This is a genomic window from Pseudoflavitalea rhizosphaerae (genome assembly GCF_003991355.1).
Lineage (GTDB): Bacteria > Bacteroidota > Bacteroidia > Chitinophagales > Chitinophagaceae > Pseudobacter > Pseudobacter rhizosphaerae.
Genome location: NZ_RCSU01000015.1, coordinates 57481 through 115151, shown reverse-complemented (window position 1 = coordinate 115151; position 57671 = coordinate 57481). Strand labels below are relative to the sequence as shown.

Here is a 57671-nt window from a genome sequence, read left to right as displayed (position 1 = left end):
CATTTCTACGCCATGCAGCGCGTGGTAGTGGTAGGCGCCAACAATTCTGCCGTGGATGCCGCGCTGGAAACTTACCGCAAAGGAGCTGAAGTAACAATGGTAGTACGCGAGAACAGTATCGGCAAACGGGTGAAATACTGGGTGAAGCCGGATATCGAGAACCGCATCAAAGAAGGCAGCATCAAAGCTTTTTTCAATTCTTCCATAAAAGAAATAAGAGAAAATGAGATAGATATTCAAACCCCGGATGGCATCGTCACCATTCCCAATGATTATGTGATCGCTATGACCGGCTACCAGCCTGACTTCCAGCTTCTGCAGCAATCGGGGATAAGATTATCCGAAGACGCCGTCAGACAACCTGATTATAACCCGGACACGATGGAATCCAATATGCCAGGCATCTATCTTGCCGGCGTTGTATGCGGAGGCATGAATACGCATGTATGGTTCATCGAGAATTCGCGTGTACATGCCAGTAAGATCATCAATGCAATCCGGAGATGATCAAAAGTCCGGAGAGCTGGCAGTCGCTCGCCTCTGGCGAGTGACTTGTATTTAGTCGCCTCCGGCGACGCGGTGTTCGCCGGAGGCGAACAAATATTCCTCACTCGCCGGAGGCGAGCGAGTGCTCCCCGACATTCGGCTGCCCCACTACATTCAAAGACTTCCCTTTTCTTCCCAGATCGCAGCCAGGTGCACGGTCATTTCCACAGCTTTCTGCATATCCTGCACACTAACATATTCATGCTTGCCATGAAATGCCATTTCACCGGTGAAAAGGTTCGGGCAGGGCAGTCCCATAAAACTCAGCCTGGAACCATCGGTGCCGCCGCGTGCACTGCTGGCAATCACTTCCATGCCTGCACGCTCCACAGCTTCTTTCGCAAATGCAGCCACCTGCGGGTACTGGTCCAGCACTTCTTTCATGTTGCGGTATTGTTCCCGCACCTGTACATCCACACGCGCCCCGGGAAAAAGTTTCAACGCATCATCAGCTTTATCGCGGAGATAGTTTGCATAGGCAGTGAGCTTACCCGTAACAAAATCACGGAGAATGAATTCCACGGTCACTTTCTCCCCGATACCTTCGATATGTACAGGATGTACAAAGCCATAACGACCATCGGTGGTTTCAGGGCTCAGTTCATCCTTGGGTAAGGAATCGATGAAAGCAGACGCCACTTTGATGGCATTCACCAGTTTGTCTTTCCCATAACCCGGATGCGCACTCACTCCATAAAAAGTGAATGTGATGGCGTCCGCGGAAAAAGTTTCGTCTTCCACCACACCACGCTCACCTGCATCCAGCGTATAACCGAATTGCGCTCCGAGCTTTTCCATGCTTACATGGTCCACCCCCCTGCCGATCTCTTCATCAGTAGTGAAAAGAATGCGGATAGCGCCATGTTTCACTTCCGGGTGATTGATGAGATAATTGGCCATGTCCATAATTACGGCCACACCCGCCTTATCATCCGCTCCCAGCAAAGTAGTGCCGGACGCAGTGATGATGTCTTCACCGGTCTTTTTGGAAAGATAGGGATGTTCCCTGGTGGTGATCACCTGTGCGGGATCATCGGGCAGCACGATGTCTGCACCGGAATAATTCTCATGAACGATGGGCTTCACCCCCGCCCCGGTGCAATCCGGTGCCGTATCAACATGTGAGCAGAAGCAGATCACGGGCACATTCTTCTCAGAATTGGAAGGAATGGTGGCGTATACATAACCGTGTGGGTCCACCGAAGCATCAGTTATGCCCATAGCCTGGAGCTCCTTTGCCAGCAGGCGGCTCAGGATAAACTGCTTTTCGGTGCTGGGAGCCGTTTTGGAATGCGGATCGCTCTGAGTGTCGATCGTCACATATCGCAGAAATTTTTCCCTCACAGTAAATGAATACTTATCGAACATGGAATTGTATTTTTGGCAAGATATATAATTACCTACAGATGATGGAACGATTACCAGCTATTCCCAACGGTTGGGTCCGGGTTACAGTTTTTCTACTTTCCTATATTTTCTGCGTGATACTGCTGGGCGTTTTGCTGGCAACAATGGTGATCACCGGCAGGGTGAACCTGCAACTGACACCTGCCACCATGCTGCAACTGGTGGCCATCACTTCACTGGTAAGCCTCTTCCTGGTAACAGTATTCAGGATCTATGTAGACAGGCGATCCATTCAAAGCCTGGGACTGGCGCCATTCAGCAAAGATGGCTGGGTAGGGCTCCTGTTATCGATCGCACTGCTCGGTTGTGGATCACTGTTATTGTATGCCAATGGCAACCTGCACTGGACGGACTATTCCTTCGACCCATATTATTTCTTTACCGGCCTCGGCCTGATGGTCCTGGTGGCCTTTTCCGAAGAGTTGGTGTTCAGGGGATATATCTTAGGCAACCTGCTTGAAGTGAGCAAGAACAAATGGAATGCACTGGCGATATCCGCAGTGTTATTTGCACTGGTGCATATGAGCAATGCAGGGATCAGTTTTATAGCGATACTGAACCTCCTGCTGGCAGGACTGCTGCTGGGGTTGAATTGTGTATACACCAAGAATTTATGGTTTTCCATCTTTTTTCATTTCGGATGGAACTTCCTTCAGGGGCCTGTACTCGGCTACGGAGTAAGCGGGCTGGGGCTTCCTGGTGTTCTGCAGGTGGAACTGAGCGGTAATCCCTTGCTGACCGGCGATAAGTTCGGATTTGAAGGATCGCTGATGGCAACATTCCTGCTACTCACAGCGATCCTGCTCCTGTATCTTGCCTTTGAAAAAAGAAAATCAGCTGAAGCGTAGATTTCTTTCCATTATTTCTTTTTTGGTGCAGGCTTTTTAGGCTTTGCCGGTTTGGCTGCTGCGGCTGCTTCTGCCCTGGCTTTTGCTTCCGCTTCGGCGGCTTCCACATCTGCATACACGATCCTGTATTCGGGAATTGCGAGTGTGCCAAACACATCTGGAAAAATGTAAATGATGTTCTTCTCTGAATTTTGTCCAGCATCAACAAATGTCCAGGTTTCACCATCATCCTTCGACTGACCTACCAGGTAGGAATAGATACGGCATTTCCGGTTGTCCATCTCCGTATACCGGATCTTTTCCAGTACACATTGCCATTCATCTGTTCCCTTGTTCATGAGTGTGATCATGGACGTTTGTTCGGGTTTGTCGATATCCTTATTGGGCTCATTGTGATAGTACATGGTTTTGAAATGCTCTTTATAAGCATCTTTACCACCGTAATATTTTACGGCCGAATAAGTGGTGAGGTTGTGGAATGCTTCCCAGTTTGCGTAGAAGTAAGAACGCATCATGCTGTCTGCATAGAATTTTGCGTTCCTGGAAATAGCAGCTGTGTCCTGGGAAAATGCTGCAAAAGAAATGAGGCAAATGCACAAAGAGATGCTTAACTTTTTGAGGGCTTTCATAGGGATTAACTTTGCCGCCAAACTATAAAAAAACCCGGTAATTGTCAATACCGGGTTTTTACTATGTTTAATTGCAGCATTCCACAACAGAAATGCTTAGGGCATAATGATGCGGGAAGGATTGTCGATAGCTACCAGTTCAATATCGAACACGAGGTCCTGACCGGCAAGAGGGTGATTGGCATCCAGGGTAACAGTGTCTGCACCCACACCTGTGATCACTACAGGAATCACTTGTCCTGCCCCGTTAGTCATATTCAGATGCATGCCTACTTCGGGTTTCATATCGGGAGGAAAGTTGGCAATCGGGAACTCAACGATCATTCCCGGGTCTTTCGGACCGTAAGCCTGTTCAACCGGAATATTGATGGTCTTCTTTTCACCGATGCTCATTCCTTCAACACCCTGGTCGAATCCGGCAATAACTGAACCGGTGCCTACCTGGAATTCCAATGGCTCCCTGCCTTCAGATGAATCGAAAGTGGTCCCATCGGTTAAACGACCATGATAATGCACTTTTACAGTATCGCCGTTTTTAGCTTGTTGCATAACAGTAAAGATTTTTAAGGTATAGGTACAAAGTAACAGGAATTATCCTGCCTTGCCAAATCAGAATTACAGGGCATTTCACGCTCCAGACCAGGTTCCGGCCCGGAGTTTGGACTATCTTTGAGATCTCAAAGAAGTAAAGTATGAATCGAATTTTCAGTGTATTACTTGTTTGCATTGCTACGGCCATTTCAGCCACAGCCCGGGAGCAGAACGCCAACTGGGGCGTAAGACCGGACGATATCAATAATATTATCACTGGCGCAGAAAGAGTTCCGGCCCTGCTTGCACAGTTGAAGGGGAAAAGGCTCGCCATCTTCGCCAATCATACTTCACAGGTAAAAGGAGTGAACCTGGTAGACCTCCTCCATAGCAAGGGCTTCAGGATCTCCGTTGTATTTGGCCCTGAGCACGGATTCAGGGGTACTGCTGATGCAGGGGAAAAAGTTGGGAACTATAAAGATAAGAAGACGGGTATCCCCGTGGTATCCCTCTATGGCTCCAAACGCCGCCCTTCAGCAGAAGATCTTAAGAATGTTGATCTGATGATCTTCGATATACAGGATGTGGGCACCAGGTTCTACACTTATATCTCTTCACTGGAAGAATATATGATAGCCGCCTTTGAAAACGGTAAACCACTGCTGGTGCTGGACAGGCCCAACCCCAATGGGTTCTATGTAGATGGCCCTGTACTGGATACAGCTTTCCGCTCCTTCGTGGGCATGCAGCCTGTTCCTGTAGTGTATGGCATGACTATAGGAGAATATGCAAAAATGCTGGTTGGACAAAAATGGATAAAAGGAAAATTCAACCTGGGCAATGCAGCAGTCAAAGAATTCAACAACCGTAATGATCTTGCTGCTTTTTTACAAAGCAAAGAAAAACTGAGGATGATGGTGCTCCCCTGCCTCAATTACAGGCATAGCCAGAAATATGCGCTACCCGTAAAACCTTCTCCCAACCTGCCGGATATCCAAAGTATCTATTGTTATCCCAGCACCTGCTTCTTTGAAGGTACCGCATTGAGCGAGGGTCGGGGTACGCCGATGCCATTCAGGATATTCGGACACCCATCACTTCCCTCATCGCTGAAAAGCTTTACCCCGCGAGGCGTGCCCGGGGCCGGTAACCCGAAACTGAAAGACCAGCTCTGCTATGGATGGGAGATCGATGGATCGCCGGAAGAAATACTGAAACAGATCGATGGCAGAATACAACTGAAATGGTTACTCGAAGCTTACCGCCTGTTCCCGAAAAAAGATTCCTTCTTTCTCAATAAAGGCGCATTCTTCAATAAACTCGCAGGCAATGCCGAACTGCAACAACAATTGAAAGATGGCAAAACGGAAGAAGAGATCCGCGCCAGCTGGGAACCCGGACTGAAGGAGTTCAGGGATATCAGGAAGAAATACCTGATCTATTCAGACCACTGACAATTACGAAACAGGCAATACCAATACCGGGATATTGCTATGCCAGGCCAACCTTTTGGTTACACTTTTCCGGAAAATGGCAGCCAGGCCGTTTTGGTGACGGTGCAGGGCGATGATCAGCCCTGCATCTTTTTCATTGGTGAAATCATTGATGCCTGTTACTATATCGGGATCATTGATGTAATGATATGTTGCATGGTATTTGTCGAGCAGCGAATGTGTATCACCGATCTGGTCCCTGAGCCCGGTTACTTCGCCTTCTTTCTGACTCACGTTCACCACCAGGAGGGCTGATTCCAAAGTATCGAGCACTTTCAACAACAGGGGCGTGTCCATTTTTTCCCTTACATCTTTCAGATCTGTGGCCAGCACCACCTTCTGCGGATATTCCACCACAGTTTCTGATGGCACTATCAGTAAAGGGTAACGTATATTTTCCATTACACGGATCGCATTGCTGCCAATCAGTAATTTCTCCATGCCCGTTCTGCCGGTGATGCCCATTACTACGAGATCGATCTTTTTTTCTTCACAGATACGGTTGATCCTGCTTTCAAGGATAGTGTCCTCCATAAAAAAGCTCACTTCAACGCCAGGCCCGGCCAATTGACGGAGTGAACCCTGCCACACTTCCAGCGTGTGGATGGTCTCATTACGCAACTCTTCCCGGCCCGCAGCAACAGTTGGCATGCTCTCCAACGCAGCATTGGCCTGATCGGCATAAAAGATAACGATATGTTCTGTTTTCCATTTTTTTGCGAGCATGCAGGCATATTCTGCTGCAAGAAATGCATTGTCGGAAAAATCGGTCAGCAAAAGAATCGATTTCATGTAACTGGCTTTTAAAAATGAGAGGGCAGACGAAGCTAAGGGAATCAGATTACCTGAATATTAAAAAAAGGAACGCATCTTTGCTATTCCAATTTACGAAGTCCCGGGCAAATCTGAACAGCTCATTTTAAAACTCGATATATCATGAAATCATTTAAAGACCTCCGCATCATTTTTATGGGAACGCCTGAGTTTGCAGTAGCATCGCTGGATGCGCTGGTACAGGCAGGAGGTAATATCGTGGGTGTGGTAACGGCGCCGGATAAACCGGCGGGCAGAGGCATGAAGCTCACGGAGAGTGCAGTAAAGAAATATGCGGCGGAACGCGGGCTGAATCTTCTCCAGCCTGAAAAACTCCGCGATCCTCAGTTCCTGGAAGCATTGCGCGCACTGAATGCCGATATACAGATCGTTGTGGCTTTTAGAATGTTGCCCGAAGTTGTTTGGAATATGCCACCCATGGGCACTTTGAACCTGCACGGTTCTTTGCTGCCGCAGTATCGCGGGGCAGCGCCCATCAACTGGGCCGTGATCAACGGTGAGGCATACACGGGAGTTACTACTTTTCAATTGCAACATGCCATCGATACAGGCAATATCCTGCTGCAGGAAAAATTCGCCATCAATGAAACAGATACCGCGGGAGATGTACATGATACGATGAAGAATATCGGCGCAGAGCTGCTGGTGAGAACGGTGCAGGAACTGGCTGCCGGAACTATCCGTCCATTACCACAGGAAGAAGCTGCCGATGGAGTGGAACTCAAACATGCTCCCAAACTTTTCACGGAAACACAGAAAATCGATTGGTCGTTACCGGTAGATCAGGTGTATAACCTGATCAGGGGGTTATCGCCCTACCCTACAGCCTTTACTTATCTGCAGGATAAAACGCTGAAGATCTTCCAGGCAAAGAAAGAACATGGAGAACCTTCATTGCATCCCGGTGCAGTGCTGACAGATCACAAAACGTTTTTGAAATTTGCAGCAGCAGATGGGTATATCCATGTGCTGGATCTGCAACTGGAAGGGAAAAAAAGAATGCTGGTGGAGGACTTTTTGAGAGGGTTCCGGTTTTGACCAGCAATACTTCTTACCACTCCACATTCACATAGAACTTCCCGATTGTAGCTCCCAGCTCAGTTGCTGCTGCATCACTGAGCCTGAGGTTCAACCCGATGTTCTCCTTCATCTCGGGCATTTGTCCCAATACTTTTGCGTAGACGGTTTTATTGGTAGAAGAGAAAGATACTTTTACAATAGTCCCTACAGGCACATTATTCATCAGCGCATAATATTTGCCATCTTTCCATCCGCTGTTGCTACGGAAGATTGCTGCATTACCTGATGTGCCTTTGCCGGTGTTGTTGAAATTACTCCTGAAATAGCCACCTTTGAAATTAACAGGTCCACTGTTGTTTGCAACGGGCTCTGATGTGGCAGGTCCCGTTGATTTCGGTTCTTCTTTAACAGGTTCTGTTTTCACCGGCTCAGGTTTGGGTGTTGGCTGTACAACCGGGTCCACTGGTTTGTTGGCGGGAGGTGTAGTAACTGCCACATCCTTAACAGGTGCGGGCTGTGCAGGAGGATCGGTTTTAACGATGGGCCCGGCGCTGGTCACCGGTTTATTGGTTGCTATCGCCACCAACGGGCTTTGGCCGGTTTTTACTTTCAGGTATCCTACAATCAGCTTCATACCGGCACGAAGCTGATCATTCGTAACATTATTCCATTTTTCAAGATTGGCGATAGGCACTTTGTTATGACCGATGCTGATACGGTACATCCATTCTTTATCAGCCACCACGTGATGAACAGGCACCAGCACTTCATCGGAGGCTTTGGAACCATCGAGTGTATAGTTCATGTCTGTGAGCGGGATCTTCAGCACCTGGCCAATGGCCAATGGTTTTTCCATGTCCAGACCATTGAACGGCGCCATCTCTTTCGGGCTTTGGTTGTAAATACGTCCCACACTGTACCAGTTCTCTTTAGCCACTACTGTGTGAGTAAGGTACAACTGAGGTGTAGCTCCGTGCACAACCAGCGGGCTCTGAGCAGATGCCAGCTGAACCAAAAAAAGACCACAGATCAAAAGAAATCGGCTGATGCTTGTCATAGCTTACTTGTTTCGTAACCGTGCAAATGTAGAATATTTTAATTGCTTCCGCTTTTCAGGACCCGCCAGTTGGATGGATAATAGTTGTTAATCCTGTTGGGCAGGACCTTCATCCAGCCCAATGGCAGATTTTCAAATTTCACCAATGCCCATCCAGTGGGAGCGTCCGGTAAAATAACTTGTTCCTTTCTCAAATATTGCAGGGCATCCTCCTTTTTTAACGATACCGCAACAGTTGAAGGATGCAGCAGGGTGCTCATCGCCAGCGAATGATCGGGCACCAGTTGCTGCCCGGCCAGTTTTCCAACGGTGATCCCGGCATGTCGCACGTATAAATTGTCAGCAACCACCAGCAATTCCTGTTCCAATAATGCAGGGAATGCCAGCAATTGCTCCTGTTGTTTCCATAATTGAATGCCTGCATCCTCTTTCAGCCAGGGCATCACAACAGACACTTCGGCTTTTGATGCTTTCTGCACTTTGGGCCTCTTCGGAGCGCGGTAATGGAACTGACCGCCGTCTTTTTTCCGGAAAGCGGCAAGGAAAAATCCTTCCCCCTTTACCTGGTCGGGGAAGAAACGGTATCCAAATCCTTTCCGTTCAGGCGACTCCACTTCCACAATATTCCAATCCGCCTGCAATTGCAAAGGCAATGGTTCCAGTTCAAAATTATTCAGTAACCAGTCGATGATCTGTTCATCTTCTTCTTTCGAATAGGAGCAGGTAGAATAAATAAGGGTGCCACCTTCTGCCAATGAAGGATAATAATCGGCCAGGATCCGCTGCTGCCGCTGGCTGCAGAGCTGCACTGCATGTGGGCTCCACTCTGCAATGGCTTCGGGCTCGCGGCGGAACAATCCACTGCCACTGCAGGGCGCATCGATCATCAACACATCGAAGAAATTTTCGAGGGAACCAAAATCTGCAGGATCATTGTTCGTCACCATCACATTCGCCCCACCCCATTTCACGAGATTCTCCTCAAGTATGGAGGCGCGTGACCTGATCACTTCATTGCTCACCAGCAAACTATCTGCAGAGATCAGTGATTGCAGGTGCGTGCTTTTGCCACCAGGCGCGGCACAGCCATCCAGTACGCGCAGTTTCTGGCTCAGATCGAGCGTCTGCCGCATCGCCTGCTCCACAAACATACTGCTGGCCTCCTGAACATAGTAGGCGCCTGCATGCAATAAAGGATCGAATGTAAAGAAAGGACGCTCCTGAAGATAGTAGCCATTGTCTGTCCAGGGGATCTTGCCACTAACAGGCAGGCTTATCCGATAAGTATCCATTCCACCGGCCAGCAAGGCAGCTTTGGCCGGATTGACGCGAACAGAAGTGACCTGTTCACCCGAGCGGTGAACGGCTTCAAATGCTTCCCGTTGATAACCGGGCACTCCTTCCAGCGATTGCAGTAACGCAACCGGTAATTCCATATCACTCCCCATTATAAATTTTTGATCTCACCGATCAGATCCTGCAACACTTTTTTGGCATCGCCAAACAACATGGAAGTTTTGGGTTGAAAGAAAAGATCATTTTCAATTCCTGCATAGCCGGGTTTCATACTCCGCTTGTTCACGATCACATTCTTGGCCAGCTCCACTTCGAGGATGGGCATACCATAGATCGGGGAAGAAGGATCATTCTTGGCGGCAGGGTTCACTACATCATTGGCGCCGAGGATCAGCACCACATCGGTAGTTGGGAACTCTTCATTCGCCTGTTCCATTTCTTCCAGTTTATCGTAACTCACATCGGCCTCTGCCAGCAACACGTTCATATGCCCGGGCATACGACCGGCAACAGGATGGATCGCGTATTTCACTTCCACTCCTTTTGATTCGAGTAATTTCTCCAGTTCATGACAGGCATGCTGCGCCTGTGCAACCGCCAGGCCATAGCCCGGAACGATCATCACTTTGTGCGCATAGCTCATCAGCACTGCCGCATCGCTGAGTGTAATTTCCTTGTAAGCGCCCTGCGGCTTATTGCCAGCGCCACTGGCGGGTTTACTACTATTTCCGAAAGAACCGATGAGCACATTTTTAAGCGAACGGTTCATTGCCTTACACATCAATATCGTCAGCAATGTTCCCGCAGCGCCCACCAGGATACCGCCGGTGAGCATTACATTATTATCATACAGGAATCCACCGCAGGCAGCAGCCACACCAGTGAATGAGTTGAGCAATGAGATCACCACGGGCATATCGGCGCCACCTATCGGCATTACGAACATGATACCATAGATCATAGCCAGACCAAAGGTTGCGTAGAACAATACCAATGGCATCGACCCAAGTTGCTTCGGTATCACTTCATCGAGGTTGGGATCAGGCCTGGGTTCTACGGTAGCCACCACCACAATCAGGTAAGCAGAAAGGGCCAGCACGGCCGTAAGCATCACGAGGTTGAAAATATGTTGTCCTCTGAAAGAAAAATCTTTGATCTTACCATTCAGCTTACCCCAGGCAATCATACTTCCGGCAAAAGAAACAGTACCAATCACCAGCCCTGCAAAAATGGTCAGCAGTGTTTCAATGGGAACAGGACGAGTAAGCACTGCATCCTGGATCAAATCTCCGGCTGCGTAGGATTGCACGATCTTGTCCAGGTATCCCATATGTGCAAAATGCTGGAACTCGATCATAGAGATGAGCGCCGCGCAGGCGCCTCCCATTCCGTTGAAGAGGCTCACCATTTCAGGCATGGCGGTCATCTTTACTTTTTTGGCGGCGAGCGTTCCCACGACACCTCCGATGAAAAGGCCGCCAAAGATCCAGCCGTAATTATGGAGCTTGTTGCCTTCGTCGTCACGATATAAAAAGATAGTTCCCACAATAGCCAGTCCCATGCCAAAAGCCGCTACCAGGTTGCCTTTGCGGGCAGTCGCAGGATGACTCAGCATTTTGAGGCCGATGATGAAAGTAACGGAAGCTATCAGGTAAATAAGCGTGAGTATGTTTATTTCCAACATGTGTAGTCCGGTTCAGTTGTTTACAATCTACTTCTGAGCTTTTTTATTCTTGAACATTTCCAGCATCCTGTCTGTGACCACAAATCCTCCCACCACATTGAGTGTTCCCAGCACCACAGCGAGGAAGCCGAGAATAAGCGCCACATAATTGTCGGACTCCGCCTTGCCCATCACGATGATGGCGCCGATGATCACCACGCCATGAATGGCATTGGCGCCACTCATGAGCGGAGTATGCAGCACACTTGGCACACGACCGATCACTTCGATTCCCACAAACACCATCAGGATCACGATGTAGATCATCTGCTGATTGATGGCTATCCAGTTGAAGACTGATTCCATATCTGAATACGTTTATTAGTTTGAAACTTTTACTCTTTCGTGCACTACCTGTCCATCATGCGTGATGCAGGCGCCTTTCACCAGGTCATCTTCCCAGTTCAGATCGATTGCGCCTTCTTTACTGATGATCAGCTGTAAGAAATTCAGAATATTCTTTCCGTACAATTTGCTGGCATCGGAAGGCATGCCTGCCTGCAGGTTGCTGTCGCCAATGATGCGTACGCCTTTGTACTGAACGGTTTCATTGTTCTTTGTAACTGGCGTATTGCCTCCGGTAGCAGCAGCCAGGTCTATGATCACAGATCCGTTGCGCATGCTGCCGAGCATGGCTTCAGAGATGAGGATGGGCGCTTTCTTACCGGGGATCTGCGCTGTGGTGACAACGATATCCGCTTTGGCAATGCTCTGCGCAATCCTTTCTTCCTGTTTCTTTTTGTATTCGTCTGTCTGTTCAACTGCATATCCACCGGCCTTACTGGCGTCGGCGGCTCCTTCCACTTCAATGAATTTGGCGCCAAGGCTCATCACTTCTTCCTTTACAGCCGGACGTGTATCGAACACTTCCACTACAGCGCCGAGACGACGGGCTGTGGCGATGGCCTGCAGACCTGCCACCCCTGCTCCCAGGATCAATACTTTTGCAGGAGCGATGCTGCCTGCCGCTGTCATGAACATGGGAAAATAACGGCCATAGCTATTCGCAGCCAGCAGTACGGCTTTGTAACCGGCGATATTGGCCTGCGAGCTCAGTACGTCCATGCTTTGCGCACGTGTGGTGCGGGGCAGCATATCCAGGCTGAAAGTGGTGAGACCCGCCTGCGCCCATTGCTGCATCACTGCCGGGGCAAAGAGCGGCTGATAAACACCGATAATGATTTTTGAAGAAATGGGTTCATGGAGGGGGTGTATGGCCAGGAGGATATCCGACTGTTGGACCACCTCCCCGCGGGACTTCACCTGTGCTCCCGCGTTAGTATAATCTTCGTCCTGGCTGTATGCTTTTTCTCCGGCGCCCTGTTCTGTGAGTACCGTGATCCCTTTTTTGGTGAGGGTTGCCACGGCTTCGGGCAACAGGGATACACGTGTTTCGGAGGCCGGTTCTTTTAAAATTCCGATCGTCATAATCCTCAGTTATGGGTTCAAGATAGTGAAAAATCCGCCTAAAATCGAATGGTGAAGTGTTGTTTCACTTTGAATTCCTCGCGGAAGAAAACGATACCAACAAAAAAGAGGTCGATGCTCATACGCACCTGGGGATGGGCCTTGATAGCTTCCCAGGCTGCTTCCATTTCAGCGCTCCAGTGAATATCATCCAGCACTATCATGGAAAAATTATGTGTATTTGCCAGGATCTGATCAAAATAACGCAGGGTAGGCTCTTTACGGTGGTTGCCGTCGATGAAGGCCATATCCACCACCGACATACTGGCGAGCATTTCAGGAAGGGTATTGTCGAAATTGCCTTCCACCAGTTCTACAAAAGGCAGGTTCATATCGTGGAAATTGAGGGTGGCTTCTGCGGCAATGGCATTGCTGCCCTCCCCTGTTATCACGTATGCATGCGGGTTGGCCATGGCCATATAGCAGGTAGAGATGCCGAGGGAGGTACCCAGTTCCAGGATGGTTTCAGGTTGATAATAATTTACCAGCCGGAAAAGGAGCTGCGCATATTTGGGTGGCTTGGCCGCGTGTTTGGCAATGGAGCTGATACTTCGGCTCTGTGATTTGGAAACCGTGGACCCTGCACCCAGGTCTTCCACTTCTATCACAGCCTCTTCGGCCAGTAGTTCCTGACGGAGCGCTTCCACTTTATCATAGGCATCGTAGTGCTTATTGTCGTTCAGCACATGGGTGATGAATTCATAAACGAAAGGGGAATGAACACCATGGCCCTTTCCATTCATGGCAGTAAGGTAGTAACGGATAAATTTTTGTGCTAGTTGCCAGCGCGAATACATGCAAATCTTACTAAGAATTGATTCAATATGGTATCAGTGGTTTTCTCAATAACCGGGTGGGCTGGGTTACTATCACAGGTGACCGATGCTGGTAATGGAACTACTTCCTGCGCCAAATTTGAAAACTGTAGGCGTAAGCGTGTTTCTCATCGGGTTCAAAATCCTGGTGCCATTCCATTTCCCATTCTGCAGGGCTCAGTTGAGGGAAAAAAGCATCACCTTCAATAACGGTATGAACGCGTGTCAGCACTATCTTTTGCGCCAATGGCAGGGCCAGTTTGAAAATCTCTCCCCCACCAATCACGAAAGACTCCCTGGCATCAGTATGCGCCGCGGCTTTCAGGGCCTCTTCCAGGCTGGACGTTACGATCACACCCTCAGCTTTCCAGCCGGCCTGTCGGGTGATCACGATATTCGTCCTTCCCGCCAACGGCTTTCCCAGGCTCTCGTACGTCTTTCTGCCCATGATCACCGGAAATCCCCAGGTGGTGTTCTTGAAGAATTTCATATCGTTGGGCAGACTCCAGAGCAACTGGTTGTCTTTTCCAATCACATTGTTTTCAGAAGCAGCCACGGCAAATGAGATGATCATATATCCTTTCTGGTAGGTGATGTGCTGAATAAAAAGCCAGCGAAACTACAATATTAATCTGGAAATTATATCGCAACAGGTGCCTTAATGCCTGGATGGCTCTGATAGTTCTCCAGACTGAAGTCTTCGAACCTGAAACTGAAGAGGTCCTTCACTTCCGGGTTCAGTTTCATCTGTGGCAGCGGGAACGGCGTTCTGGTCAGCTGCAGTGCAGCCTGTTCACGATGGTTATTGTACAGATGTACATCCCCGAAAGTATGCACAAAAGTGCCGGGCTCCATATCGCAAACCTGTGCTATCATCATGGTGAGTAAAGCATAGGAGGCAGTATTGAATGGCACGCCGAGGAATACATCGGCAGAACGCTGGTATAGCTGGCAGCTCAGTTTGGGCCTGCCGCCATTCAAACCGGGCTCCACGTAAAACTGGAAGAGGGCATGACAGGGCATGAGCGCCATCTCAGGCAATTCAGCCACATTCCAGGCGCTGACAATGATACGGCGGCTGTCAGGATTTGTTTTCAATTGCTTCAGTACATCCTTGATCTGATCGAAGGTTTTGCCGTCAGCGCCGGCCCAGCTTCTCCATTGTTTGCCGTACACAGGACCCAGATCGCCATTTTCATTGGCCCACTCGTCCCAGATACTCACGCCATGGTCCTTGAGATATTTGATATTGGTATCCCCCTGGAGGAACCAAAGTAATTCGTAGATAATACTCTTGAGGTGCAATTTCTTGGTGGTCACCATGGGGAAACCTTCACTGAGATCGAAACGCATCTGGTAACCAAAATAACTGGTAGTGCCGGTTCCCGTCCGGTCCGTTTTGGACACGCCTTTGTTGATGACCAGGCGCAGTAAGTCCAGGTATTGTTGCATAGGCGCAAGTTAATAAAAAATGGTTTCCACAAATTTTTTTACCTTTTGGGTGATCTTTGGCTGGTTTCCGGCACCAGTATATAAAACCCTGTGTTCATATGGCAACAATTTCAGAACAGGAGATGTTGAGGACCTACCGGGAAACCTTTCCCGCCGTGGCTTTGATGGTGCGCAACCTGGGCGGAAGCCTGGAGTCTGCGAAGGACCTCTTTCATGATGCCCTCCTCATTTATTTCGAAAAGCAAAGCGCCGGCAGCCTGGAAATTAACGTTTCTGAAAGGTCTTATCTCAAAGGTATTGTGCGTAATCTCTGGAACCGGCAATTCAGGAATCGCCTGTTCACCACTTCCCTGGATGAGTCCGACGAAGAAGAATTGTATTATGAAGAGAACCGTCAGAGTGAATTCCTGTTATCCACTTCCCTGCTCCATTTCCTTAAGACGGCCGGGAAAAAATGCATGCAATTGCTTCAGGCTTACTATTATGATCAGCAAAGTATGAAGGAAATAGCTGTCCAGTTCCATTTTTCTTCCGCCCGCTCAGCCACTGTACAGAAGTTCAAATGCCTGGAAAAATTAAGAGAACAACTAAAAACATCGGCCCTGTATGAGGAAAGCTTTGCATGATATGGAACAGGCCGAACGCTTCCTCCATCATCGAATGAAGGAGGAAGAAAAAAAAGCATTCGCCGTGCGACTGCTCACCGAACCTGATCTGCATGAACAGGTGACTTTGCAGCAATACAGCTATCGCCTGATCCGCTACCAGGCGCGGCAGGAAAAAAAGGAACAACTGGAAAAAATTCACCACACACTCATGCAGGACCCGCAATTCAAACAGCTCCTGCAACAAATCTTCCCATAATATGCCGATCATACCAACGGTCATAGACACCACCACGCGTGGCGCCTATGATATCTACAGCCTCTTGCTGAAGGAAAGGATCATTTTTCTCGGCACCGCCATCGATGACAATGTGGCCAATCTCATTGTGGCGCAGTTGCTGTACCTCGACAGTGAGAACCATCAACCCATCAGTTTATACATTCATTCCCCCGGCGGCGTGATCTATGCAGGGTTTGCCATCTATGATACAATGAAAATCCTGAAATCGCCTGTGAGCACCATTGCAGTGGGATTTAGCGGCAGCATGGGCACGGTACTCCTCACTGCCGGATCGAAAGGACAACGGTATGCGCTTCCCCATGCCACTGTACATATGCATCCTGCCGGAGGCGGCGCCAAAGGTTATACAGAGGATGTGCGCATCGCTTACCAGGAACAGGAGAGATTGCAGGACCAGTTATTTTATGTGATCGCAAAGAATACCGGCCATTCCTACGAAGAAATTGAATCGATGTACAGAAGGGATAAATTCATGAATGCCGAAGAAGCGAAGGAATATGGATTGATAGATGAGATATTAGGTGATGCGGAAGACCTGGCAGCCATCCGCAACCTGCAGAAATCGTTTTCACCAGTGGGGTTCAGGAAACAAGGGAAATAATTGCAGCAAGATGCCAATAAAGCAAAAAAAACCTGCGCCAGGTACATTGACCATGGCACAGGTCCGCGCTACTATATCAGGATCATTTATCAAAAGATCAGGTACAGAAAAAGGATAAGGCGGAGAGTTGCCAGGATAAGGGCAACTTAATATTCTGCAATCCCGGCGCAAAGAAAGGATTACAGGAATATGGGTTGGAGCGTTGCGGGGAAATCAATCAGGCTGTTTCTTTGGATTTTTCAGTCACCGTTTCCGCTGCCGGAATTTCCAATGGCAATGACTCCTGGCCTTGTTGCCACTGCATCCAGCCGGCATTCAGGGACCGGGCCAGTTCACTATAGATGCGGACCAGGAGGTTGCTGCTGAGTTCCAGTTTGCTTTCCAGTTCTTTTGCTTTCTGTTGTTCCTTCAGCAGATCATCTCTCAAACCATCCATCACCTGCTGCCGGGAATCAATGTCGGAACGAAGCGTTTGATGTTCTTCCTGCATATTGCGGAGGCTGCTTTCCAGCTGGTTCACCATCAGGGTCTTCTCTTCAATCTGTTGCTGCTGAACCTGCTGTTCCTGCTGGCTGATCTGCGCAGTAGTGCGCCACCCGATGGCTTCTTCGCTGATCTTCGTTACTTCACCCTGCTTCTCTGTGAGCTCCTCCGACAACACCTGAATGCGATACTCGAATTTCTCGCTCTTATCTTTCATCTCACGGAGATGAGTAGCTGCTTCATCTGCCTTTCTTTCCAACTGGTGAAAGTTTTTTATCCTTTGTTCCAGTTGTTGTTGCAGGAAATCGACCTGTAATTTCTTTTCCTGCGCCAGGTCCTGCAGGTATTCACCTTCGCTGAGCCTGTTCTTCAACTTATTGTTCTCTTCTTCTGCCTTTGCCAGCAGTTCTTCCAGAACGGTGATCCGTTGTACATCGATGGCAACTGCGTCGGTTGGAATATTGGAATTTAAAGCGGGAGCCTGCTGCTGAAGCGCAGCATATTGCTTTTGCAATCTTTCAATCTCTGCATTGGCATTCACTAAGGCCTGCTCTGCATCACGGACCTGCTGTTGCAGTTTTTCCTTCTCCTGCGCGGAGAGCGGCTTCTCTTCGCCCTCATTGGAGTACTTTCCGTTATAGGCTTTGTTGCGGAGATCTTCGTATTTGAATTCCAGCTCTTTATAGTCTTCTTTCAGTACGGCATAATCTTCCCTGTAGCGTCGTACTTCAGCTTCATATTTTTTGAGCAGGGTGGTATTATCGGGATTGGAGCTGGCAAGCCAGTCGGGCAATGGCTCTGAGGAAACAGGACCCGCTACGGCAGAACTCCCTGCCAATGCGAGCTTCCACTCGGAAGCATCCAGCAGCGGATGACCGCTGTCTGCCTCTGCTGACTTTTTCCGGCGGCGATAATGCAAATAAATTGTCATTCCTACGGCTATTACAGTTAATGGCACAGCAATCCAGATTACAATTTGCAAAAACTGTTTGAACTCGTAGAGCGATACGAGCAGTAAAGAGATCATCAGGTTGAAATTTTTTACGTAGAGTTATTCCATCATGCTTAGAGAGTCAGCGCCTTCTGTACAGCCACTTCTTTTAAATGTTCGATACGGTGAGGGAGTAGAATCTGTCGTAAAAATTTTTGCAAGAATGATACCAAAAAATGAGCAGGCGCCTCATTTGCATGAGGTTTTATCCACATTAGCCAAAAAAGATCAGTAGATGGATTTCACCACTCCACCATCTGCACGCAGTGCTGCGCCATTGGTGGCGGATGATAATGGACTGGCAACATACACGATCATATTCGCTATTTCCTCCACCGCAGTAAATCGTTGCAGTAGTGAAGTTGGGCGCGCATCTTTGAAGAAATTCTTTTCCACTTCATTAACATTGGTGTGCTGGTCTTTCGCCAGGTCCTGCATGAATGTGCCCACACCTTCAGACATCGTAGGCCCGGGCAATACGGCATTTACCGTTACATTGCTTCCCTTCGTGTATTCTGCAAGCCCCCTGCTGATGGCCAATTGTGCCGTTTTGCTCATACCGTAATGCACCATCTCTTCAGGGATATTGATACCTGATTCACTGGAAATGAAAATGATCCTGCCCCAGTTCTTCGCCAGCATCGGCTTCAGATAATGACGGCTCAGGCGAACACCGCTCATTACATTGATCTCGTAAAAACGAAGCCAGTCCTCATCAGGGATCTCTGTGAATGGTTTGGGCTCGAAAATAGAAACGTTGTTGATCAGGATATCCACTTCAGGTAATTGCTTCAGCAAGTCATTCACTTCTTCCACTTTTGCAAAATCCGCTGCAATGCCTGCTACGTTTGCCCCCGGCACCTTTGCCTTCAGTTCCTCCACTGCTTTGTTAACCCTGTGCCGGCTTCTTCCATTGATCACCACTTCAGCCCCTTCCTGCAATAACAATGCGGCGGTGGCAAATCCGATCCCTGCTGTTGAGCCTGTGATCAATGCTTTTTTCCCTTTTAATTGAAGATCCATAAAAAATGTTTGATGATATGGAGTGATAACAGCCAGCAGAGGAAATGGTTTACACCTTGTATTTCCGGCGGATATTGATGGCGAGCAATATTGCATAGGTCAGCCAGAGTGCCGCCAGGTGCGTCACCTGCGGGATGGCCTGCCACAGATCACCACCCTGCTGTACTATAGTGGTGTAAGCCTGCAAGAAAGGCGTGGTTGGCAACAAGGAACTCAATGCTTTCAGGAAGAAGGGCAATTCCTCATATGGCCAGGCATAACCTGTGATTAGAAAAAATGGATAAGTGGAAAAACCCATGAGCTGCACCGCCAGTAAAGTGGTTTTGAACAATGAGCCAAGCCAGAGCGCCATCGGTATCAGAGTGGCAATGAACAATCCGATCAACAATACGAGCGAAAAATAATCTCCCCGTATCGGTAATTTGAGAATAGTGAAATTAACTGTAAGAAAGAATAAAGCATAAATTCCATACAGGACAAAATAAAATGCGCCCTTACCTGTAAAAGCGATAGTAAAGCGATTTCCGGCCAACTGATACAATTCACCGAATGTCCGCTCCTGCCTTTCCCTGGCCATGCTGGCGGCAAGCCCTATCAGTAATGTCTGCTGTAATATCAGCATCAGCAATCCGGGCAACAGGTAAGCGCCATAGCTGGTCCTCTCATTGAACAAAGGCCTGTAATCCAGCGCCACGGGATTGGTTTCCTGCATGGCGATGGCTTCCGTCATCCCTTTCTTCTGAAAGTATTTCAGGCGGACGCCTGCACTAACGGTCATGCTTACCTGTGTTACAGCACCCAGGAGATCGCTGGGCGGCAGGAACCTGCTCACACTCACTGCCAGCACAATATTGGCTTGCTGCAATGCCATCACTTTCTCTTCCAAACCCTTCTGCAGATAGATATAGCCCTGAACCTCTTCCCTGTTCAGCATTTCCTGCGCCTGCCGCACATCTTTCGCTCCTACAATTCTTATCGCCTGTGTATTGTTGAACTGTTCCGTAAGTAGCCTGGATAAAGAACTCTGATCATCGTCTACTACTGCCAATGGCACATTCACTTCTTCCTTATCGATATAGATACTGCCATAAAAGAATGCATAGAGCAGCGGCGCCAGCAGCAGTGTCAGCAGCAGGCTATGGTCTGTAGCGATGGTCCGCAGTTCGCGGGCCGCAATGGTCCAGCATCTTTTCAGCCCACTCATACGCCAAGGATTTTATTGCATGTGCGCTGTAATACCAGGATGGCAACGGGATAGGAAATTCCGATAAACACCAGCAGGGCCGATATTTCCGGCCTTGCATAATGAAGCGGAAGGCTCATCGTGAACACTTTGATGAAGCCATCCAGGAACCAGCTATAAGGCAGCAAATGTGAATAGAACTGATCATACCAGGGCATACCCCATTTCGGGAATGTATAGCCGCTGAATACGAATGCAGGCGATGTATAGAAGAGTCCGATATCCGTTGCCAGCATCGTATCCTTTACTATGGCGGATACCATCACGCCCAAACCAATACAGGCCAATGCCATCAGCGAATACAACACAAAGAAATTCCATCCACCCAACGCATCCCCGATACTGAATGCAGGGAATACTACCCAGGCCATCAAGATCCAATTGATCCAGCTCACACTGAGGTGCGCAAATGTTTTCCCGATGATAATATCAGATGCCGATCCTTTCGCCAGCAATACCAGTTCTTCCATACTCCGGGTAGTGTATTCATAATTCAACATCAGTACGGCCACCATGATGATCATCATCTGGATGGCCACTGTGATCAGCCCCGGCACCAGGTACTCCCGGTAATTGTAATCAGGATTGTACAAGGAATAAGTGGACACAACTATTGGCTGCACCAGCGCCATCGCCTTGGAAGGATCCATTCCTTTCTTCACCAGTTTCTGCAGGATCACACCAGAACCACCGGTGAGCAATACCTGCGCTGCATCCTTGTAAATAAGTTTGGCAGGCACCAGGTAGGCTGCATTGGTGTAGAGCGTAACAGTAGTGGGTTTCCGGCTCTTGATATCAGATTCCATCCTGCGCGGGAAATGCACCGCGCCCATGATCTCGTTTTTACGCATAGCATCTTTCAACTCATCATAATCATTGATACTCCTGGTGAAGTGAATGGTCTCGGTTTGTTCCAGTAAGAAAATAAGTTGACGGGTAGCGGCGGAATTATCTTCGTCATATACCGCCATCGGCAGATCATATACTTTCTGTCCCTGGTAAATACCTGCATACAGGAAGAACAGCACCGGCGGCATCACCACCAGGGCCCAGTAATGCACAGGAAGCGAAAAGATCCGCTTCCATTCCCTGAATATGATTTTGACAATTACCGGCATGAGACTATTTATAGCTTACCTGATCAGTTCGGCTGTCATTCCGGAACGCAGCCCTTTTACCTGGTCTGCATTTTCGGGTTTACATTCCACTGTAAAAGTGCGGAGTTCGAACTGTCCCCTGTCGCGGGTAGGCACCCAATTCGCAAAAGTAAGGGTGGCATTTATCTTACTAACGACTCCGCTCATACGCTGCGGCGTGCAACCGGGAATATTTAGTGTGATTTTTGCACCTTCACTTAATCCTTTCATATCATCCTGCCTTACATTGAAACGGACAAAATAACTGCCCTGCTCCTGGATGGTCATGATGGGGTAACCAATGGAAATGATCTCCCCTTCCTTCACGATCAACGTGGAGATAATGCCATCATTCGGCGCAGTGATGCGCGTATTTTCTGAAATGGATTTGGTAAGCTCATAGGCCTGCTCTGCTTGTTTGAGAATGGCATTGGCGGCGGCGATCATTTCTGGTTGCGTTCCTTTTTGCAGCATCTCCCAATTGAGCCTGGCGATCTCCATTTCCTTTTCTGCCGCCTGCATTTTGAAATGAATGATATCCCGCTCTTCTCCGGATACCACTTCTTTATTGTAGAGATTCTGTATCCGCTCGTAGGTGGTCTTCGCCAGGCTATACTGGTCCTGCGCGATCTTGTACACATTGTTGGAACTGGCCACCAGTTCAGGTCTCGGGCCTTTCTGTAAAAGACTGAGATTGCTTTGCGCCGCTTCAATGGCAGCCAGCGCCTGGTTATTGATGGCATTGATCTCCCTGGTGCGGACAACGCCGAGTAGTTGCCCCTTCTTCACGGTATCACCGGAATGCACCAGCAAAGTATCCAGTCTTCCGGGGAACTCTGCCGCTACATCGGTGAATTCCGCATCCACCATTCCGAGCAATGCATTGGAGGCTGGTTCTGCAGCTTTCCTGAACAGGAAATAAAGGGCGATGCCCAGTACGATCACCGGGATGAAGATGGCCCAGTAGTTTTTGAAAAAATTAGACATAAGCAATTATTTCAGGTATGCCGTGATCCGGCTGGCAGATCCTGTTGCATCCAGGTAATCTGCCAATGCCAGGTAATAGCCCAGCACGGCGGTGTAATAGGCTTTGGTGATCTCTTCTTCCACCAGCAATGATTCATTCACTTCACGTGGCGTACTCATCCTGTTGCGCATCCGTTCTTCCACTTGTTGCGTGGTGAGTGCGGCAGTAGAGCGCGCTGTGTCCATGGCTGCGATATCATTTTGAAGTGCGCTCAACCTGTTCTGCGCCACGCGTACGCGGGTCTGTAACAATCCTTTGGTTTGATCAGCGGCTATCTTCGCTTCTTCCAGCAATTCTTTGGATGCCCTGATCCGTTTGATGGTTTGCGTTCCGTTGAAGATGGTCCACTGCATCTCAACGCCCACCAGCCATGGTGGGATAGTTAGCGGCAGATCTTTCTGATAAAGCTGCAGACTGCCGATGGCAAAAATATTTGGCAATGAAAAAGATTTGCTGCCCCGGAGACTGGCCTGCGCAAGGTCCTGCTTGCTCTCGATAGCGAGATAGGCCGGATTGGCGGTCCAGAATTCAGGGGAAAAAGATGGAAGGTCCGTAACAGGTTTATATGGTAGTGTGTCCGTAATCGTTAGCACGGTGTCGATGGGCAGGTTGAGCAGTTTATTGAGCTCTGCAAGCGCTGTCTGTTTTTCAAGTTCCTGGTTCTGTAACCTGCTCCTGGCAATGATCACAGCAGTGCTGGCCCAGTTACGCTGATAAGGCGGCAACAAATTCTGTTTCACCATTTCATCGGCATCATGTTCGATCCTTGAAAAACTTTTGACGATCTGTTGTTGTCTTTGCAGAATATTATTGAGATACATGATGCGCAGGTACTGCAATGCGATCAGCAGCTCCACCTGCTGATTGGCCAGTTCGAGATTATGACGGCCCGACTTCACTTCTGCGGCAGCCACATCCTGTACTGTTTTCAATTTGTTGCCAAGCCAGATAGGCTGCCTCACTCCCAGTGCAGCCGTGAAATATTGTTGCTTGCTGAGCGCCGGATTGTAATCGGGATAAAATGTATTGAGGATATTCTTCCCTCCGTTGTAAATGACATTCTGAGCATTCTGCGAAAGATCATTGCCGGTAATGGCCTTGTACACTTCATTGGCAGTGTTCACGGCCTGGCGGGAAGAGCCTTCCAGGATGCCATCCTTCACCTGTTGAAGATTTACTTCGAGTGGCTTACTGAGATAGTTGTAACCGGCCAGCAGATCGATCTTTGGAAGATAAGATTGCTTTTCCGCCTGAAGCGCATACTCCCTTGCTTTCAGGGAGGCGCCGGCCTGTTTGATCAGTAAATTATTATTCCGCGCAAGCGTAAAACATTCCCCCAGGGAGATGCTTTGAGCGCCCGCGCGGAATAACATTACTGCAAGGATCAAAATTGTTAGCGTTGTCAGGGCTTTCAACTGCATACGCGAATATTTTAGTTCACTATTTACCGGGGATCACGCCTTTCTTCACCATATCTGCCACAACAGTTTTGGTGAAGCCGCTTGCCAGTGTTGCTGCATTGCCGGGATCAAATGATCTTGTCTGGGCAGAGTATTCCAGTCTGTCTTCCGTTACATTGTACAGGTTCGCTTCCAGCACATAGTTGGTAGTATTGCTGTAATAGCCGGGCTCATAAACACGGTTGTACATCGTTCTCCAGGAGCGCCAGTAGCGACTGTAATACGTGAAGTATGGTGTGTACGAAACACGGCCGGGTGTATAGTATTTTTCTTTTTCCTTGTCAAGCAATGTAAGGATAACGATACCATCATAGCCATTGCTCTTCACTTTGCTTACCACATCGGCATCGGACATTTTCTCGAAGGCTTTAGGGCCATAGGTTTCAGAAGCGGCAACAGCATTTACATTATTCGCTTTTAATGAATTCACCATTGCTGATTCCACATTGTCCCTTATAGACCTGTCTTTGTTCCCGGTTAAACCAACAACCAATACTTTATTGTATTGTTTGAGGTTGGCGTTTTCCGCTTTCCAGGAGCTCAGCAGTTCGGTACTGCTGCAGGAGGCCAGGGTGAGCATCACCATCAATGCGGCCATCCCGGTTAAGAACTGTTTCATATAATTGTATTTAGATGAATAATGTTGTTCATATCATCATCTACAATATTGCTGCCATCCAGCTCAGAGTACATGCAACGGCGCTATGAATCCGAGTGATACCACACCGGTATTATAGTTCTTCTGTCCCAATTGGTCCTTTGCATATTGTGTGTAGTTGTATACCCGGCCAACGTAGTTGGCAAAGAATTTCAGGTTGAGTTCTTTGAAGGGAAAATATTCCACGGTAGGAATAAATCCCCAGCCGGTGCGCAGTTTCCTGTCTTTATCCGGATCAGGATTTCCTTTCCAGCTGGCCGCATCCATGAAGCCAACAAAGCTCAGGTTGAGTTTTGGAAGAACGAGATAATCCAGTTTCACCCAGTGGCTGAGATAGGCCACATCCTGCGCGGCAAACCTGTCGCCACCCGTATCGGGCTTAAAGCCGGTAACAATCCCCTTTCGATCCAATTCTTCTTTACTGTATTTGAAATCATAAGCAAGCTGGAACCTTCCGAAATCGAGTTGATTACCTAAGGCCAGGTAGTGCATATAATTACTGCGTGCTTCCTTGAAGATGCTGTAACTCCAGATGGTTTGCCATTTCCCTCCGAAGAATTTTCCTCTCCAGTTGGCCACAGCAGCCAGCGGGAATCTTGATTCGGAAATGCCGGGAATTGTTCCATAGATCTCCTGGAAGGTGCGTGTACGGCTATTCAGCGCCTGGAAGCTCAATGAGTGATTTTCACTAACCTGAACACCGATGCCAATTCCGAGCAGGAAGTTGTCTGAGTTCTCGATGATGTCTGAATACTCGTAGATATCGATCGGATTCAGATCGAATTCAATACCACCCCAGTCGGCACAAAGCTTACCGATGGAAAAATTCAGGTGATCGGTTGCCTGCACCTGGATATAAGCGAGGTCTGTTGAACTGCTCATATTGTCTTCCGACTGTGGCATTGTATTCCTTGTATAACGGTCGCGGAAACGGAAGTAAACCTTGTCGTGGATCTTACCCTTGATCTCCAGCCTGAACTGGTTCATGATGAAGCGGCCTCTGGTGTATTCCCCGTCAACAAATTCATTGCGGAGACTGCTCTGCATATTGGCGATCACATTGATATTACTGAGGAGCTTCTGCTTGATCTCCGGTATCAGGGGCTTCTGATAATAAAAAGTATCAACCTGCTTGGCTCCTATCTCCTGCGCCAATGTGGTGTTGTATAAGAACAGGAACAACAAGCCCGCTAAAGATTTTCTCATAGATTTTCCGATTTGGTTCTAACCAGGATCAGTATTCGAAAAAGTATTCCTGCAATTTTTTCCTGTCCTTAGTTTTTGTAAGACCGAGCATGAGGAGTATCCTTGCTTTTTGAGGACTGAGATTATCGCTTACCATGGTGCCGAGTTTTTCATCATCTGTTTCATCATACAATGTAACGCGGCCTGTGAAAACGCGGGAGGACCTCACAATGCTAACACCTTTTTTCACTGCGGCGATCACGGCATCGGTATTGGCTTTATTGAGATTTCCGTTGCCGAGACCTCCGGTGATCACACCATCCACTCCGTCAGCCACATAAGCATTAAGGGCGGTGGCAGGCGCATCGCAAAACAATTCAACTACCGCTACGCGTGGTAATTTGGTAAGGCCGGTAATATCGAATGGCGTTTGTTTATTGGCTTTGTGCATGGAGTTGAAATAGTAGATCACTTTTCCATCATACACTTGTCCGAGCGGGCCGCTGTTGGGGGCTGCAAAGCCGTTCACATGGGTGGTGCTGACTTTTTCCACATCGCGGGGGTCCCAGATGGATTCATTGAACACCAGCATCACGCCACGGCCTTTTGAAAGAGGACTGGAAGCCACTGTAACAGCATCATAGAGATTCTTCGGGCCGTCTGCGCTGATGGCGGTGGAAGGCCGCATGGAACCGGTGAGCACAACAGGATGATCGTACCGCAACGTCAGGTTGAGAAAGTACGCTGTTTCCTCCTGTGTATCGGTTCCATGGGTGATCACAATACCATCTGCTTCATCGTTCCTGAAGATCTCATTGATTCGCTTGTTCAGCTTGATCCAAATATCTACCGTCATATCCTGGCTACCTACATTTGACACCTGCTCGCCGGCAATGGTTGCCACTTTTTCTATTCCCGGCACTGCCGCAATCAGGTCTTTTACCGGGAGTTCACCGGCTTTATAAGCGGAGCGATCTGCAGAAGCCCCTGTTCCTGCAATCGTTCCACCTGTGGCCAGTATGACCACCCGCGGTAATTTCTGTTGCTGCGCAAACAGGGTTTGTAGCAGCCCTGCAAAAACTAAAAGAAGAATGGTCTGTTTCATGGTCTTCCACTTTAAGTGAAGGGAGTAATTGATTTTTCTATTTTCCTTTCCATCCGATTACATATTCCTGCATTATCTGAGTGATAGCCTTCCCGATCCTCGGATAATCAGTTGTGTCGAGATTGGCGAGCGATACGCGAACAGACCATTCCGGCCCGTCGAAACCACCGCCATTCAACAATACCACGCCAGTTTTCTCCGCCAGCCTGAAAAGAATGTCAACCGGTTCAAAATGACTGGTGAGCCATTTGGTGAATGCATCGCCGTATACCCTGGTTGCCCAGATCCTGATATCGATCTCAGTATAATAACCAGCGCTCATGGGATCAGCCACCAGCGGTATTTCCAGTTCCTTCCACAAAAGCTGCAGGCGTTTGCGCACCAGGTCCTGTGTCAGTTTCTTGTATTTGTCTTTTTTATCCAGCAAGGAAAATCCTGCAAAAAGCAACATCTGTGTTTGTTGCGGAAGGGAAAGCCCGGCAGTGTGATTGAGGGCCACATCCCTGCTGTCTGCCACCATCCTGTCTATAAAGCTCAGCTTCTCCGGCTCCAGCGTGATACTGGAATAGCGTATCGTAAGTTTTGCTTTTTCATGGTCGGGTAATTGCGCAATACTCTTATCAAAGATGTTGCGGTCGCTCACGGCAATCACGCCCAGGCGCCAGCCGGTACAACCGAAATATTTGGAGAAAGAATACACGCAGATCGTATTCTCCGGAATAACGGCCATGAGAGAACGAAATCCGGGAACAAAGGTCCCGTACACATCATCCGTTACCACAATGAGATTTGGATTATGCTGTTTGATGATCTTCACAATCTTGCTCAGGCTGGAAGGCTGGATAGCCACAGAGGGGGGATTGCTGGGATTCACCACAAACAAAACTTTCACTGAGGGGTCTTTCAGTTTTTCCAGCTCTTCATCGGGATACTGCCAGGTATGCCTTCCATCTTTGTTCATAGACCTGGCTTCAATATTGACCACATTGAATTCAAATCTGTCCAGCCGGGGGATTTCGATGTAAGGCGTGAATGTCGGCACCATCAAAGCGATGCTGTCTCCCTTCTTCACCAGGAAATTCTGCTGCAATGAATCGAACACATAGCACATGGCAGCGGTCCCCCCTTCCACTGCAAATAATTTGAAAGGATTTTTCGGTTCGGTACGATCACACATTTCCTGCACGATATAATCGCGGACCACCGCTTCCATATGCGTGAGCATACGGTCAGGAACAGGATACTGATCACCGATAATACTTTCAGCAAGCTCATGCACCCAGTTGTCCGCGTTGAACTTGTGCTGTTTCAGTCCATATTTGTAAAGTCCTTTCAGGAGATCGATGCCCGGCGCTTTCTTATGACTGGCCAGGAATTTCTCGAATCTTTTGGCGATGCCCTTCTTTTCTGGAATGCCGGCGAGTCCTCCGGCAAGATCTGCCATGCGGCGGCATTCCTGCAAGCCGAACAGACCAAGTGTAAAAAAAGCCTCCCGTGGCGTGGTGGCGATCCAGTTAGGGTTACCACGACCTGCATTCAGCATCAGCGAAGAATTTTTCTTGCTCTCGTCCAGCGCCAGGCTGATGAGTGTATTCTTCAACTCGAACGGGCTAAGCTGTTCCAGCTTTCGTTCCTGCCTTCGCGTTGTTTTGATCTTTGAGAGAGTGGATGTAGCCATTGGAATATTTTTTTACCGGTGAACAATGTATCATTTCATCAATAACACAATCACTACGCCCCAGATGATGAGCAGCGTATTGCCAACCGCGTATGTTACGGTGTAGCCCAGTGCGGGCGTTTTACTGTCGAGCGCATCCTGGATGGCGCCGAGAGCGGCTGTGGTGGTGCGTGCGCCGGCAGTGCAGCCAAGCGTGAGTGCAGGGTGGAACTTAAACACGAATCGTCCCAGTAGCACTCCTACCAAAAGAGGGCCCAGCGTTGAAATAGCTCCGACGAGGAACAGACTTATGCCAACCTGCTTAAAACCATCAACGAAACTGGGCCCGGTGGTTATACCTACTACAGCGATAAACATATTGAGGCCCACATTATTCATTACCCAGAGCGCGGGCTCAGGGATCCTGCCGAATGTAGGATGCCGGGAACGAAGCCAGCCGAAGAAGAGACCAGCGATCAGTGCGCCACCGCTTGTACTCAGGCTGAGCGGAACGCCACCAATATGAATGGTGAGCACACCGATCAATCCTCCCACTACAATGCCCAGGCCCACAAACATCATGTCCGTTTTATTGGTGGGACGGTCAGGGTAACCGAGATGGATAGCCGCTTTGTCCACAGCCTTTTTGGCGCCAACCAGTTCCAGCACATCGCCCCTGTCTATTTGTGTGTCCGGTAACACGGGCACGGGAATATCCGCACGCCTGACGCTCCGGATGAATATGCCATGCATGTAATCCTGCTGACGTAATTGTTTAACAGACATTCCTCCCACTCCTTTTTTACTCACCAACACGGGCAATACTTCTGCAGGGAAATGAAGCAGATCATCGTCCACCACCTCAGGCCCCAGCAGATGCGATTCACCGGCAAATGCTTCCCGCCTGCCGCTCAGCACCAGTTCATCTCCTTTTTTCACCATCGTTCCAGATTGCACTTCTGTAACCTGCCTGCCTACACGAACACGTTCCACAAAAAGACGGCGGTTATTGTCCATCAGGTATTTTTCCACTTCCTGAACTGTTCTTCCATTATTGAACCAATCATTATCTATCTGGAAAGCGCGATAGCTGATCACAGGATTGGCAGGCATCATGCCCGGTTCACCTGATTCATCACCACTACCCATACTCGCTTCCAGCTCCTTGCTCTTTTGCCTCACGGCCGGGAGCCCACCCAGCAACCTTGGACCAACACTGGCCAGGAACCAGGCGGACCCTGCAGTTCCGAAAAGATAGGTTACGGCGTAACAAACAGGAATGGCATTGATCATACTGGTTTTCTCTTCCTGTGGGATGCCCAGTTGGTTAATGGTATCGCTGGCCACACCAATCACGGCTGAGATGGTTTGAGCACCCGCCAGTAAGCCAGCTGTTTGTCCTGCATTGTATCCCATAACTTTTCCGCAGAGCCAGGGAAAAACAAGACAAAGCACACAAACCACAGCGGCAAAAATCATTTGGGGCACACCATCTTTTTTCAGTCCACGGAAGAATTGCGGACCTACACTGTAGCCCACAGCAAAGAGGAACATGAGAAAGAAAACGGATTTTACATCCGAAGAGATATCGATCTTCATCTGACCGATCAGCACACCCACCAGCAGCACTGCAGTAACAGTTCCCAGGGAGAACTTACCAATCTTCAATGGTCCTATCGCAAAGCCTAATGCCAGTGTGAGGAAAATCGCCAGTTCCGGGTATTGTTGAAACACGTGTACAAACCATTGCATAAAGAAATATTTATGTTACAACAACCATTGCTTTTGCAGATGGCTGAACGGATGCAATCATAACAAGAAACTGGAGTTGCACAATAATCTAACGCCTATGCCAGACCGATAACCAATCCATATTGGAAAACAGCACAGAATTTCAGGGAATGATAAAGAGAAATTATTGAACGCTAAGGCTTCTTGACGGCAGAACAGCAGTCTGTGGTGAGCTATACGGTAAATGTTCGGGGGAGTGTTGAGCTAATACTTAAAAGTAGTGAATATTTTTATTCAAGTCATTAAAAATCAGGAAATATATTTTAGTGAACAGGTACAAACCTCAACAAAATTCCTTTCGTTGCAGAAAATACGATCAGGTCATCAGTGGATTCCCTTATCAATTGCTTTCCACTATAAATGGCCACCTTTCTGCCTTTCCAGGGATTGTTCAATCTTAGTACAGCATTCGCCAATGCTTCCGCCTGAACAAACTCCACCTGTCCGTTAGCGAAAGACGAGCTCACCAGGAAGCCCGATCTTGCCAGCAATTTGAAACTGGCATTCCAATGTTCCGGCCAGGCTGGGAATACACGGATCACGGGGTCTTCACCCGGAGCAGGCGGCAGGCCCTGGCAAAGCGCCAGTTGCAGCGCTTCCGCAGCCCTTCCCAGTCTTTGCACACTGGTGGTCTGCGCGCCTTCGCGAAGGTCCATCCGGTTGTGCAAAGGAATTATCTCTGCTGTTCTCAACTGTGCAGGAATAAGATATTCTGTGGCTTCCTTCAATCCCAGGGTAACGCCTGCAACAGGCAGCTTCGATAACACAAAAACTTTTGATCCTTTACCGATACCCTGCGGATAATAATTGTGATAAGTATTGCGCGCAATGCGAAGCATGGCAGTGTCAGGATTCTGCAGGGTACAGAGATCGAAGAACCAGACAGGCATTGTATTACCGTCTGGCCTTCGCATAGCATTGCCCTGCTGCACAGGTGTGAGGGAGCCTACCCAGGCAGTTCCTGCCTCATTCAGGGGTAAAGGACTTAGATGCTCCAGTACATTTTTCCATTCCTGCTGTAAATCTTTATCCTGTTTCAATATCATTGCAGCCCTGATGGCCGCAGGAAAAATGCCGCGTATTGATGAAATCTCTTCAACAGTGTTGTGGCCGTTCCAGATGGATTCATTATCGTTCACATGACGGATATGGTAAAGTCCATCATGCTCCCGCTGAAAATTGGGAAAGTTGCGATAGAATTCAGCTACACCTTTCAGCATCGGATATGCGGATTGTCTGAGAAAAGCGGTATCCTGCGTAAACTCGAACTGCATCCAATACTGGTAGGCGATTTTTGCACCCCGTGAAAAAATATGCGTGGTATGTCCGAAAGCGCCACCACCTTTATCACCGGAATGCCAGATCCCATCTTTCCATCCTTCATCTTTCTTCCAGTTCCAGCGGCTGATGAAGGGAAGTAACGTATAGGAATAGTCGATGAAATGTTTTGATCTGTCTTCCCATTTCTTTTTACATAAATACAGTTCGCGCATTTCCGCTGCAATATCTTCCGGCAATTCTGGTGTTGGATCGAAGCCGGTCACCTCGGGAATGAAAATGCCTTTACTGCCCCATTGTTGCTGTGCTGCCAGTTCATAGCTCCGGTAAGCATTGCTGTACATCCTGAACATGGGTTGCAGGAGCTCTGTATGATTGGTTGCAAACAATGCATTGTACAAACAGCTCTGGTTGGCGCCCCAGTAGAGTCCGCCCCATTTGCGATCATCGCCGCCGGTTGTCCAGAGCATACCATTGAACTTGGTGGGATAACTACCGCGAGAGCTGGACGCCATCACGTAGAGATAATATTGATAATACTGTTGCACCAAATCAGCTTCACCATCGGTACTGCTGCACTGTATGAAAGACTTTTCCCAGAACCGGTGCCACCATGCACGATGCTCGCGCAGCAAAGCCTCTTTTGAAATAGTGCTGGCATGTTTCAGTATTTGAACGGCTTTGGCAGCAATATCTTCCGATGAATCGAAACTGGCTGCTGTAGCCATCAAAACCCGGTTTTTGGCCGATGCATTCAGCAACAATCTCACTACACCCTGCTCATCCTGCACAGCTTTTGCTTGTGCATCTGCCTGTATCGCTACTGCAGATGCGCAATAATACTGGTCTTCCATGAATTGCTGGGTAAGAATGATATATTCCCCCTGCACAAATGCTTTGGATAAGGCGCGATGATTACCCTTTCGCATATCTGGTTTTCGGAGTGATGACAAAACAATCTGAACAGGTAATTTATTTTTTCGGTTATCCTTAACCGATACACTCATTACATCATTGCCGGCACTGGTAAAAATACTGGCTTGTACGCCGTTTCCTTTCACCTGAACAGTGGCATCATAACAATCCAGGTGTTGACTGAAACCGGTATTGGTAAACACTGCTGTTCCGAAATCGATGCTCACTGCCCCGGTCCCGTTGCAATAATCCGTATGTCTTTCGAAGAAATTATGGGATGATGAATTGTTGCCGAACACATCCACCCTGTTGAGCTGGAATTTCAATGCGGAGGGGATCGTCCAAACCAGGCTGCCCATGCGGCCGTTACCGGTAGGCATGCCGTCTTCACTCCTGCCGACAGGCACTGCATAGTGAAGGTCCGAGGCGTTTACAATTTTCCGGAAATCAGTTTGTGCTGAAATTCCGATAGAGCAGAAAAATGCAAAAAGCAGTGGGATACATTTTATCATGGCGCCTGATTCTATTCCCAATTAACTGCATTATTGAGCAGACAGACGCCATGATATTGGCTTACTACTAAACAATCTTAACCCTTCACGAACAATTTTCAGGATACTGTTGTTTTTTTGCCGTAGTGCCTGCGGGCCATCAATGCAATTGGCAGCCCGATCATGAACATCAGTATCACGATATTGATAACGGCCCTCTCCCAGTTGAATGGCGCGGGCCTCAGCTTCGATAAGGGAATCACCAGGCCATTCATGATTGCCCAGGCAACGATCCCGTATAAACATCCCCAGAGCAGTGGATAACGTTGAAGAAATGGCAGATAGGGGAAAAGAAGAAAATAGACAGTAGCGAACATCAGGGCAAAACAATAATGGAATAACAGTCCAACCAATCCCATGCCGATACCGCCTTCGAAAGCAGATCTACCGATAGCGCCGCTGGCAATTCCCTGCAGGACCCGCAAGGGTTTGAACTCGCCGGACATGGTCCCGTTCACAGTTACAGCGGCAATGATATCCAGCGTTCCCGCCACCAATGCTGCCAGCAGAATAGCTTTGATCAATGGCCTGCCGGCCATATGAACAGGAGATGGTGTTGTAATGGTTGACATATCGAAGGGTTTCTCTAAAATTATCTTTTTACAGAAACGGATAGGACAAAAATCAACCAATAACCGACCTGCGCGCACAGATAGCAGTTTCCGTTACTCTTCAATCCTGCTCCAGCGCACGTAGCACCAATTCCTTGTAGCTACGGCCGATTGGGATGAGCTTCCCTCCTACCTCCACATCCGTTGCGGTAAATGCATCGATCTTGTCCTTCGCAACAATGAAACTGCGGTGAACGCGCAGGAAATTATTCCTGGCCAGCAGTTCCTCTATCTGACCGAGCTGGAATTTGGTGAGGATGGTCTTGCCTTTGGTGGTGATGCGTATATATTCCTTGAGACTTTCGATATAGAGCATTTCATCGAGATAAACCTTCACTCTTTTCTTGCTTACGTTGAAGAAGAAATAAGTTCGTGCAGGCATGGATATTACATTTTCAGCAGCGGGCTGCCTTACATCCTGCTGAGCTTTCAGTTTGTTCACTGCCATAAGAAAACGGCTGAACTCGATAGGCTTCAGCAGGTAGTCTACCACGTTATGTTCATAACCCTGCAGCGCATATTCCTGGTAGGCGGAAGTGATGATCACCGCGGGTGGATGTTTGAGCGACTTAAGGAAATCCAGCCCTTTGAGTTTGGGAAGATGGATATCGAGGAAGATAAGATCGATGGGTTCTTTCTGCAATGTTTCCAGTGCGTAGATGGCATCACCGCATATGCCCCTCAGTTGCAGGAATGGGACCTGCTGGACATAATCCTTCAGCACTTCGGCTGCGAGGGGTTCATCTTCCACTATGATACAACGCCAGGTTTGCATGATTGTTGAGATTAATGGTAAGATGTACTTTGAAAGTATTTGGTTGATTGTAAACGTCGAGTGTATGGTGTGCGTACATGAGTTCCAGTTGCCTGCGCACATTGCTGAGTCCGATGCTGTCTGTTACCTTGTCTTTACCGTTGTCTTCTTTTGTATTTTCGATGGTAAAGGTAAGCATACCTTTTTTCAGGGTCAATGCGATATGCACATAGGAATCGAAGCGGGTTTCGCTGACACCGTGCTTGAAGGCATTTTCCACGAAAGGCAGCAGGAGCAGCGGCGCCACCATTTGCGTTTCCGTATCCAGCTCTTTGTAGAAAGTGATGGTGAGGCGATCACTGTAGCGGATCTTTTCCAGTTCCAGGTAATCATCCAGCATACGGATCTCTTCCGTGAGCGGGATAAAATCCTTATTGCTTTCGTAGAGCATGAAACGAAGCAGCTTGGAGAGTTTCATCACCACATTGGGTGTGTCTTCCGATTTTTTTCGCGCGAGCGCATAGATATTGTTGAGGGTATTGAAAAGAAAATGCGGATTGGTCTGGTTGCGCAGGTATTTCAATTCAGTAGCGTGTTTTTCGCGCAGCAATTTCTTTTCCCTGTCTTTTCCTGCCAGTTGGATGCGGCCCAGTCGCATAGCCACTGCCACTCCGGCTGCAAATCCTATGTCCATCACCGCTAGTAAGGTGCGGCTGATATCGAGCAGTTTCTTTTGCGGGGCCAGATCATAAATGGCATAAGGGATCACATAATAATTGAAGATCACGCGGTATACGAGTACGGCGATCACACAGATCAGCGCCGCCATCCCGATATTCTTCCGGAGGGACCCTTTTTCATTCAGCACACGGTTCACAGTTACATACATGAGGTAATAAGCCAGTGATATTTTCGGAATATTCAGCACCATGATGATGTGCAGGGAGATCCACCATTGTTGCCATTGAGAGAACTTGTGCAGCAAAGGCTCCATCCAAACCATTTCCAGCAGGGTGGCCTGTAAGGTATAAACGAACCAGAAGCCGAAATGAAGAAGGGATCTTTTCATGTATCCTTAAAAATCGGAAAAAATATCCGCTGCCGGGAAAAAAACTACGGGCGCAAGGTTGCGTTGGCCGAACGGCGGGGTTTTAAGTAAGTTGCCGTTCATCTGAAATTAGATATTGCCCGGCATTGAATTCATATCATTCGTCGGCAAACTGTCGTTTTTTACATGAAATGGAAGTCATTTTGGGCAAAAGCGAAAAAATGAGAATGTATTTAATCCTTTCCCTTATGGCTTTCGGGCTGGTGTATTGCAAGAAAGACAAAACACTTCCCCTACTTACAGTAGACAAAATGGAAATATCGCTCCCGGGCATTGCAAACAGGGAATCCAGTATTGAACTCACTACCGAAGCAGCCTGGCAAATTTCCACCGGCAATCTTCCTGAATGGCTTCAGATAGAACCTTTGAGCGGTACCGGCAATGCAACAATCCGATTCATCAATAAGGTTGAAAACAACGAGGCTTCATCTGAGGCTACCATCAATATCACTGCCAGTGGTTATCAACCTGCAACCATCAAAATCAGCAGGAAGCCTTATTATGCCGGTCCTGTATTGAAAACAACCGGCGGGAATTCGAATGAAATGCTATACAAAGCTGTTGCCACACGTGATGGTGGCTACATTGCCGTAGGATATACTGAAAGTGATGACAAGGATTTTTTGGGCATCGCTAATGCCGGTGGCTCTGACGGCCTGGTCATAAAATATGCAGCCAATGGTGCAGAAGAGTGGAAAAAAACATACGGAGGAAATGATGATGACTTTTTGAATGGGGTGATCACAACAGAAGATGGTGGTTACCTGGTAGTAGGTAGCAGTATTAGCTGGGAGGGAGAATTTCAAACTAATAAAGGAGGATTTGATTGTTGGATCATAAAGCTTGACGCCTCAGGCAACAAATCATGGAGCAAATTATACGGAAGCACCAAGGACGATGCCTGTTTTGCCGCCGTACCGGTCAGTGGAGGTTATATTATAGCCGGCAACAATAGTGCAGGTGATGGCGATGTTAGTAATAACAGTGGATACAGTGATGCCTGGATACTGATGCTCAACAATACAGGTGAAAAACAATGGGACAGATCTTATGGTGGCAGTACCGAATATGAAGGCGTGTACGCAGCCACAAGCACTCCTGATGGTAATTTTGTATTGGCAGGCTACTACGGCAGCACGAATGGCCCAGGTGCAGAAGGCGGCTGGGGAACACTCGATGCCTGGCTGATGAAGTGCAACAAAGACGGCAATATGATCTGGAGTAAAAGATTCGGAGGATCTTCTGTTGATGTTTTCCAAGATGTATGCGTTACGGAAAAAGGAGAACTGATCGCTGTTGGCAGCACACAAAGCAATGATGGACAGATCCCGGAGCGCCGGGGAAATGAAGATGCGCTACTGGTTAAAACATCCGGCGAAGGAGAATTGCAATGGCTACGGCTGGCAGCTGGCAATAATAGCGAAGCCTGGAAAGCTGTTCTTTACAGTCCTGATAAAGGGATCATCACTGCCGGCTATACTTCCAGCAGCGATCTGGCGGGAGAAAACATAGGCAGTGGGAATGCATTACTCTGTTGGTATGACCAAAACGGAGAATCGCCGAGGTATAAAAATGTAGGGGGAAATGATAATGACGCCGCCTTTTTTCTAACAAAAACCAATAATTTTTATGTGTGGGGTGGCTCGTATCAAAGTGATAATGGAGACTTCCCTCATAATCATGGCAACTGGGATTGCTGGTCCATCCAATTTAGATAATATTCCTCTCCAGGAATTCAGTACGCTAAAAGCTCAATAGTTAAAATAAGAAAGGTGTCCCGTCCGGACACCTTTCTTATTTTAAACTTTTCTATCTTTAAATATCCATCTTGAGGTCCGTACTAAATCAATTATTCATGGCTATCACCATTATTGAACGGTTCAAACTTTTAAAGGAAAAAGAGAGCTTCCAAACAGTTAAAGAAGCCATTAGTGCAGGCGTGGTTTTCAGGGGAACCAATCTATGGATCCTGATCTTTGCCATCTTTATAGCGTCACTAGGTCTGAATGTGAATTCTACTGCCGTGATCATTGGAGCGATGTTGATCTCGCCATTGATGGGCCCCATACAGGGCATGGGATTCAGTGTAGCTATCAATGACCTGCAACTGCTTCGGAAAGCTCTTCGAAATTATTTCTTTGCCACAGCAGTAAGCCTGACTGCATCCACCATTTATTTTTTGATCAGTCCGCTGAATGAAGCACACTCGGAATTGCTGGCCCGGACATCACCGAACATTTACGATGTATTGATCGCTCTCTTTGGTGGCCTGGCGGGCGCATTGGCTATTTGCAGTAAACACAGGGGAAATGTAGTTGTTGGAGTAGCCATTGCCACGGCATTGATGCCACCGCTTTGCACAGCAGGATTTGGGCTTGCCACTTTTAATCTGAAATTCTTTTTCGGAGCTTTATATCTTTTTTTCATCAATTCGGTTTTCATCGCATGGGCTACCCTATTGGCAGTCCGCGCCATGAAGTTCCCAAGTATGCACAAGGAGGATCCCAAAGCAGAGGCCCGCTCTCTTCGCATCATCTGGGCCATCGTGATCCTTACCCTGGCGCCGAGTATTTATTTCGGATACAGGGTGGTACAAAAAGCGAGATTTGTTGAACAGGCTTCCCGATTCATCGATAAGGAAGGCGCCATTGAAGGAGATTACCTGCTGAGTAAAAATATCGATGCAGACAATAACAGCATTACATTGGTTTACGGAGGAAAACAAATTGATCAATCTCAGATTCAGGCGATCAGGAGCCGTTTGCCTTATTATAACCTGGAAGAAACCGACCTGCAGGTAAAACAGGGATTTGCCGCCATTTCAGAATCGGATTCAAAGTTGCGTGAAAATGTGAACGCTGCCATCAGCGCAAGGCAAGCGGAAGCAAGCGCCCTGCAACTGATGTTAGACAGCCTTGCAACCCAGAACGCCCTGAACAACCAATTGTATAAAGAACTAAAAGCGCAGTATCCGCAATTGACCTCTGCCTTTCTGCAACCTGGTCAAACGCTTACAGACAGCAGCACCACCAATACATATATGGCCGTATTGCGTATGAAAAAAGTAATGCCTACCGCTGATAAGCAAAAGCTGGAACGCTGGCTGCAGACAAGGCTGAACACAAACAGTATCAGCCTGGTTACAGAAATTGTGAAATAAAGATACCAGGACTGAAACCAATGTTTACTCAGCCTATAATCTTATTCTTAGTCCCAGGTTGGCCCCCAGCCCGCCGATATTGATATAGGATTTCAGGTCGTTGGCCGGAGCATTATCATTCTTGAAATGGGTAACGGTGCCGGTTGTACCGGTAGGTGTGTTGGAATTCTGGTCCAGCGTGGTAACATAATCTGTGTTTCGTTCCGCTACACTGAGATCACTCAGGCCACGGTTGATATCGTTGCCTACCTGCTGCCCTGTATTGGTGTTGATGATTTTCGTAGTTTCGTTATAGTTAGTCACCTCCTTGTTCTTGCTTCGTACAGGAACATTCCTGTATTCAGCTTCCAGGAAGAGGCCCAGTTTTTCATTGATTTTGTAAGTGCATCCGAGCGCGCCCTGGAACCCGATGGTTGGATTTGGGTGAATCTCTTCTTTACGATGAATAGCAGTTTTAGCCACTACAAAAGAAGGTTGTCCGGCCACGGCGCTGGTTCTGCTGGCATCGGTCTCAATGTAGAGTCTTCCCCATACCGGCACCACAAATCCGAATCGTACATAAGGATTGAATTGATCATAGCCCGGGCTCAATACAATGCTGGGTGCAATATCAATTGCCTGTACATAACCCTTCGATTCAATTTTGCCCACTTCTGTTTCCGTTCCCTGAATGGTTGTTACATTCCTGGTCATCAGATTCTTCTTACTGCTGAAATAGTTTGCAGTAATCTCGATGGAGATATTTTTGTTGATCACATAACCACCGGTTATGCCTCCGCGAACACCTTCGCCATAAGAGCCGGTGAGCACTTTCTCGCGGATCTTTGTGGTGGCTCCGGTTCCCGGGTTAATGGCATCATGTTCATCGCGCGGAGGATATGGACCAACATCGGGGAATTGACCGGGAGATACACTGAAGAAATAACCACCTGCCACTTTAATGTAAAAACCTTTACTCCATTGGGCATTGGATTGAGTAGACAAGGCAATGGCTGCCATCGTTATCAGGAGAGTACGGCGCATAAAAATTAATTTGGTGAACAATTGGTAAGTTGAATGCAAAAATGCTGCCTCGCATTTTGCTGAATTACTACAGAGAAGGAGAATGGAGGTGAATACAAATGTAACGAAAAAAGGCAGATAGGGTTTTGTGATAAGCTTTCACCATTGCAGATAGTACATAGAACTGCCGCATCCGAAAAACGATAATATATAGCGGGTGACTGCCAACACTTATATTGTTCCTGTCAGGCTCAGTAATTGCAGATCAAATGCTTTGGAAGAGCCTGTAACAGACAGGACTTTTTTACCCTCAAACGAGGTAAGTCTTTCTTTGAGGATAACGATGGATGGTCCTTCCGGCATACTGGAGTTGTTGCAAAGCAGAGGCCATGGGAAATGGTAAAAGAAAAAGCCCTGCTATGCAGGGCCCATAATATCTTTCAATTCAGGAGAAGTCCCGGACCTTACAGTTATTTTCCAAACAATCCGGCCAGGTTATCCAGGATGCCGCCTTCTTTATTTGAATCATTGCTGCCTTCGGTTTTTTTGCCCCCAATGGCTGCAGTGAGATCATTGAAGTCTGTTTTTCCATCTTTATTGATATCCAGGCCGGAGGCAATATTACCCAGATCGAAGCCACCGCCACCCTGGCCGCCGGTCAAACCTCCAAGGATAGACGAAAGATCAAATCCGCCGCCGCCGGACTTATTGAACAATTTGCTGATGATCATGGGCAGTATTGAACCTGCAAGTCCACTGGCCTGAGCCCCGCTGATGCCGAGTTTGTTCGACAGGTTGCCGGTTAGATCAGTCATTACATTCTGCATTACAGGATTGTTTTCTTTAGCTGCATCGTTTCCGGAAAACATGCTCATGATATTGGCCATTCCCCCATTGCTCATGAGGTTCTGAATGCTCCCAACAATAGATTCACTGGCTATATTGCTGACAGTTTCGTTCTGCTCATTGGGCACATCGGGATTCTGCTCAACAACTTCCTGGGATGTTGACCTGATCATTGACATTAATTGCTCCATCATAGTTGTACATTTTCGTAAATGTACGTTTTTCTAATATTAAAAGAATGTAGAGAAAATACGTAACAATTCAGTAAAAGAAAAATGGTAGAAATTGAACGTAAAACTACCTGTTCATGATCTTTTTGGTTATGAATTCATTGAAAAAGTAATCACGATAAATATTACCGATAGGGATTTCATTTGTACCTATGTACACCGTGTTGTTATCCACAGAACCGATATGCTTCACATTGATGATATAGGATTTGCTAACCCGCACAAACATTTCCTTTGGCAATTGATCGTAGATAGTTTTGATATTCATCGCCGTTATTATTCTCTGATTTTCGCTGTGCATCACCACATAATCTTTTAAGCCCTGAATAAAAAGTATATTATCGAAATAGACTTTAAAGATCCTCCGGTCTGCTTTCACGAAGAAAAAATCATCTGCAACCTGTTCGATATTGTTATTAGTGTAATCCGTCCTGAATAACCTGGAATAGGTTTGGGCTTTTTCAACAGCTTTCTGAAAGCGTTCTGATTTTACAGGTTTTATCAGGTAGTCAATTGCATCTACTTCATAACTGTCGGTTGCAAATTCAGAATAGGCGGTTGTAAAGATCACAAATGTTTCTTTCGGAATGGTGCGGGCAAATTCAATGCCGTTGATTCCGGGCATTTGTATGTCAAGAAAAATCAGATCGACTGTATTGTTTTCCAAAAATCCGGCGGCGGATTCGGGACTATTGAACGAACCGATCAGTTCCAGATCATCAGTCTGGTTAATCAGCATCCCGATGGCTTCCCTCGCCAGCGGTTCATCATCAACGATAATACAGTTCATGATTTTATCGCTTTATTGTTTGATAAGCTCTGATTGCCGGTCACAGCTTTAAAGTTAAGGTTACGCAATAGCTTTCCATATCATTCTCGATATTCAGGCTATGGGTTGCGGGGAACAAAAGCTCCAGCCGCCGCTTGATATTTGCGAGCCCCAATCCGCCTGCATTATTAACAGGCTTGAGCATTGGTTTGGAGTTGATGCATTTAAAGTAGAGTTCATCGTTCCTCACATCGAAATACAGGTTTACATAAGACAATTTTGTTGCGTCACTATTGTGCTTCACTGCATTTTCCACAAACGAAATGAACAGTAATGGAGGTACCTGCACGCCGCTCAGATCTCCTTCTTTTGAGATCAGGAAATCAAAACTGTCCCGCCTTACTTTTTCCAAATTAAGAAAATCTTCCAGGAAATGAATATCCGAAGTCAGCAACACCTTGTCTCTGGTACTGTCATAAAGCTGGTAACGAAGTAAGTCGCTCAACTTCATCAAAACCTGAGAAGCTTTTTCAGGGTCCTTCTTAGTGAGAACATTAGCATTGTTCAGCATATTGAACAGGAAATGCGGATTGATCTGGTTTTTCAACTGCTCCAGTTCTGTAAGGGTTTTCGACTGTTGCAGCTCGTAGATCAGCAACCTGTCCTTCATTCCTTTCTGAAACAGTTTTATGGAAGTTGAAGCCGCTAACAGCAAGGCAGTAAGAAATAAAAAAAGGGGAATATTCAGTCCATTTTCTTTATTGAACGGGTTTATAAAATAACCACAAACAGCCACTACAACAAGAATGCTGATCACAGCCAGGCAGTATTCAAGATTCTTATTCCTGAACAAAAGTTTTGGAACGAGCAAGTACATATTTACATAGAACAAGATGATAAAATACACAAATACTGCTACCGGGTAGTCGATTACAGAAGCACTGTTATACAACACAGCTCCTATAAAAACAATTAACAGCAGGTGCCGGAATATCCTTCGTTCAGGTGAAACCAGGAAGCGGAATAGTATGTTTTCGCCAATAAGCTGCTGATGACCAGGATTATTCATTTATGAAATTGTATATAACAAATTTAACACTAAAAGCATTGGACAGATCTGCTTTATACGAAACTGCGCGCTTTTTATACGAAATCGGGAATCGCTCTTAAACACCAGGAAAACTCACGAAAAGGCAGCTGTAAATAGTAGTACCCAGGCATGCTTTGATATAAAAGATATCTGGTTTGGTATAATTAAAAAAAGACGGTTATTCAAAGGAATAGTTTTGGACCCAAATTGCAATTGTAAAAACCGATTTCCAAAAGATGAGATACAAGATAATTATTACACTATTGTTTCTGGCCATTTCATCCATGGTTTTTTCACAGGAAAAATTCACATTGAGTGGCACCGTAACCATAAAATCAAATACAGAAACCATCATCGGCGCAAGCATTTTCATTCCTGAGGCAAAGGTTACAATAGTTACCAATTCGTATGGTTTTTATTCAATCACGTTGCCCAAAGGTGAATATACAATCGTTATCAGCTATGTTGGATTTGAGAATATCGAGGAACATATTTCTTTGACAGGAAACATCAGGAAGAATTTCTCGATGCTTGAAAAAAGCAAAACTTTGGACTCGGTGGTGATAAAACATAACAGGTCAGCCAGCAATATTCAAAAACCGGAAATGAGTGTGAATAAGCTCTCTATCTCCACCATCAAAAAGATGCCGGCTGTTATGGGTGAAGTGGATATTTTGAAAGCAATCCTGCAACTTCCGGGAGTTTCCAATGCACAGGAAGGGGCAACAGGGTTTAATGTCAGGGGAGGATCGGTTGACGGTAACCTGATATTGCTGGATGAAGCTGTTGTTTACAATACTTCACACCTGTTCGGTTTTTTTTCCGTTTTCAATGCTGACGTGATCAAAGACCTGAAATTGTATAAAGGCGGGATACCTGCCAATTTCGGTGGGCGCACTTCCTCCGTGCTGGATATTTATCAAAAGGAAGGGAACAACAAAGAATATCACGTATCCGGGGGCATTGGAGCCATATCCAGCAGGTTACTGGCGGAAGGCCCAGTTGTAAAAGAGAAAGGTTCTTTTGTAGTTGCGGGCCGCGCTTCTTACGCCCATTTGTTCATGAAACTGGCAAACAACGATAATGCTGTTTCCTTTTATGATCTGAACGCTAAACTGAATTATAAGATCAATGACAATAACAGGATTTTCCTTTCAGGATATTTCGGGAAGGACAATATGGATTTCAGTAATTTTTTCAGTAACAATTATTCGAACTCATTCCTCAATCTTCGCTGGAACCATAACTTTTCCGAAAAACTGTTTTCCAATGCGTCCGTCATTTACAGTAAGTACAATTATGGTCTGAAGATAAAATACGTTGGCATTGACTGGACATCCGATATCCGTAATTATAATCTGAAGTATAATTTTAGCCACCACCTGTCAGATAAGCTGGTATTGGATTATGGCGTCAATTCCATCTACTATCAATTCAATCCCGGCACAATAAAGCCCATGAATCCTTCATCACCTGTCAACCCAGACCAGATAGAAAAAAAATATGCCTGGGAAAATGCGTTGTATGTAAGTGCCGGTCAAAAAATATCGGACAAAATATCATTGAATTACGGATTGCGGTATAGCAATTTCAAACGATTGGGGGAACAGCATGTAAATATTTATGCCAATGATCAGCCAGTGTTTTTCAATTCCGAATTACAAATTTATGAAGAAGGGAAACCCACAGGTGTAACATATTACGATAGAAATAAAAAGATCATTGATTTTGGAAACCTGGAACCGCGTGTTGCTGTTTCATTTGCCATTAATAATGATCAATCCATTAAGGCCAGTTATAACCGGATGAGCCAGTATATACATTTAATTTCCAACACAGCTTCCGTTTCACCTCTCGATATCTGGGCACCGGGTGATCAATATTTGAAACCTGAAATCCTTGACCAGGTTGCATTGGGCTATTTCAGAAATTTCAGGAATGGGAAATATTCTTTGGAAGCAGAAGCTTTTTACAAGAAAATAAAGAACAAAGCAGACTACATTGACGGCGCCGAATTGATTGCCCACAAAGCAATAGAACAGGTAATGCTAAACGGGGAGGCTAGGGCCTATGGCCTTGAGCTGATGCTGAAAAAAAATACCGGAAAACTGACAGGCTGGCTTTCTTATACATTGTCCAAAGCAGAGCAGCGCACACCAGGCAGAAACGCAGGAGAACCCGGCATCAACAACGGAGAATGGTATCGTGCCATCTACGATAAAACGCATAACCTTTCAATTACGGCCGCTTATCAGCTATCGAAAAAATGGAATTTCGGCGGCATTTTTACTTACCAGACTGGAAAGGCAGCAACATACCCTACCGGCAAATACCAGTACCAGGGAATTACGATCGCAAATTACGGAGAGCGAAATATCAATTCGCTTCCGGCTTATCATCATCTGGACTTGTCAGCAACCTACACACCAAAACCTGACAGCAAAAAAAGGTGGAAAGGTGAATGGGTGTTTAGTCTGTACAACGTTTACGGCAGAAACAACGCCGCATCGATCATGTTCGAACAGAACAGGGAAACAGGACTGAGCGAAGCAAAGAGGATATCCATTTTTGGAATCATTCCGGGAGTGACCTACAATTTCAGATTTTAATCCTAATAATAGAAAAATGAAAAATACACTTGAGTACCTGATCGTATTATCCTGCCTTTGGCTTTCGTCTTGCACCAAAGTGGTGGAAGTGGACCTGGAAACTGCGGAACCGAAATTGGTCATTGACGCATCGATCGATTGGGTAAAGGGTACAGCAGGCAATGAACAAAAAATAAAACTCTCCACTACAACAGGATATTACAGTACTAATTTTCCAACTATTTCAGGAGCTGAGATAGCTGTAACCAATTCCGCTAATATTGTATTCAGTTTTATGGAAAATCCCGGTACAGGAGAATACAGCTGCTCCGATTTCCAACCGGTTATCGGTGAAACTTATACTTTAAAAGTGGTCCTAAACGGAGAGACATATACCGCAACGGAAACATGTATAGGCGTACCGGATATTGAAGACAATATTGTACAGAATAATAACGGCGGATTTGGAGGAGACGAAGTGGAAATCTCCTACTATTACCAGGATAATGGAAATGAGGAAAACCATTACCTGCACCGCATTTTGTCGCCCGTATCAGTATTTCCGGATTTTAAAGTACAGGATGACGAGAGAGGTCAGGGCAAACTGATGCAGGAATTTTTCTCCGATGAAGACCTGAAATCCGGCGATCTGGTGAATATCAGGCTGTATGGAATCTCCAAAAGATATTATGACTATTTCAGAAAATTATTGACGGCATCCGGCGCCGGATCCGGTCCCTTTCAAACAGCACCAGGCCTGGTGAGAGGGAACATTATCAATCAGACCAATTTCGAAAACTTCGCTTTTGGATATTTCAGATTATCGGAAGTGGATGTAAAGGATTATACGATCAAGTAATTAAACGGGTCTGGAGGAATGCAAAACGACACTCATTCGAGTGCCGTTGTGTGGATCGTGTCAGGCTCGAATCAATTCAACCATCTTATTGACAACCAATTAAAGTATAGCAAATAGGCAGGGCATCAAATAAAAAAGACAAAAAAAGAGATACGAATTTTCACAAATGAAGGCATATGGATTCAACGTTTATTAGGAAACCATATCTGATTATTTAAGTCATCTACAATTAAAGTTCATTCTTTGCCCTGCTTAATGATTTACAGCGAATCTTCTCTATCCAATATTTTATCTAATCAATTTGGGGTAGCACTGAAAAAATGAAAAGTTTACGTAAATACATTTTAACGTCGATAAACGCCGTTATTATTTATTTCGGCAAACAAAACGTTTATGTAATTTTGTTTTAACGGCGATTAACGCCGTCTAAATTAAAATTGGTAAATATGGCATTTAATCCAGAAAGACGTAAACTATTGGAACAAATGATGCCCGAAAGCATGATTGTTACCCGGAAATGGCTGGTTGAGCAGGCTGCTTTGGATACGCACGCCATAGATAACTTAGTCAAGAGCGAGCAATTGAGGCTGTTGTGGAAAGGGCTTTATACCCGTGGGAAGGTTCAGCTTTCCTGGCAAAGCATAGTTTACACCCTGCAAACCGTTATGAAAACGGATTATGTTGTAGGTGGATTGACCGCACTGGAATTAAAAGGGTTTTCCCATTACCTGCCAACATCAAAAAAAGAAACCATACATCTGTATGGCAATGATAAATTACCAGTATGGCCAAATGAACTATCAGATACGATAACATTTGTCCGCCATACCCGGAATGAATTGTTTTCCGGTATAGGAACCACAATATCCGACAAATTCACATCTTCCGTTTTCTGGAAAGACGGTATGGACGAATTGAAAATATCCTGTCCGGAACGGGCCTGCCTCGAAATGCTGAACGAAGTGCCCGATAAAATCTCATTGGAGCACGCCGACCAGCTTATACAGGGTATGACCTCCTTATCGCCGCGCACTTTGCAAAAATTACTGGAAGCCTGTACCAACGTGAAAGTCAAACGGCTTTTCCTTTGGCTCGGTTCACGGCACAACTATACCTGGTTTTCAAAATTGAATACCGACAGTATATATCTTGGTTCCGGGAACCGGGTAATCGTCAAAGGCGGTGAGCTTGATAAAACATATAAAATAACTGTACCCAAAGATTTCAAATCCTAAAATGAAAAAAGACAGCATATATTACAGACAGGTGCAACTATTGGTGCGTATCCTGCCGCTTCTGGACAGTGAAAAATGTTTCGCACTGAAAGGCGGTACAGCCATCAATCTTTTTTACAGGAAACTGCCACGGCTTTCAGTGGATATAGATTTATTATACCTGCCTTCCGAAGCCCGTGAGGAAGCATTGGTCAACATCCGTGCTGCATTATCCCGATTGAGCGAACTGATTAAGAAAACCATTCCGGGCATTCACATACAGAACACACACGAACAGAGCAATGCACTCCGCCTAATCCTGCAATTGGAAGATGTGCGGATTAAAGTGGAATTGTCTCCCGTAATCCGTGGAACGGTATTCCCTGAAGTGCGAATGGAAGTAAGTGAGTCTGTGGAACGGGAGTTTGGATACGCCGAAATACAAGTTGCCTCGTTGCCGGATTTGTATGCAGGAAAGATTGCTGCTGCATTGGACAGGCAACATCCCCGCGATTTATTTGATGTAAAGTTCCTGCTCGAAAACGAAGGCTTTACGGAAGACTTACGAAAAACATTCCTCCTGTTCCTTGTCAGCCATCAGCGACCGATGTCCGAACTCCTTGCTCCACATCGCAAAGACTTACGGGAAGTGTACGAAGCGGAATTTAAACAAATGGCAGAGGTGGATATACCCGTTGAAAAACTGGAAGAAACAAGGGAGCAATTAATTGAACTCATCAATACGGAAATGACGGCCGATGAACGGAAGTTCTTGCTATCGTTCAAAGAGCGAAGCCCGCAATGGGAATTGCTGGGCTTGCCCAATATGGAAGATGTTGCCAATCTGCCATCTGTTCAATGGAAATTATTCAATTTGTCAAAAATGGACGACAAAAAACACAGACAGGCGGTTGAGAAACTTAAATCAGTGCTTTGGGGCAAATAGTCCCGGTCTTCCTGCCGCAGGGTAAAAAGTTCTTTGTGACTAAAGCCGGTAAAGCTGGCGAAGATAAAAATGTCGCGCACCACGTTGAGTTTTTTTTCGGCAAACTTGTAATGCAGCAGTTCTTCGAACTTTTCCATCGGCCAGCCAGTCATGGTGTACTTTTTTGTACGTGGTCTTAGCAGGCTGGCGGCGGGTTCCGGCATAAAAAAACACCCGTTCGGGTGTCACCAGGTGGATCGTGTCAGGCTCGAACTGACGACCCTCGCCTTGTCGAGGCGATACTCTAAACCAACTGAGCTAACGATCCGGATCAGGCATGCAATATACAACAGGTCAACAAATTCCTTCACTTCCAGGCGGAGTTTTGTTAACTTTAAATGATACCGTTCCATTCTTCACTACATCAAACCACCTGTATGGACCAGCAGATCATCAACCTTTTTGATGAATACACGCACAAACCACTGAAGCGCGATGATTTCATCAAACGCCTTGTGCTGCTTACCGGCAGCCTTACCGCAGCCATGACCGCCCTCGCCCAACTGGAAGTGAAATACGATTCGGCAGCTACCGTTGCAGAAAATAATACAGAGATCGTTACCGAACGCATCACATACCCTACGGATGATATCACCATGAAAGGCTACCTGGCAAGGCCTTCCGTCGCCGGTAAGTACGGCGCAGTAATGGTGATCCATGAAAACCGCGGACTGAACCCACATATCGAAGATGTGACCAGGCGGGTGGCACAGGCAGGTTTCATTGCACTGGCGCCGGACGCGCTTTCCGAATCAGGTGGCACTCCAACAGATGCAGATCAGGCCCGTGATCTTATCGGGAAACTGGACATGCCGAAAAATATCAATCGCTACATCAAAGCATTCGATTACCTGAAATCGAGGCCCGACACCAATGGTCATTTCGGATGCGTGGGATTCTGCTGGGGCGGCGCTATGGCCAACCAGCTGGCAGTGCATGTGCCTTCACTGAATGCCGCCGTCGCCTTCTATGGCCGCCAGCCGGATGCTGCCGATGTACCAAAGATCAAAGCCGCTGTACAACTGCATTATGCCGGAATGGACGAACGCGTGAATGCAGGCATTGCCGCTTATGAGGAAGCGCTCAAAAAAGCAGGGACTGTTTATGAACTTTACATGTATGAGGGAGCGCAGCACGCTTTCCACAACGATACTGCCGGACCACGCTACAACGAAGCGGCCGCCAAACTGGCCTGGGAAAGGACCATCAAATTCTTCAATGAAAAACTGAAATAATATACAGGTATAAAATGCAGGGGCTGACCAAAAAGGTCAGAGAGCTTGCAGTCGCTCGCCTCCCGGCGAGTGACTTGTATTTGTTCGCCTCCGGCGAACACCGCGTCGCCAGAGGCGAGCGAGTGGGCTCCCCGAAATTCTAAGATGGTAGCTTTTTAGTCAGCCCCGATTCATGTAGTTATGATTTCGCGTTATTGCAGTTTTCGTCTTTCCACTTCTTTCTTGATCAGTCCCAGTTCACGCCCTGTCTGCCCGGCCACGGAAGAATTCTCCTGCGCCCTGCGCATGAGGTAAGGCACCACATCGCCGATTGGCCCGAATGGCAAATACTTGCTCACCGCAAATCCCGCCCTGGCCAGGTTGAAAGTGATATTATCGCTCATGCCATAGAGTTGAGAAAAATGTACATGCGGATGATTGTGTGGAATTTTCCTTTCATCCAGTAACTGCGTTGCGCGCAGGTTGCTGTACTCATTATGTGAAGCAACGATCAGGGCTATCTGATCGATATGATTGAGACAGAATTCAACGCCGGCATTGTAATCACGATCACTGCTGGCTTTATCAGGCTGAATGGGTGAAGCATAGTTCATCTCTTCTGCACGTTTACGTTCTTTTTCCATGTAGGCGCCGCGTACCAGTTTGGCGCCAAGGATAAAATTCTTCGTTTGTGCCTCAGCGAAACTATCCTTGAGGAATTGTAGCCTGTCGTGACGATACAATTGAATCGTATTATACACCACTACCCTGTTGCGATTGTATTTTTCCATCATCTGCATGGTAAGTGCATCCACCGGGTCCTGGATCCAGGTTTCTTCCGCATCTACCAATACGCCGACCTTATTATCGGCAGCAGCGCTGATGATCCTTTCCATTCGTTTTACCACACGGTCCCATTCCGCTTTCTCTGCATCGTTCAACACTTCCGTATGCACAGTGCCCTGGTATCCGCTGCGGTCAGTAGCTGCTGCATCCAGTTTTTCGAGCAGCGCAAATCGCGCAAAGCCCGTCACCTTGATACTCATGAACGGCATCGTACGTTGAGTGGATGCATATTTGATCACGCGGATGAACTCGTCCGTGGCATGATCGAAATTATCTTCCCCTTCCTTTCCTTCCACGCCATAATCGAGGATCACCTGCACATTGAACTCGCCGAGCTTATTGGCTACAATGGCCGTTTGCTCCAGCGTTTCACCACCCACGAACTGGCGGAATATAGTGTTTCGGATAATGCCTTTGATGGGAAGGCCCACTTTGATGGCCCAGGGTGTAATACGGGTGCCGATCTTAACGAGGCTCCCGATGCCCATACTGGAAAACAGGAATTTTGCTTTCTTTAATTCTTTGTCGCTCTTGTAAGCAAATGCATACTCTGTGTTATCGAAAGATATTACCGGTGCGGGATTATCCATAAACTACTAACGAATGTTAGGCGCAAATGTAAGGGAAAGAAACTGAACAAAATATGCGCGCACTATCCATTCTCCGACAGGGAGTTAAACAGGACAATTTTTGTTATCTTTCAGCCCATTTCATACTATTATGCTCATCACCAACACCCAAATCTGGAAGTACAGTATCCCAATGCATCCCTTCACTATCGCTACGGGTACAATGCATTACGCGCAGAATATTTTTATCAGGATCCATACAGACGAAGGCTTTTATGGCGTAGGCGAATGCTCCGCTTTCCCTATGATAGTGGGCGAAACACAGGCCACCTGTTTTGAGATGGCAAAGGATTTTGCCGCCCTCTGGAAGAACAAGGATGCTACCGATATCGAAGGGCGGATGGCAGAACTGCACCTGTACACCGCATTCAATGCCACTATCAAGAGTGCATTCGATATGGCCCTGTATGATCTTGCCGGCAAGAAGGCAAATAAATCTGTTACCTCTCTGCTCGGCGGCGGCAGCAAAGTGCTGGAGACCGATCTTACCATCGGGATCGATACACCGGAAGCGATGGCAGCCAAAGCAGTGGATTATGTTCAGCGCGGCGTACGCATCATAAAAGTGAAACTCGGAAAAAATGCAAAAGACGACGTGGAAAGGATCCGTCGCATCCGAGAGGCAGTTGGCCCCAACACCGGCCTCCGCATAGATGCCAACCAGGGTTGGTCTTACGAGGATGCCCTCTACGCACTCACGGAGCTCGGTAAATACGATATCCAGTTCTGTGAGCAGCCAATGCGCACCTGGAACGATCACTTGCTCCCTGCCCTCCGGAAAGCCTCTCCGGTGAAGATCATGGCAGATGAAAGTGTGTTCAATCATCATGATGCGTTGCGGCTCACCAAAGCGAATGCATGTGACTATGTGAATATCAAATTCGCCAAATCCGGCGGCATCCTTGAAGCACTTTCAATCAATAAGGTTTGCGAAGAAGCCGGCATCCCCTGCATGATGGGCGGCATGCTCGAAAGCCGTGTTGCGCTTTCCGCTTTTGCACATTTTGCCCAATCACAAAAAAATGTGATCTTCTATGATATGGACACCTGCCTGATCGGTCACCAGGAAGATCCTGTGAAAGGCGGTATCAAATACAACGGATTCTTCGTGGAAACGCCCGATACACCCGGGCTTGGCGTAGATGCAGACGATGAATTCCTTAAAAAACTAACAAACGTTATTGTCTAAGCACCGGAGATAATATCTTTGCCAAAATTTTAGAAATGGAACGAAAAGCGAAAACCGCTAAGGAATCGTACGTAGTGATGACGGAACTGGTGTTGCCAAACGATACGAATATGTTCGGCAACCTGATGGGTGGGCGACTGATGTATTGGATGGATATTGCCGCCGCACTGGCCGCTATGAAGCATTGCGCGGCTCCTGTTGTAACAGCCTCGGTAGATAATATTTCTTTCGAAAATCCGATCAAGCTCGGCAATGTGGTACATATCGAAGCAAGGGTATCGCGCGCTTTCAACTCCTCCATGGAAGTGCATATGCGCGTTTGGGGTGAAGACGCAATCCAGCAATACAAATACAAAAGCAATGAAGCCTATTACACTTTTGTAGCATTGGACCCCAACGGAAAATCACGTCCTGTACCTCAGCTCATTCCTGAAACGGAAGAAGAAAAAGTCCTGTTCGAAGGAGCATTGAGAAGAAGACAGCTTCGCCTCATTCTCGGTGGAAAAATGAAACCGGATGACGCCACTGAACTGAAAGCACTTTTCCAGGAAGGATTGAAATAAATGGGGGGCTGACCAAAAGGTTGCTACATTTCATTTCGCTGTGCCCACTCGCTCGCCTCCCGGCGAGTGAGTTTTATTCAGTCGCCTCTGGCGACGCGGTATTCGCCGGAGGCGAACAAATACAAGTCACTCGCCGGGAGGCGAGCGGCTGCCAACTCTCCGCCCTTTTTAGTCACCCTATGGATTGTTGTGTTCCTGTTTTGGATTTTTGAATTGCCGTTCCCTGTTCTGCTCAATCGCCTCCATCACCTGCGCCAGTATCTCATCCGCCGGCGCTTCATAATCTATTTTCATCGGCTCTTTGAATTTCACCGAGAGTATGGTGCCTTTCTTTTTGAACTTCAGTCCTTTTTTATCGAAGGCCCGCCAAAAGCCATTGATCACAACGGGTATCACTACAGGTTTCGCCATCTTGATGATCAGCGCTGTTCCCTTTCTTCCCGGAGCAAATGGTTTGGTGGTGCCTTGCGGAAAAGTGATCACCCAGTTATTCTTCAGGGCATTGGTGATCTTTCTCGTGTCTGACACATCCAGTCCTTTCTGCCCTTCCGATACAGCATTCTTATTCCAGGTGCGCTTCACCGTTATAGCTCCTGCTATCGTGAACAATTTACTAACGAAGCTGGCGCGCATCGTTTCTTCTGCAGCTACATAGTAAACATTTGAAAAAGGATTGAGCAGATAATAAGGAACACCGAGTTTGTTCTTTTTTCTCCATTTCACCGCACAGAAGATATGCAGGAAGGTGATCACATCAGCAAAGTATGTCTGGTGATTACTCACAAACAAAACATTTTTTCTTGGCAGTTTTGCAAAATGTTCCGTTCCGCTGATCCGGATCTTATTCACTATGGCGATCCCGGGATAAGTAACCACTCCCACGATCATATAAATGATCTTGCGGATAATACTGATATGCTTTATCTTTTCCCAGAATGGACTCATCGATATATCTTGTTTGAGGGGTCAGAGCCGAAATTAATGAATTGTTAAGAAAGAAGAGATATACGCAGAAAAAGCATCTTTCGTATGTAATCCATTTTATTTTCACATCAGGTAGGTAATAAAATCAAAGTATATGAAAAGGATAATCGCAATCAGTGCATTAATGATCACAACGATGGGAGTATTTGCGCAAAGCCCTGTAGTAAACCCGTTCCCTAAAACCATTACAGTAAACGGAAGCGCAGAAATGGAAATTGTTCCGGATGAAATATATGTACAGATAGAGCTGAAGGAATATGAGAAAAAAGGAACAGGAAAAGTGGACCTGGAAAAGATCAAATCCGAATTCCTTCAGAAAGTGAAGAGTGTGGGTATTCCAGATTCACTGGTTACGATTGCCAGTTACGATGGTTACACAGACTACTACTGGCACAGGAAACAACTGAAAAAAAGGAATGATCTGCTGGCCTCGATCGCTTACCAGATCAAGTTTACCAACAGCAGCAAGATAGATGAGCTGGTGAATAAACTGGATGATGAAGCCACGCAGAATTTTACTGTAGTGAAAACTTCCCACAGCAAGATGCAGGAGTTCAGGAAACAACTCAAGATCAGCGCTGTGAAAGCCGCCAAAGAAAAAGCCCAATACCTGGCCGCAGCCGTTGATGAGCAGGTAGGCGCCGCTGTGAGCATCATTGAAAATGATAATTCATTTGAACCTGTACCTGTTTACAGGGCTTCCCAGGCATATTTATCCAACGCAGTAGCCAAAGACGGTATTGGTGGCGTTGCTTCGGGTGTTGACTTCAAAAAGATCAAACTCAGATTCGAAATAAATGCAGTGTTCGCATTGAAATAATCATACGCAACAAGTTTGTTAATACAGAACAGGCCGCCATCCGCGGCCTGTTGCTATTGATATGCTTTAGTATCTTTGCGGCCTATGAAACCTACAGCAGTAATTTTCGACATGGATGGGCTTTTGATCGATTCCGAACCCTATTGGGAAGAAGCAGGAAAAGAAACCCTGGCAGAATATGGAGTAGCCCTTCAAAATGAACTGTACCATGTAACCACTGGTCTGAGGACCAAAGAGTGGGTGCAATACTGGTTTGCGTATTTCGATATCGATATGAAACATGTTGAGGTAGCCGAGGCCACCATCGTTGGAAAAGCTATCGATAAGATCCGCGCCAATGGACAACCGATGCCCGGCGTTCAATATATTTTCGATTTTTTCAGGAATCAGGGATACAAGATCGGGATCGCCACTTCCTCTCCCCTGGCGCTGGTGAATGTGGTTATAGAAAAGCTGGGAATTGGTCAATATCTCGATGCTATCAGGTCGGCGGAATTCCTTCCTTACGGCAAGCCACACCCGCAGGTATACCTGGATTGCGCAGAGGCATTGGGAGTTTCCCAGTTGCAGTGTATTTGTTTCGAGGATTCTTTCAACGGAATGATAGCCGTAAAAGCGGCCAGGATGAAATGTATCGTGATCCCTGCTCCGGAACAGCATATAGAAACTCGCTGGGATGCTGCGGATATTAAACTGCGGTCGCTTGAGGAAGTGAATGCCAGCATGATCGGGGCCTTGTAGTTAATGTGTGCTGCCGCAATAGTGGAAAAAGAAAATAATGATCAGGATAGCGATAAACAGGTAAAATGGTTTTACCGGGCTCTGCTCTTTAGTGCTTTCGTCTTTCATAACAATGGTTTTTAGCATGATCAATTGCCGGATAAAACCGGAGACCAGGCGTGAGGTAATATGCTAATCAGACTTAACCGGAATACTGCTACTGTTTGGAAAGGGGGTGGATAAGGGAGGTGTTGTGGTTCGGGAGAGCTAAGGTACTATGTTCCGGTAATATGTAACAATAATTTACTGTAAACAAATAAGGATTTCCCGGGAAAGGAACTTCCTGAAAAAAGAACAGGAGCCATATCAGGGCTCCTGTTTATGTTTGGATACAATTTTCCTAATGTTTGCCGTGGCCTCCTTTGGCGCCTTCTCCCGGCAGGTTGCCAAGATCGCGGTCGAAGAGGTACATACCGCCCTTGTCTTCCCCGATCAGGTTGAGTTTATCGATCACGGTACGCGCGAGGCTCTCTTCTTCGATCTGCTCTGTAACATACCACTGAAGGAAATTATGGGTAGTGTAATCTTTTTCCTGGATGCAAAGTTCTACAAGTGCATTGATCTCGTTAGACACTTTTACCTCATGTGACAGCACGATATCGAATATTTCCCGGATGTTCTGAAAATCTTTCTGGGGAGCCGCAAATGCAGGCACAATGGCGTGGCCGCCGCGGTCATTGATATAGCTGACGAGTTTCAGCATGTGCATGCGCTCTTCATCGGAGTGATGATAGAGGAACTGCGCCACACCTTTATATCCTTTTACTTCGGCCCATGATGCCATCGCCAGGTAATAGTTGGACGAAAAACCTTCAAGGTCAATCTGGCGGTTGAGCGCTGCTTCAATTTTGCTGGATATCATACGTTAAGAGGTTTTATTGGTTCAATTTACAAAATCTGGGCATCCGGTAACAAAAAAAAGGCCGTTACTTTCGTAACGGCCTGGTATAATTGAATGTTTTCAATTACTGTTGAGGAGCGTCGCCGCCTTGTTTTTCTTCCTGCTTCAGCTTTTCCTTGATTTCAGCCAGAGCGCCGAGATCACCCAGTGTAGCTTTTTCTACTTTATTCTGGATATTCTTAACAGCTTTCTTGGTTGTATCGGAAGCAGCTTTGGCTTCTTTGCGTGCAGCTTCTTTCTCTTCTACTTTGGATTGTTCCCAAAGACGTGTGTGAGAAACAACGATGCGTTTTTCATTGCGATCGAATTCGATCACCATGAACTGACCTGCTTCATCAGCTACCATGCCTTTGCCATCTTCTTTCTGAAGGTGACGGTTGGGAGCAAATCCTTCGAGACCGTAAGGCAGTTGAACGATACCACCTTTGTCGTCACGGCGGATGATAGTTCCTTCATGCACTGAGCCTACAGCGAATGTATCCTGCAGTGCATTCCAGGGATCTTCTTCCAGTTGTTTGTGTCCGAGCTGGAGCTTGCGGTTCTCTTTATCGATTCCGAGGATCACCACGTCGATGTGCTCACCAACTTTAGTGTACTCAGAAGGATGGTTGAAGCGTTTCAGCCAGCTGAGGTCGGAGATATGGATCATACCGCCGATGCCGGGAGCCAGTTCAACGAACACACCGTAAGGAGTGATGTTCTTAACGAGACCGTTGTGACGGCTTCCTTCAGGGAATTTGGTTTCGATGGTAGTCCAGGGATCTTCGCTCATTTGCTTGATAGACAGGCTCATTTTGCGATTGTCCTTGTCCAGGGTAACCACTTTCGCTTCATACTCATCGCCCAGTTTGAAGAACTCTTTGGCGTTGATTGGTGTGTTAGCCCATGTGATCTCACTTACGTGAACGAGGCCTTCAACACCAGGCATGATTTCGAGGAATGCACCGTAGTCTTCGATGTTCACCACTTTGCCTTTCACTACTGCACCTTCATGCACGGATTCCGGCAGGATATCCCATGGGTGAGGAGTCAGTTGTTTCAGACCGAGGCTGATACGTTTCTTCTCGTCGTCGAAATCCAGTACTACTACTTTCAGTTTCTGATCGAGTTTCAGTACTTCGCTCGGATGGCTGATACGTCCCCAGCTGATATCTGTGATATAGAGGAGACCGTCCAGGCCGCCGAGGTCCATGAACGCACCGAAGTCGGTAATATTCTTGATAGTACCTTCCAGAACCTGACCTCTTTCGAGTTTGCTCATGATCTCTGCACGTTGTGCTTCGATATCGCTTTCGATGAGGGCTTTGTGAGATACTACAGCGTTCTTGATAGCCTCGTTGATCTTAACCACTTTGAACTCCATAGTCTTACCCACGAACTGATCGTAATCAGTAACGGGTT

At 47.0% G+C, this 57671-nt stretch carries 54 protein-coding genes and 1 tRNA gene (2 of these 55 only partly in view); 18 read left to right on the top strand and 37 right to left on the bottom strand.

The features are described 5' to 3' along the window. Positions 1 to 507, top strand: partial view of a YpdA family putative bacillithiol disulfide reductase gene (locus D9Y29_RS22330; protein ID WP_127132451.1) — the 3' portion only. Its footprint begins 456 nt before the window's first position; the window shows 507 of its 963 coding nt (coding positions 457-963); the start codon falls outside the window, past its left edge; its stop codon occupies positions 505 to 507. Positions 508 to 660: 153 nt separating this feature from the next. On the opposite strand, the gene pepT is transcribed toward D9Y29_RS22330, so the two are convergent. Continuing rightward, positions 661 to 1866, bottom strand: a complete 1206-nt coding sequence (gene pepT / locus D9Y29_RS22325; RefSeq protein WP_241238017.1) for a peptidase T — start codon at positions 1864 to 1866, stop codon at positions 661 to 663. An 86-nt stretch (positions 1867 to 1952) separates the two neighbouring features. Between pepT and D9Y29_RS22320 the strand changes: the two genes are divergently transcribed. After that, entirely contained in the window at positions 1953 to 2801 is an 849-nt protein-coding gene (locus D9Y29_RS22320; RefSeq protein ID WP_164735516.1) for a CPBP family intramembrane glutamic endopeptidase, read from the top strand. Positions 2802 to 2812: 11 nt separating this feature from the next. Here D9Y29_RS22320 and D9Y29_RS22315 read toward each other — a convergent pair whose 3' ends face one another. After that, positions 2813 to 3430 (bottom strand): hypothetical protein, encoded by a 618-nt coding sequence (locus D9Y29_RS22315; protein WP_127132448.1) that lies wholly within the window; start codon positions 3428 to 3430, stop codon positions 2813 to 2815. Between the two features lie 96 nt (positions 3431 to 3526). Continuing rightward, positions 3527 to 3979, bottom strand: coding sequence for an FKBP-type peptidyl-prolyl cis-trans isomerase (locus D9Y29_RS22310; RefSeq protein WP_127132447.1), 453 nt, complete (start codon positions 3977 to 3979; stop codon positions 3527 to 3529). Between the two features lie 143 nt (positions 3980 to 4122). Here D9Y29_RS22310 and D9Y29_RS22305 point away from each other — a divergent pair, with 143 nt between their 5' ends. Next, complete coding sequence (locus tag D9Y29_RS22305; RefSeq protein WP_127132446.1) at positions 4123 to 5415, top strand: exo-beta-N-acetylmuramidase NamZ family protein; 1293 nt, start codon at positions 4123 to 4125, stop codon at positions 5413 to 5415. 3 nt (positions 5416 to 5418) lie between these two features. Here D9Y29_RS22305 and D9Y29_RS22300 read toward each other — a convergent pair whose 3' ends face one another. After that, entirely contained in the window at positions 5419 to 6246 is an 828-nt protein-coding gene (locus D9Y29_RS22300; RefSeq protein ID WP_127132445.1) for a universal stress protein, read from the bottom strand. Positions 6247 to 6390: 144 nt separating this feature from the next. Here D9Y29_RS22300 and fmt point away from each other — a divergent pair, with 144 nt between their 5' ends. Next, positions 6391 to 7326, top strand: a complete 936-nt coding sequence (gene fmt, locus D9Y29_RS22295; RefSeq protein ID WP_241238016.1) for a methionyl-tRNA formyltransferase — start codon at positions 6391 to 6393, stop codon at positions 7324 to 7326. Positions 7327 to 7339: 13 nt separating this feature from the next. Here fmt and D9Y29_RS22290 read toward each other — a convergent pair whose 3' ends face one another. The 8 genes from D9Y29_RS22290 to D9Y29_RS22255 form a co-directional block, all read right to left on the bottom strand. Further along, a complete protein-coding gene (locus D9Y29_RS22290; protein ID WP_127132444.1) occupies positions 7340 to 8365 on the bottom strand; it encodes a LysM peptidoglycan-binding domain-containing protein in 1026 nt (341 codons plus the stop codon). A 38-nt stretch (positions 8366 to 8403) separates the two neighbouring features. Then, on the bottom strand, positions 8404 to 9801 hold the full coding sequence (locus D9Y29_RS22285; protein ID WP_127132443.1) for a methyltransferase RsmF C-terminal domain-like protein: 1398 nt from the start codon (positions 9799 to 9801) through the stop codon (positions 8404 to 8406). An 11-nt stretch (positions 9802 to 9812) separates the two neighbouring features. Further along, complete coding sequence (locus D9Y29_RS22280) at positions 9813 to 11345, bottom strand: NAD(P)(+) transhydrogenase (Re/Si-specific) subunit beta (RefSeq protein ID WP_206513849.1); 1533 nt, start codon at positions 11343 to 11345, stop codon at positions 9813 to 9815. A 27-nt stretch (positions 11346 to 11372) separates the two neighbouring features. Continuing rightward, complete coding sequence (locus D9Y29_RS22275; protein WP_127132442.1) at positions 11373 to 11690, bottom strand: NAD(P) transhydrogenase subunit alpha part 2; 318 nt, start codon at positions 11688 to 11690, stop codon at positions 11373 to 11375. A gap of 15 nt (positions 11691 to 11705) precedes the next feature. Continuing rightward, the gene (locus D9Y29_RS22270; RefSeq protein WP_127132441.1) at positions 11706 to 12812 is read right to left on the bottom strand and encodes an NAD(P) transhydrogenase subunit alpha; all 1107 of its coding nucleotides are present in this window, start codon (positions 12810 to 12812) and stop codon (positions 11706 to 11708) included. Positions 12813 to 12850: 38 nt separating this feature from the next. Continuing rightward, positions 12851 to 13648, bottom strand: a complete 798-nt coding sequence (locus D9Y29_RS22265; RefSeq protein ID WP_127132440.1) for an O-methyltransferase — start codon at positions 13646 to 13648, stop codon at positions 12851 to 12853. Between the two features lie 100 nt (positions 13649 to 13748). Then, the gene (locus D9Y29_RS22260) at positions 13749 to 14240 is read right to left on the bottom strand and encodes a dihydrofolate reductase (protein ID WP_127132439.1); all 492 of its coding nucleotides are present in this window, start codon (positions 14238 to 14240) and stop codon (positions 13749 to 13751) included. 65 nt (positions 14241 to 14305) lie between these two features. Then, positions 14306 to 15118 (bottom strand): thymidylate synthase, encoded by an 813-nt coding sequence (locus D9Y29_RS22255; RefSeq protein ID WP_127132438.1) that lies wholly within the window; start codon positions 15116 to 15118, stop codon positions 14306 to 14308. A gap of 98 nt (positions 15119 to 15216) precedes the next feature. Here D9Y29_RS22255 and D9Y29_RS22250 point away from each other — a divergent pair, with 98 nt between their 5' ends. The 3 genes from D9Y29_RS22250 to D9Y29_RS22240 are packed head-to-tail and all read left to right on the top strand — an operon-like array spanning position 15217 to position 16625. Further along, positions 15217 to 15744 (top strand): RNA polymerase sigma factor, encoded by a 528-nt coding sequence (locus tag D9Y29_RS22250; RefSeq protein ID WP_127132437.1) that lies wholly within the window; start codon positions 15217 to 15219, stop codon positions 15742 to 15744. Further along, the gene (locus D9Y29_RS22245; RefSeq protein ID WP_127132436.1) at positions 15725 to 15982 is read left to right on the top strand and encodes a hypothetical protein; all 258 of its coding nucleotides are present in this window, start codon (positions 15725 to 15727) and stop codon (positions 15980 to 15982) included. Before D9Y29_RS22250 ends, D9Y29_RS22245 begins: the two co-directional genes overlap by 20 nt. 1 nt (position 15983) lies before the next feature. Beyond that, positions 15984 to 16625, top strand: coding sequence for an ATP-dependent Clp protease proteolytic subunit (locus D9Y29_RS22240; protein WP_127132435.1), 642 nt, complete (start codon positions 15984 to 15986; stop codon positions 16623 to 16625). Positions 16626 to 16842: 217 nt separating this feature from the next. Here the strand turns inward: D9Y29_RS22240 and D9Y29_RS22235 are convergent, their stop codons facing one another. The 15 genes from D9Y29_RS22235 to D9Y29_RS22165 all read right to left on the bottom strand — a co-directional run bounded on the left by D9Y29_RS22235 (position 16843) and on the right by D9Y29_RS22165 (position 35562). Beyond that, entirely contained in the window at positions 16843 to 18039 is a 1197-nt protein-coding gene (locus tag D9Y29_RS22235; protein ID WP_127132434.1) for a coiled-coil domain-containing protein, read from the bottom strand. 288 nt (positions 18040 to 18327) lie between these two features. Then, entirely contained in the window at positions 18328 to 19122 is a 795-nt protein-coding gene (locus D9Y29_RS22230) for an SDR family NAD(P)-dependent oxidoreductase (protein ID WP_127132433.1), read from the bottom strand. A 49-nt stretch (positions 19123 to 19171) separates the two neighbouring features. Next, positions 19172 to 20326, bottom strand: a complete 1155-nt coding sequence (locus tag D9Y29_RS22225; protein ID WP_127132432.1) for an ABC transporter permease — start codon at positions 20324 to 20326, stop codon at positions 19172 to 19174. Further along, the gene (locus D9Y29_RS22220) at positions 20323 to 21483 is read right to left on the bottom strand and encodes an ABC transporter permease (protein WP_127132431.1); all 1161 of its coding nucleotides are present in this window, start codon (positions 21481 to 21483) and stop codon (positions 20323 to 20325) included. The genes D9Y29_RS22225 and D9Y29_RS22220 overlap by 4 nt, the downstream gene beginning before the upstream one ends. Positions 21484 to 21498: 15 nt before the next feature. Beyond that, positions 21499 to 22488, bottom strand: coding sequence for an HlyD family secretion protein (locus D9Y29_RS22215; RefSeq protein ID WP_127132430.1), 990 nt, complete (start codon positions 22486 to 22488; stop codon positions 21499 to 21501). Positions 22489 to 22494: 6 nt separating this feature from the next. Next, positions 22495 to 23949, bottom strand: a complete 1455-nt coding sequence (locus D9Y29_RS22210; RefSeq protein ID WP_206513848.1) for a TolC family protein — start codon at positions 23947 to 23949, stop codon at positions 22495 to 22497. Between the two features lie 19 nt (positions 23950 to 23968). Then, entirely contained in the window at positions 23969 to 24607 is a 639-nt protein-coding gene (locus D9Y29_RS22205; RefSeq protein ID WP_127132429.1) for a hypothetical protein, read from the bottom strand. Between the two features lie 63 nt (positions 24608 to 24670). Beyond that, the gene (locus D9Y29_RS22200) at positions 24671 to 25852 is read right to left on the bottom strand and encodes a porin (protein ID WP_127132428.1); all 1182 of its coding nucleotides are present in this window, start codon (positions 25850 to 25852) and stop codon (positions 24671 to 24673) included. A gap of 28 nt (positions 25853 to 25880) precedes the next feature. Continuing rightward, the gene (locus D9Y29_RS22195; RefSeq protein WP_127132427.1) at positions 25881 to 26936 is read right to left on the bottom strand and encodes a type II asparaginase; all 1056 of its coding nucleotides are present in this window, start codon (positions 26934 to 26936) and stop codon (positions 25881 to 25883) included. A 37-nt stretch (positions 26937 to 26973) separates the two neighbouring features. Further along, positions 26974 to 28614 (bottom strand): aspartate 4-decarboxylase, encoded by a 1641-nt coding sequence (gene aspD, locus D9Y29_RS22190; protein ID WP_127132426.1) that lies wholly within the window; start codon positions 28612 to 28614, stop codon positions 26974 to 26976. A gap of 30 nt (positions 28615 to 28644) precedes the next feature. Continuing rightward, positions 28645 to 30345 (bottom strand): aspartate-alanine antiporter, encoded by a 1701-nt coding sequence (gene aspT / locus D9Y29_RS22185; RefSeq protein WP_127132425.1) that lies wholly within the window; start codon positions 30343 to 30345, stop codon positions 28645 to 28647. A gap of 302 nt (positions 30346 to 30647) precedes the next feature. Next, on the bottom strand, positions 30648 to 33089 hold the full coding sequence (locus D9Y29_RS22180; RefSeq protein WP_127132424.1) for a glycosyl hydrolase family 95 catalytic domain-containing protein: 2442 nt from the start codon (positions 33087 to 33089) through the stop codon (positions 30648 to 30650). A 98-nt stretch (positions 33090 to 33187) separates the two neighbouring features. After that, a complete protein-coding gene (locus tag D9Y29_RS22175; RefSeq protein ID WP_127132423.1) occupies positions 33188 to 33700 on the bottom strand; it encodes a DUF1440 domain-containing protein in 513 nt (170 codons plus the stop codon). A gap of 100 nt (positions 33701 to 33800) precedes the next feature. Further along, on the bottom strand, positions 33801 to 34514 hold the full coding sequence (locus D9Y29_RS22170) for a LytR/AlgR family response regulator transcription factor (protein WP_127132422.1): 714 nt from the start codon (positions 34512 to 34514) through the stop codon (positions 33801 to 33803). Further along, positions 34480 to 35562 (bottom strand): sensor histidine kinase, encoded by a 1083-nt coding sequence (locus D9Y29_RS22165; protein WP_127132421.1) that lies wholly within the window; start codon positions 35560 to 35562, stop codon positions 34480 to 34482. Before D9Y29_RS22165 ends, D9Y29_RS22170 begins: the two co-directional genes overlap by 35 nt. A 200-nt stretch (positions 35563 to 35762) precedes the next feature. On the opposite strand from D9Y29_RS22165, the gene D9Y29_RS22160 reads away from it, so the two are divergent. After that, the gene (locus D9Y29_RS22160; RefSeq protein WP_127132420.1) at positions 35763 to 37319 is read left to right on the top strand and encodes a BACON domain-containing protein; all 1557 of its coding nucleotides are present in this window, start codon (positions 35763 to 35765) and stop codon (positions 37317 to 37319) included. Between the two features lie 137 nt (positions 37320 to 37456). Beyond that, positions 37457 to 38761: a TIGR00341 family protein gene (locus D9Y29_RS22155; RefSeq protein WP_127132419.1), complete on the top strand. Its 1305-nt coding sequence runs from the start codon at positions 37457 to 37459 to the stop codon at positions 38759 to 38761. 33 nt (positions 38762 to 38794) lie between these two features. Here D9Y29_RS22155 and D9Y29_RS22150 read toward each other — a convergent pair whose 3' ends face one another. From D9Y29_RS22150 to D9Y29_RS22130, 5 genes are all read right to left on the bottom strand, one after another. Continuing rightward, the gene (locus D9Y29_RS22150; protein ID WP_127132418.1) at positions 38795 to 39784 is read right to left on the bottom strand and encodes an outer membrane beta-barrel protein; all 990 of its coding nucleotides are present in this window, start codon (positions 39782 to 39784) and stop codon (positions 38795 to 38797) included. A 210-nt stretch (positions 39785 to 39994) separates the two neighbouring features. Next, the gene (locus D9Y29_RS26945; protein ID WP_277601137.1) at positions 39995 to 40126 is read right to left on the bottom strand and encodes a hypothetical protein; all 132 of its coding nucleotides are present in this window, start codon (positions 40124 to 40126) and stop codon (positions 39995 to 39997) included. 107 nt (positions 40127 to 40233) lie between these two features. Next, complete coding sequence (locus tag D9Y29_RS22140) at positions 40234 to 40782, bottom strand: hypothetical protein (RefSeq protein ID WP_127132417.1); 549 nt, start codon at positions 40780 to 40782, stop codon at positions 40234 to 40236. A 124-nt stretch (positions 40783 to 40906) separates the two neighbouring features. Further along, positions 40907 to 41629 carry a LytR/AlgR family response regulator transcription factor gene (locus D9Y29_RS22135; protein ID WP_127132416.1) on the bottom strand — a complete coding sequence of 241 codons (723 nt, stop codon included), beginning with the start codon at positions 41627 to 41629 and terminating at the stop codon, positions 40907 to 40909. A 40-nt stretch (positions 41630 to 41669) separates the two neighbouring features. Further along, the gene (locus D9Y29_RS22130; RefSeq protein WP_127132415.1) at positions 41670 to 42677 is read right to left on the bottom strand and encodes a sensor histidine kinase; all 1008 of its coding nucleotides are present in this window, start codon (positions 42675 to 42677) and stop codon (positions 41670 to 41672) included. Between the two features lie 257 nt (positions 42678 to 42934). Between D9Y29_RS22130 and D9Y29_RS22125 the strand changes: the two genes are divergently transcribed. From D9Y29_RS22125 to D9Y29_RS22110, 4 genes are all read left to right on the top strand, one after another. Next, positions 42935 to 45307, top strand: coding sequence for a TonB-dependent receptor (locus tag D9Y29_RS22125; protein WP_127132414.1), 2373 nt, complete (start codon positions 42935 to 42937; stop codon positions 45305 to 45307). A 16-nt stretch (positions 45308 to 45323) separates the two neighbouring features. Further along, complete coding sequence (locus D9Y29_RS22120) at positions 45324 to 46145, top strand: DUF4249 domain-containing protein (protein ID WP_127132413.1); 822 nt, start codon at positions 45324 to 45326, stop codon at positions 46143 to 46145. Positions 46146 to 46591: 446 nt separating this feature from the next. Next, the gene (locus tag D9Y29_RS22115; RefSeq protein WP_127132483.1) at positions 46592 to 47380 is read left to right on the top strand and encodes a type IV toxin-antitoxin system AbiEi family antitoxin; all 789 of its coding nucleotides are present in this window, start codon (positions 46592 to 46594) and stop codon (positions 47378 to 47380) included. A gap of 1 nt (position 47381) precedes the next feature. Beyond that, positions 47382 to 48305, top strand: coding sequence for a nucleotidyl transferase AbiEii/AbiGii toxin family protein (locus D9Y29_RS22110; protein WP_127132412.1), 924 nt, complete (start codon positions 47382 to 47384; stop codon positions 48303 to 48305). Between the two features lie 232 nt (positions 48306 to 48537). On the opposite strand, the gene D9Y29_RS22105 is transcribed toward D9Y29_RS22110, so the two are convergent. Beyond that, positions 48538 to 48612: transfer RNA gene (locus D9Y29_RS22105), tRNA-Val, on the bottom strand. Positions 48613 to 48721: 109 nt separating this feature from the next. Here D9Y29_RS22105 and D9Y29_RS22100 point away from each other — a divergent pair. Next, on the top strand, positions 48722 to 49579 hold the full coding sequence (locus D9Y29_RS22100; protein ID WP_127132410.1) for a dienelactone hydrolase family protein: 858 nt from the start codon (positions 48722 to 48724) through the stop codon (positions 49577 to 49579). A 191-nt stretch (positions 49580 to 49770) separates the two neighbouring features. On the opposite strand, the gene D9Y29_RS22095 is transcribed toward D9Y29_RS22100, so the two are convergent. Next, entirely contained in the window at positions 49771 to 50994 is a 1224-nt protein-coding gene (locus D9Y29_RS22095; protein ID WP_127132408.1) for a proline dehydrogenase family protein, read from the bottom strand. 130 nt (positions 50995 to 51124) lie between these two features. Between D9Y29_RS22095 and D9Y29_RS22090 the strand changes: the two genes are divergently transcribed. Further along, on the top strand, positions 51125 to 52222 hold the full coding sequence (locus tag D9Y29_RS22090; protein WP_127132406.1) for a mandelate racemase/muconate lactonizing enzyme family protein: 1098 nt from the start codon (positions 51125 to 51127) through the stop codon (positions 52220 to 52222). A gap of 35 nt (positions 52223 to 52257) precedes the next feature. Next, positions 52258 to 52785: an acyl-CoA thioesterase gene (locus D9Y29_RS22085; protein ID WP_127132404.1), complete on the top strand. Its 528-nt coding sequence runs from the start codon at positions 52258 to 52260 to the stop codon at positions 52783 to 52785. Positions 52786 to 52962: 177 nt separating this feature from the next. Here the strand turns inward: D9Y29_RS22085 and D9Y29_RS22080 are convergent, their stop codons facing one another. Further along, a complete protein-coding gene (locus D9Y29_RS22080; RefSeq protein ID WP_127132402.1) occupies positions 52963 to 53730 on the bottom strand; it encodes a lysophospholipid acyltransferase family protein in 768 nt (255 codons plus the stop codon). Between the two features lie 133 nt (positions 53731 to 53863). Here D9Y29_RS22080 and D9Y29_RS22075 point away from each other — a divergent pair, with 133 nt between their 5' ends. After that, positions 53864 to 54589, top strand: coding sequence for an SIMPL domain-containing protein (locus D9Y29_RS22075; protein WP_127132400.1), 726 nt, complete (start codon positions 53864 to 53866; stop codon positions 54587 to 54589). An 84-nt stretch (positions 54590 to 54673) separates the two neighbouring features. Next, on the top strand, positions 54674 to 55330 hold the full coding sequence (hxpB, locus tag D9Y29_RS22070) for a hexitol phosphatase HxpB (RefSeq protein ID WP_127132398.1): 657 nt from the start codon (positions 54674 to 54676) through the stop codon (positions 55328 to 55330). 379 nt (positions 55331 to 55709) lie between these two features. Here hxpB and D9Y29_RS22065 read toward each other — a convergent pair whose 3' ends face one another. Continuing rightward, positions 55710 to 56231: a ferritin gene (locus D9Y29_RS22065; RefSeq protein WP_127132396.1), complete on the bottom strand. Its 522-nt coding sequence runs from the start codon at positions 56229 to 56231 to the stop codon at positions 55710 to 55712. A gap of 103 nt (positions 56232 to 56334) precedes the next feature. Beyond that, positions 56335 to 57671: the 3' portion of a 30S ribosomal protein S1 gene (rpsA, locus tag D9Y29_RS22060; RefSeq protein WP_127132394.1), read on the bottom strand. 583 nt of this gene lie beyond the right edge of the window; the window shows 1337 of its 1920 coding nt (coding positions 584-1920); its start codon lies off the right edge, out of view; the stop codon is at positions 56335 to 56337.

What these genes read in the sequence shown, in the direction of transcription:
- D9Y29_RS22065 (WP_127132396.1), bottom strand. Translation starts at nt 56,231, where the DNA reads ATGATATCCAGCAAAATTGAAGCAGCGCTCAACCGCCAGATTGACCTT.
- D9Y29_RS22195 (WP_127132427.1), bottom strand. Translation starts at nt 26,936, where the DNA reads ATGAAACAGACCATTCTTCTTTTAGTTTTTGCAGGGCTGCTACAAACC.
- D9Y29_RS22215 (WP_127132430.1), bottom strand. Translation starts at nt 22,488, where the DNA reads ATGTCTAATTTTTTCAAAAACTACTGGGCCATCTTCATCCCGGTGATC.
- hxpB (WP_127132398.1), top strand. Translation starts at nt 54,674, where the DNA reads ATGAAACCTACAGCAGTAATTTTCGACATGGATGGGCTTTTGATCGAT.
- D9Y29_RS22095 (WP_127132408.1), bottom strand. Translation starts at nt 50,994, where the DNA reads ATGGATAATCCCGCACCGGTAATATCTTTCGATAACACAGAGTATGCA.
- D9Y29_RS22120 (WP_127132413.1), top strand. Translation starts at nt 45,324, where the DNA reads ATGAAAAATACACTTGAGTACCTGATCGTATTATCCTGCCTTTGGCTT.
- D9Y29_RS22300 (WP_127132445.1), bottom strand. Translation starts at nt 6,246, where the DNA reads ATGAAATCGATTCTTTTGCTGACCGATTTTTCCGACAATGCATTTCTT.
- aspD (WP_127132426.1), bottom strand. Translation starts at nt 28,614, where the DNA reads ATGGCTACATCCACTCTCTCAAAGATCAAAACAACGCGAAGGCAGGAA.
- D9Y29_RS22230 (WP_127132433.1), bottom strand. Translation starts at nt 19,122, where the DNA reads ATGGATCTTCAATTAAAAGGGAAAAAAGCATTGATCACAGGCTCAACA.
- D9Y29_RS22285 (WP_127132443.1), bottom strand. Translation starts at nt 9,801, where the DNA reads ATGGAATTACCGGTTGCGTTACTGCAATCGCTGGAAGGAGTGCCCGGT.
- D9Y29_RS22245 (WP_127132436.1), top strand. Translation starts at nt 15,725, where the DNA reads ATGAGGAAAGCTTTGCATGATATGGAACAGGCCGAACGCTTCCTCCAT.
- D9Y29_RS22100 (WP_127132410.1), top strand. Translation starts at nt 48,722, where the DNA reads ATGGACCAGCAGATCATCAACCTTTTTGATGAATACACGCACAAACCA.
- D9Y29_RS22210 (WP_206513848.1), bottom strand. Translation starts at nt 23,949, where the DNA reads ATGCAGTTGAAAGCCCTGACAACGCTAACAATTTTGATCCTTGCAGTA.
- D9Y29_RS22320 (WP_164735516.1), top strand. Translation starts at nt 1,953, where the DNA reads ATGATGGAACGATTACCAGCTATTCCCAACGGTTGGGTCCGGGTTACA.
- D9Y29_RS22090 (WP_127132406.1), top strand. Translation starts at nt 51,125, where the DNA reads ATGCTCATCACCAACACCCAAATCTGGAAGTACAGTATCCCAATGCAT.
- D9Y29_RS22115 (WP_127132483.1), top strand. Translation starts at nt 46,592, where the DNA reads ATGGCATTTAATCCAGAAAGACGTAAACTATTGGAACAAATGATGCCC.
- D9Y29_RS22155 (WP_127132419.1), top strand. Translation starts at nt 37,457, where the DNA reads ATGGCTATCACCATTATTGAACGGTTCAAACTTTTAAAGGAAAAAGAG.
- D9Y29_RS22175 (WP_127132423.1), bottom strand. Translation starts at nt 33,700, where the DNA reads ATGTCAACCATTACAACACCATCTCCTGTTCATATGGCCGGCAGGCCA.
- D9Y29_RS22110 (WP_127132412.1), top strand. Translation starts at nt 47,382, where the DNA reads ATGAAAAAAGACAGCATATATTACAGACAGGTGCAACTATTGGTGCGT.
- D9Y29_RS22205 (WP_127132429.1), bottom strand. Translation starts at nt 24,607, where the DNA reads ATGAAACAGTTCTTAACCGGGATGGCCGCATTGATGGTGATGCTCACC.
- D9Y29_RS22165 (WP_127132421.1), bottom strand. Translation starts at nt 35,562, where the DNA reads ATGAAAAGATCCCTTCTTCATTTCGGCTTCTGGTTCGTTTATACCTTA.
- D9Y29_RS22250 (WP_127132437.1), top strand. Translation starts at nt 15,217, where the DNA reads ATGGCAACAATTTCAGAACAGGAGATGTTGAGGACCTACCGGGAAACC.
- D9Y29_RS26945 (WP_277601137.1), bottom strand. Translation starts at nt 40,126, where the DNA reads ATGCCGGAAGGACCATCCATCGTTATCCTCAAAGAAAGACTTACCTCG.
- D9Y29_RS22270 (WP_127132441.1), bottom strand. Translation starts at nt 12,812, where the DNA reads ATGACGATCGGAATTTTAAAAGAACCGGCCTCCGAAACACGTGTATCC.
- D9Y29_RS22140 (WP_127132417.1), bottom strand. Translation starts at nt 40,782, where the DNA reads ATGATCAGGTCAACATCCCAGGAAGTTGTTGAGCAGAATCCCGATGTG.
- D9Y29_RS22075 (WP_127132400.1), top strand. Translation starts at nt 53,864, where the DNA reads ATGAAAAGGATAATCGCAATCAGTGCATTAATGATCACAACGATGGGA.
- D9Y29_RS22220 (WP_127132431.1), bottom strand. Translation starts at nt 21,483, where the DNA reads ATGCCGGTAATTGTCAAAATCATATTCAGGGAATGGAAGCGGATCTTT.
- aspT (WP_127132425.1), bottom strand. Translation starts at nt 30,345, where the DNA reads ATGCAATGGTTTGTACACGTGTTTCAACAATACCCGGAACTGGCGATT.
- D9Y29_RS22080 (WP_127132402.1), bottom strand. Translation starts at nt 53,730, where the DNA reads ATGAGTCCATTCTGGGAAAAGATAAAGCATATCAGTATTATCCGCAAG.
- D9Y29_RS22255 (WP_127132438.1), bottom strand. Translation starts at nt 15,118, where the DNA reads ATGCAACAATACCTGGACTTACTGCGCCTGGTCATCAACAAAGGCGTG.
- D9Y29_RS22135 (WP_127132416.1), bottom strand. Translation starts at nt 41,629, where the DNA reads ATGAACTGTATTATCGTTGATGATGAACCGCTGGCGAGGGAAGCCATC.
- D9Y29_RS22160 (WP_127132420.1), top strand. Translation starts at nt 35,763, where the DNA reads ATGAGAATGTATTTAATCCTTTCCCTTATGGCTTTCGGGCTGGTGTAT.
- D9Y29_RS22125 (WP_127132414.1), top strand. Translation starts at nt 42,935, where the DNA reads ATGAGATACAAGATAATTATTACACTATTGTTTCTGGCCATTTCATCC.
- D9Y29_RS22260 (WP_127132439.1), bottom strand. Translation starts at nt 14,240, where the DNA reads ATGATCATCTCATTTGCCGTGGCTGCTTCTGAAAACAATGTGATTGGA.
- D9Y29_RS22180 (WP_127132424.1), bottom strand. Translation starts at nt 33,089, where the DNA reads ATGATAAAATGTATCCCACTGCTTTTTGCATTTTTCTGCTCTATCGGA.
- D9Y29_RS22240 (WP_127132435.1), top strand. Translation starts at nt 15,984, where the DNA reads ATGCCGATCATACCAACGGTCATAGACACCACCACGCGTGGCGCCTAT.
- fmt (WP_241238016.1), top strand. Translation starts at nt 6,391, where the DNA reads ATGAAATCATTTAAAGACCTCCGCATCATTTTTATGGGAACGCCTGAG.
- D9Y29_RS22315 (WP_127132448.1), bottom strand. Translation starts at nt 3,430, where the DNA reads ATGAAAGCCCTCAAAAAGTTAAGCATCTCTTTGTGCATTTGCCTCATT.
- D9Y29_RS22225 (WP_127132432.1), bottom strand. Translation starts at nt 20,326, where the DNA reads ATGAGTGGGCTGAAAAGATGCTGGACCATTGCGGCCCGCGAACTGCGG.
- D9Y29_RS22275 (WP_127132442.1), bottom strand. Translation starts at nt 11,690, where the DNA reads ATGGAATCAGTCTTCAACTGGATAGCCATCAATCAGCAGATGATCTAC.
- D9Y29_RS22170 (WP_127132422.1), bottom strand. Translation starts at nt 34,514, where the DNA reads ATGCAAACCTGGCGTTGTATCATAGTGGAAGATGAACCCCTCGCAGCC.
- D9Y29_RS22310 (WP_127132447.1), bottom strand. Translation starts at nt 3,979, where the DNA reads ATGCAACAAGCTAAAAACGGCGATACTGTAAAAGTGCATTATCATGGT.
- D9Y29_RS22200 (WP_127132428.1), bottom strand. Translation starts at nt 25,852, where the DNA reads ATGAGAAAATCTTTAGCGGGCTTGTTGTTCCTGTTCTTATACAACACC.
- D9Y29_RS22150 (WP_127132418.1), bottom strand. Translation starts at nt 39,784, where the DNA reads ATGCGCCGTACTCTCCTGATAACGATGGCAGCCATTGCCTTGTCTACT.
- D9Y29_RS22290 (WP_127132444.1), bottom strand. Translation starts at nt 8,365, where the DNA reads ATGACAAGCATCAGCCGATTTCTTTTGATCTGTGGTCTTTTTTTGGTT.
- D9Y29_RS22085 (WP_127132404.1), top strand. Translation starts at nt 52,258, where the DNA reads ATGGAACGAAAAGCGAAAACCGCTAAGGAATCGTACGTAGTGATGACG.
- D9Y29_RS22235 (WP_127132434.1), bottom strand. Translation starts at nt 18,039, where the DNA reads ATGACAATTTATTTGCATTATCGCCGCCGGAAAAAGTCAGCAGAGGCA.
- D9Y29_RS22130 (WP_127132415.1), bottom strand. Translation starts at nt 42,677, where the DNA reads ATGAATAATCCTGGTCATCAGCAGCTTATTGGCGAAAACATACTATTC.
- D9Y29_RS22280 (WP_206513849.1), bottom strand. Translation starts at nt 11,345, where the DNA reads ATGTTGGAAATAAACATACTCACGCTTATTTACCTGATAGCTTCCGTT.
- D9Y29_RS22305 (WP_127132446.1), top strand. Translation starts at nt 4,123, where the DNA reads ATGAATCGAATTTTCAGTGTATTACTTGTTTGCATTGCTACGGCCATT.
- D9Y29_RS22265 (WP_127132440.1), bottom strand. Translation starts at nt 13,648, where the DNA reads ATGTATTCGCGCTGGCAACTAGCACAAAAATTTATCCGTTACTACCTT.